The 57,671-nt window shown below is 34.6% G+C and carries 53 protein-coding genes, 2 tRNA genes, 1 other RNA gene and 8 pseudogenes (2 of these 64 running past the window's edge); 37 read left to right on the forward strand and 27 right to left on the reverse strand.

The genetic code is table 11. The features are described from left to right. From wTKK_RS04570 to wTKK_RS04585, 4 genes and pseudogenes are all read right to left on the reverse strand, one after another. Nucleotides 1–2 carry a 2-nt sliver of a WD_0736 family protein gene (locus wTKK_RS04570; RefSeq protein WP_407512397.1) on the reverse strand. 316 nt of this gene lie to the left of the window's left edge, so just 2 of its 318 coding nucleotides fall inside the window; its start codon straddles the left edge of the window (only 2 of its three bases are visible, at nucleotides 1–2); the stop codon falls past the left edge of the window. 103 nt (nucleotides 3–105) lie between these two features. Then, complete coding sequence (tgt, locus tag wTKK_RS04575) at nucleotides 106–1,317, reverse strand: tRNA guanosine(34) transglycosylase Tgt (RefSeq protein ID WP_407512399.1); 1,212 nt, start codon at nucleotides 1,315–1,317, stop codon at nucleotides 106–108. Beyond that, a complete protein-coding gene (nuoE, locus tag wTKK_RS04580; RefSeq protein WP_407512401.1) occupies nucleotides 1,318–1,818 on the reverse strand; it encodes an NADH-quinone oxidoreductase subunit NuoE in 501 nt (166 codons plus the stop codon). Between the two features lie 178 nt (nucleotides 1,819–1,996). Beyond that, nucleotides 1,997–2,770, reverse strand: a pseudogene (locus wTKK_RS04585) (helix-turn-helix domain-containing protein); the annotation flags it as partial. 88 nt (nucleotides 2,771–2,858) lie between these two features. Between wTKK_RS04585 and wTKK_RS04590 the strand changes: the two are divergent. The 10 genes and pseudogenes from wTKK_RS04590 to wTKK_RS04650 all read left to right on the forward strand — a co-directional run bounded on the left by wTKK_RS04590 (nucleotide 2,859) and on the right by wTKK_RS04650 (nucleotide 9,277). Then, complete coding sequence (locus wTKK_RS04590) at nucleotides 2,859–3,077, forward strand: magnesium chelatase subunit ChlI family protein (protein ID WP_407512403.1); 219 nt, start codon at nucleotides 2,859–2,861, stop codon at nucleotides 3,075–3,077. A 2-nt stretch (nucleotides 3,078–3,079) separates the two neighbouring features. Further along, on the forward strand, nucleotides 3,080–3,238 hold the full coding sequence (locus wTKK_RS04595) for a magnesium chelatase subunit ChlI family protein (RefSeq protein WP_407512404.1): 159 nt from the start codon (nucleotides 3,080–3,082) through the stop codon (nucleotides 3,236–3,238). 77 nt (nucleotides 3,239–3,315) lie between these two features. Beyond that, a complete protein-coding gene (locus tag wTKK_RS04600) occupies nucleotides 3,316–3,807 on the forward strand; it encodes a hypothetical protein (protein WP_407512406.1) in 492 nt (163 codons plus the stop codon). A gap of 155 nt (nucleotides 3,808–3,962) precedes the next feature. Next, nucleotides 3,963–4,193 (forward strand): annotated as a pseudogene (locus tag wTKK_RS04605) (cell division protein FtsZ); the annotation flags it as partial. A 106-nt stretch (nucleotides 4,194–4,299) separates the two neighbouring features. Next, nucleotides 4,300–5,329: pseudogene (locus wTKK_RS06285) on the forward strand (YifB family Mg chelatase-like AAA ATPase); the annotation flags it as partial. A gap of 77 nt (nucleotides 5,330–5,406) precedes the next feature. Then, nucleotides 5,407–5,898 (forward strand): hypothetical protein, encoded by a 492-nt coding sequence (locus wTKK_RS04625; protein WP_407512406.1) that lies wholly within the window; start codon nucleotides 5,407–5,409, stop codon nucleotides 5,896–5,898. A gap of 155 nt (nucleotides 5,899–6,053) precedes the next feature. Next, nucleotides 6,054–7,238 carry a cell division protein FtsZ gene (gene ftsZ / locus wTKK_RS04630; protein ID WP_407512407.1) on the forward strand — a complete coding sequence of 395 codons (1,185 nt, stop codon included), beginning with the start codon at nucleotides 6,054–6,056 and terminating at the stop codon, nucleotides 7,236–7,238. Next, complete coding sequence (locus wTKK_RS04635) at nucleotides 7,238–7,636, forward strand: EVE domain-containing protein (protein WP_407512408.1); 399 nt, start codon at nucleotides 7,238–7,240, stop codon at nucleotides 7,634–7,636. The genes ftsZ and wTKK_RS04635 overlap by 1 nt, the downstream gene beginning before the upstream one ends. Before the next feature lie 339 nt (nucleotides 7,637–7,975). Next, on the forward strand, nucleotides 7,976–8,434 hold the full coding sequence (gene ybeY, locus wTKK_RS04645; protein ID WP_407512410.1) for an rRNA maturation RNase YbeY: 459 nt from the start codon (nucleotides 7,976–7,978) through the stop codon (nucleotides 8,432–8,434). A 54-nt stretch (nucleotides 8,435–8,488) separates the two neighbouring features. After that, nucleotides 8,489–9,277: a succinate dehydrogenase iron-sulfur subunit gene (locus tag wTKK_RS04650; RefSeq protein ID WP_407512412.1), complete on the forward strand. Its 789-nt coding sequence runs from the start codon at nucleotides 8,489–8,491 to the stop codon at nucleotides 9,275–9,277. A gap of 3 nt (nucleotides 9,278–9,280) precedes the next feature. Here the strand turns inward: wTKK_RS04650 and wTKK_RS04655 are convergent, their stop codons facing one another. Genes wTKK_RS04655 through wTKK_RS04670 form a run of 4 tightly spaced genes read right to left on the reverse strand, consistent with a single transcriptional unit; the run spans nucleotide 9,281 to nucleotide 12,713 of the window. Further along, on the reverse strand, nucleotides 9,281–10,417 hold the full coding sequence (locus wTKK_RS04655) for a hypothetical protein (RefSeq protein ID WP_407512414.1): 1,137 nt from the start codon (nucleotides 10,415–10,417) through the stop codon (nucleotides 9,281–9,283). A gap of 47 nt (nucleotides 10,418–10,464) precedes the next feature. Further along, nucleotides 10,465–11,244, reverse strand: a complete 780-nt coding sequence (locus tag wTKK_RS04660; RefSeq protein ID WP_407512416.1) for a GNAT family N-acetyltransferase — start codon at nucleotides 11,242–11,244, stop codon at nucleotides 10,465–10,467. Next, the gene (locus tag wTKK_RS04665; protein WP_407512418.1) at nucleotides 11,234–11,716 is read right to left on the reverse strand and encodes a phosphatidylglycerophosphatase A family protein; all 483 of its coding nucleotides are present in this window, start codon (nucleotides 11,714–11,716) and stop codon (nucleotides 11,234–11,236) included. The genes wTKK_RS04660 and wTKK_RS04665 overlap by 11 nt, the downstream gene beginning before the upstream one ends. Nucleotides 11,717–11,735: 19 nt before the next feature. Continuing rightward, a complete protein-coding gene (locus wTKK_RS04670; protein WP_407512419.1) occupies nucleotides 11,736–12,713 on the reverse strand; it encodes an NAD(P)H-dependent glycerol-3-phosphate dehydrogenase in 978 nt (325 codons plus the stop codon). Between the two features lie 286 nt (nucleotides 12,714–12,999). Here wTKK_RS04670 and wTKK_RS04675 point away from each other — a divergent pair, with 286 nt between their 5' ends. Together wTKK_RS04675 and wTKK_RS04680 are read left to right on the forward strand one after the other, a co-directional pair. Further along, nucleotides 13,000–13,752 (forward strand): response regulator transcription factor, encoded by a 753-nt coding sequence (locus wTKK_RS04675; RefSeq protein WP_407512421.1) that lies wholly within the window; start codon nucleotides 13,000–13,002, stop codon nucleotides 13,750–13,752. Between the two features lie 241 nt (nucleotides 13,753–13,993). Continuing rightward, nucleotides 13,994–14,134: a hypothetical protein gene (locus tag wTKK_RS04680; protein WP_407512423.1), complete on the forward strand. Its 141-nt coding sequence runs from the start codon at nucleotides 13,994–13,996 to the stop codon at nucleotides 14,132–14,134. Here the strand turns inward: wTKK_RS04680 and rnpB are convergent. The 8 genes and pseudogenes from rnpB to wTKK_RS04720 form a co-directional block, all read right to left on the reverse strand. Further along, an RNA gene (gene rnpB / locus wTKK_RS04685) (RNase P RNA component class A) lies at nucleotides 14,123–14,471 on the reverse strand. The two genes, wTKK_RS04680 and rnpB, sit on opposite strands and share 12 nt — an antisense overlap. A gap of 157 nt (nucleotides 14,472–14,628) precedes the next feature. After that, nucleotides 14,629–14,934 (reverse strand): hypothetical protein, encoded by a 306-nt coding sequence (locus tag wTKK_RS04690; RefSeq protein WP_407512424.1) that lies wholly within the window; start codon nucleotides 14,932–14,934, stop codon nucleotides 14,629–14,631. Between the two features lie 87 nt (nucleotides 14,935–15,021). Continuing rightward, nucleotides 15,022–16,110: pseudogene (locus wTKK_RS04695) on the reverse strand (IS481 family transposase). A 396-nt stretch (nucleotides 16,111–16,506) separates the two neighbouring features. Beyond that, a complete protein-coding gene (locus wTKK_RS04700; RefSeq protein ID WP_407512791.1) occupies nucleotides 16,507–16,698 on the reverse strand; it encodes a hypothetical protein in 192 nt (63 codons plus the stop codon). 233 nt (nucleotides 16,699–16,931) lie between these two features. Continuing rightward, the gene (locus wTKK_RS04705; RefSeq protein WP_407512793.1) at nucleotides 16,932–17,120 is read right to left on the reverse strand and encodes a helix-turn-helix domain-containing protein; all 189 of its coding nucleotides are present in this window, start codon (nucleotides 17,118–17,120) and stop codon (nucleotides 16,932–16,934) included. A gap of 118 nt (nucleotides 17,121–17,238) precedes the next feature. Next, nucleotides 17,239–17,496: a JAB domain-containing protein gene (locus wTKK_RS04710; protein ID WP_407512795.1), complete on the reverse strand. Its 258-nt coding sequence runs from the start codon at nucleotides 17,494–17,496 to the stop codon at nucleotides 17,239–17,241. Further along, nucleotides 17,497–17,697 (reverse strand): Mov34/MPN/PAD-1 family protein, encoded by a 201-nt coding sequence (locus tag wTKK_RS04715; protein WP_407512425.1) that lies wholly within the window; start codon nucleotides 17,695–17,697, stop codon nucleotides 17,497–17,499. Nucleotides 17,698–17,751: 54 nt separating this feature from the next. Beyond that, nucleotides 17,752–17,901, reverse strand: a complete 150-nt coding sequence (locus tag wTKK_RS04720) for a hypothetical protein (protein ID WP_407512426.1) — start codon at nucleotides 17,899–17,901, stop codon at nucleotides 17,752–17,754. A 327-nt stretch (nucleotides 17,902–18,228) separates the two neighbouring features. Here wTKK_RS04720 and wTKK_RS04725 point away from each other — a divergent pair, with 327 nt between their 5' ends. Continuing rightward, nucleotides 18,229–19,065, forward strand: coding sequence for a polysaccharide deacetylase family protein (locus wTKK_RS04725; protein ID WP_407512797.1), 837 nt, complete (start codon nucleotides 18,229–18,231; stop codon nucleotides 19,063–19,065). After that, nucleotides 19,020–20,576, forward strand: coding sequence for a penicillin-binding transpeptidase domain-containing protein (locus tag wTKK_RS04730; RefSeq protein WP_407512428.1), 1,557 nt, complete (start codon nucleotides 19,020–19,022; stop codon nucleotides 20,574–20,576). Before wTKK_RS04725 ends, wTKK_RS04730 begins: the two co-directional genes overlap by 46 nt. A 99-nt stretch (nucleotides 20,577–20,675) precedes the next feature. On the opposite strand, the gene lon is transcribed toward wTKK_RS04730, so the two are convergent. From lon to wTKK_RS04755, 5 genes are all read right to left on the reverse strand, one after another. Then, a complete protein-coding gene (gene lon, locus wTKK_RS04735; RefSeq protein ID WP_407512429.1) occupies nucleotides 20,676–23,132 on the reverse strand; it encodes an endopeptidase La in 2,457 nt (818 codons plus the stop codon). A 15-nt stretch (nucleotides 23,133–23,147) separates the two neighbouring features. Continuing rightward, a complete protein-coding gene (gene clpX / locus wTKK_RS04740) occupies nucleotides 23,148–24,425 on the reverse strand; it encodes an ATP-dependent Clp protease ATP-binding subunit ClpX (RefSeq protein ID WP_407512430.1) in 1,278 nt (425 codons plus the stop codon). Next, nucleotides 24,425–25,051, reverse strand: coding sequence for an ATP-dependent Clp endopeptidase proteolytic subunit ClpP (gene clpP / locus wTKK_RS04745; protein WP_407512432.1), 627 nt, complete (start codon nucleotides 25,049–25,051; stop codon nucleotides 24,425–24,427). Before clpP ends, clpX begins: the two co-directional genes overlap by 1 nt. Before the next feature lie 11 nt (nucleotides 25,052–25,062). Further along, a complete protein-coding gene (gene tig, locus wTKK_RS04750) occupies nucleotides 25,063–26,406 on the reverse strand; it encodes a trigger factor (RefSeq protein ID WP_407512433.1) in 1,344 nt (447 codons plus the stop codon). A 155-nt stretch (nucleotides 26,407–26,561) separates the two neighbouring features. Next, nucleotides 26,562–26,643: transfer RNA gene (locus tag wTKK_RS04755), tRNA-Leu, on the reverse strand. Nucleotides 26,644–26,899: 256 nt separating this feature from the next. Between wTKK_RS04755 and wTKK_RS04760 the strand changes: the two genes are divergently transcribed. Then, nucleotides 26,900–27,499 (forward strand): BON domain-containing protein, encoded by a 600-nt coding sequence (locus wTKK_RS04760; protein WP_407512434.1) that lies wholly within the window; start codon nucleotides 26,900–26,902, stop codon nucleotides 27,497–27,499. Nucleotides 27,500–27,705: 206 nt separating this feature from the next. On the opposite strand, the pseudogene wTKK_RS04765 reads toward wTKK_RS04760, so the two are convergent. Further along, nucleotides 27,706–28,120: pseudogene (locus wTKK_RS04765) on the reverse strand (transposase); the annotation flags it as partial. Between the two features lie 102 nt (nucleotides 28,121–28,222). Here wTKK_RS04765 and wTKK_RS04770 point away from each other — a divergent pair. Then, nucleotides 28,223–29,551: pseudogene (locus tag wTKK_RS04770) on the forward strand (IS4 family transposase). A gap of 114 nt (nucleotides 29,552–29,665) precedes the next feature. Here the strand turns inward: wTKK_RS04770 and prmC are convergent. After that, entirely contained in the window at nucleotides 29,666–30,517 is an 852-nt protein-coding gene (prmC, locus tag wTKK_RS04775) for a peptide chain release factor N(5)-glutamine methyltransferase (protein ID WP_407512435.1), read from the reverse strand. Between the two features lie 80 nt (nucleotides 30,518–30,597). Further along, complete coding sequence (locus tag wTKK_RS04780) at nucleotides 30,598–30,720, reverse strand: hypothetical protein (protein ID WP_407512437.1); 123 nt, start codon at nucleotides 30,718–30,720, stop codon at nucleotides 30,598–30,600. Between the two features lie 239 nt (nucleotides 30,721–30,959). Between wTKK_RS04780 and rpsL the strand changes: the two genes are divergently transcribed. The 12 genes from rpsL (at nucleotide 30,960) to wTKK_RS04840 (ending at nucleotide 46,865) form a co-directional block, all read left to right on the forward strand. Next, on the forward strand, nucleotides 30,960–31,334 hold the full coding sequence (gene rpsL / locus wTKK_RS04785; protein WP_010406837.1) for a 30S ribosomal protein S12: 375 nt from the start codon (nucleotides 30,960–30,962) through the stop codon (nucleotides 31,332–31,334). Between the two features lie 5 nt (nucleotides 31,335–31,339). After that, nucleotides 31,340–31,816 (forward strand): 30S ribosomal protein S7, encoded by a 477-nt coding sequence (gene rpsG / locus wTKK_RS04790; protein ID WP_407512439.1) that lies wholly within the window; start codon nucleotides 31,340–31,342, stop codon nucleotides 31,814–31,816. Between the two features lie 21 nt (nucleotides 31,817–31,837). Further along, complete coding sequence (gene fusA, locus wTKK_RS04795; protein ID WP_407512440.1) at nucleotides 31,838–33,913, forward strand: elongation factor G; 2,076 nt, start codon at nucleotides 31,838–31,840, stop codon at nucleotides 33,911–33,913. A 12-nt stretch (nucleotides 33,914–33,925) separates the two neighbouring features. Beyond that, nucleotides 33,926–35,098: an elongation factor Tu gene (gene tuf / locus wTKK_RS04800; protein WP_407511535.1), complete on the forward strand. Its 1,173-nt coding sequence runs from the start codon at nucleotides 33,926–33,928 to the stop codon at nucleotides 35,096–35,098. A gap of 12 nt (nucleotides 35,099–35,110) precedes the next feature. After that, nucleotides 35,111–35,183, forward strand: a tRNA-Trp gene (locus tag wTKK_RS04805). A gap of 19 nt (nucleotides 35,184–35,202) precedes the next feature. Next, nucleotides 35,203–35,403: a preprotein translocase subunit SecE gene (gene secE, locus wTKK_RS04810; protein WP_407512442.1), complete on the forward strand. Its 201-nt coding sequence runs from the start codon at nucleotides 35,203–35,205 to the stop codon at nucleotides 35,401–35,403. Next, on the forward strand, nucleotides 35,393–36,229 hold the full coding sequence (nusG, locus tag wTKK_RS04815) for a transcription termination/antitermination protein NusG (protein ID WP_407512443.1): 837 nt from the start codon (nucleotides 35,393–35,395) through the stop codon (nucleotides 36,227–36,229). Before secE ends, nusG begins: the two co-directional genes overlap by 11 nt. A 2-nt stretch (nucleotides 36,230–36,231) precedes the next feature. Continuing rightward, nucleotides 36,232–36,672: a 50S ribosomal protein L11 gene (locus tag wTKK_RS04820; RefSeq protein WP_407512444.1), complete on the forward strand. Its 441-nt coding sequence runs from the start codon at nucleotides 36,232–36,234 to the stop codon at nucleotides 36,670–36,672. 4 nt (nucleotides 36,673–36,676) lie between these two features. Then, entirely contained in the window at nucleotides 36,677–37,330 is a 654-nt protein-coding gene (gene rplA / locus wTKK_RS04825) for a 50S ribosomal protein L1 (protein ID WP_407512446.1), read from the forward strand. A gap of 12 nt (nucleotides 37,331–37,342) precedes the next feature. Further along, the gene (rplJ, locus tag wTKK_RS04830) at nucleotides 37,343–37,861 is read left to right on the forward strand and encodes a 50S ribosomal protein L10 (protein WP_407512448.1); all 519 of its coding nucleotides are present in this window, start codon (nucleotides 37,343–37,345) and stop codon (nucleotides 37,859–37,861) included. A 24-nt stretch (nucleotides 37,862–37,885) separates the two neighbouring features. Further along, nucleotides 37,886–38,287, forward strand: a complete 402-nt coding sequence (gene rplL, locus wTKK_RS04835) for a 50S ribosomal protein L7/L12 (protein ID WP_407512449.1) — start codon at nucleotides 37,886–37,888, stop codon at nucleotides 38,285–38,287. A 58-nt stretch (nucleotides 38,288–38,345) separates the two neighbouring features. Continuing rightward, nucleotides 38,346–46,865: a DNA-directed RNA polymerase subunit beta/beta' gene (locus tag wTKK_RS04840; protein WP_407512451.1), complete on the forward strand. Its 8,520-nt coding sequence runs from the start codon at nucleotides 38,346–38,348 to the stop codon at nucleotides 46,863–46,865. A 34-nt stretch (nucleotides 46,866–46,899) separates the two neighbouring features. Here the strand turns inward: wTKK_RS04840 and dusB are convergent, their stop codons facing one another. Continuing rightward, nucleotides 46,900–47,877, reverse strand: coding sequence for a tRNA dihydrouridine synthase DusB (dusB, locus tag wTKK_RS04845; RefSeq protein ID WP_407512453.1), 978 nt, complete (start codon nucleotides 47,875–47,877; stop codon nucleotides 46,900–46,902). Beyond that, the gene (locus wTKK_RS04850; RefSeq protein WP_407512454.1) at nucleotides 47,858–49,366 is read right to left on the reverse strand and encodes a C48 family peptidase; all 1,509 of its coding nucleotides are present in this window, start codon (nucleotides 49,364–49,366) and stop codon (nucleotides 47,858–47,860) included. Before wTKK_RS04850 ends, dusB begins: the two co-directional genes overlap by 20 nt. Nucleotides 49,367–49,493: 127 nt before the next feature. Between wTKK_RS04850 and serS the strand changes: the two genes are divergently transcribed. The 3 genes and pseudogenes from serS to wTKK_RS06290 form a co-directional block, all read left to right on the forward strand. After that, nucleotides 49,494–50,774, forward strand: coding sequence for a serine--tRNA ligase (gene serS / locus wTKK_RS04855; protein WP_407512799.1), 1,281 nt, complete (start codon nucleotides 49,494–49,496; stop codon nucleotides 50,772–50,774). Nucleotides 50,775–50,806: 32 nt separating this feature from the next. Continuing rightward, nucleotides 50,807–52,078: a phosphoribosylamine--glycine ligase gene (gene purD / locus wTKK_RS04860; protein ID WP_407512801.1), complete on the forward strand. Its 1,272-nt coding sequence runs from the start codon at nucleotides 50,807–50,809 to the stop codon at nucleotides 52,076–52,078. 183 nt (nucleotides 52,079–52,261) lie between these two features. After that, a pseudogene (locus wTKK_RS06290) lies at nucleotides 52,262–52,327 on the forward strand (WPE palindromic element domain-containing protein); the annotation flags it as partial. Between the two features lie 74 nt (nucleotides 52,328–52,401). Here wTKK_RS06290 and wTKK_RS04865 read toward each other — a convergent pair. Then, nucleotides 52,402–52,896 (reverse strand): RDD family protein, encoded by a 495-nt coding sequence (locus tag wTKK_RS04865; protein ID WP_407512455.1) that lies wholly within the window; start codon nucleotides 52,894–52,896, stop codon nucleotides 52,402–52,404. 134 nt (nucleotides 52,897–53,030) lie between these two features. Here wTKK_RS04865 and icd point away from each other — a divergent pair, with 134 nt between their 5' ends. From icd to rho, 6 genes and pseudogenes are all read left to right on the forward strand, one after another. Then, nucleotides 53,031–54,458: an isocitrate dehydrogenase gene (gene icd / locus wTKK_RS04870; protein ID WP_407512456.1), complete on the forward strand. Its 1,428-nt coding sequence runs from the start codon at nucleotides 53,031–53,033 to the stop codon at nucleotides 54,456–54,458. Between the two features lie 51 nt (nucleotides 54,459–54,509). Then, entirely contained in the window at nucleotides 54,510–54,722 is a 213-nt protein-coding gene (locus wTKK_RS04875; RefSeq protein WP_407512457.1) for a hypothetical protein, read from the forward strand. Between the two features lie 22 nt (nucleotides 54,723–54,744). Further along, nucleotides 54,745–55,377, forward strand: coding sequence for a hypothetical protein (locus wTKK_RS04880; protein ID WP_407512458.1), 633 nt, complete (start codon nucleotides 54,745–54,747; stop codon nucleotides 55,375–55,377). Between the two features lie 143 nt (nucleotides 55,378–55,520). Further along, nucleotides 55,521–56,288 (forward strand): annotated as a pseudogene (locus tag wTKK_RS04885) (IS5 family transposase). A gap of 114 nt (nucleotides 56,289–56,402) precedes the next feature. Beyond that, nucleotides 56,403–57,008 (forward strand): cell cycle transcriptional regulator TrcR, encoded by a 606-nt coding sequence (locus wTKK_RS04890; RefSeq protein WP_407512459.1) that lies wholly within the window; start codon nucleotides 56,403–56,405, stop codon nucleotides 57,006–57,008. A 189-nt stretch (nucleotides 57,009–57,197) separates the two neighbouring features. Then, on the forward strand, nucleotides 57,198–57,671 hold the 5' end (the start) of the coding sequence (gene rho, locus wTKK_RS04895; protein WP_407512460.1) for a transcription termination factor Rho. The gene runs 933 nt beyond the window's last position; 474 of the gene's 1,407 nt are visible here — the first part of the coding sequence; it begins with the start codon at nucleotides 57,198–57,200; its stop codon lies beyond the right edge, outside the window.

Consider the following 57,671-nt stretch of genomic DNA (forward strand, 5'->3'; position numbering starts at 1 on the left):
ATAAATGCCCAACAAAATTATATCCCCAGTCTACCCTTATATATACGGTACTGTCAAGTTTTTAAAGAAGATTAAAAAATGCAACGCACATGCACACAATATGAACTAGGTATATAATTCACAATGCAGCGGTATTTCACTAATCCAATTGTTTTTTTCCTGATCTAGCCTATCATTCAATATTGCTTGTCTTATTGATTCCATCAACTTATTCATGAAGAAAACATTGTGAATGGTAACGAGTGTGTAAGCCAGCAATTCCTTCGCTTTTAGTAAATGGTGTATATAGGCTCTTGAATGTTTTCTGCAAGTAAAGCACAAACAGTCATTTTCAATTGGGTTATCATCTAGTTCGAATCGTTGATTTCGCAAATTAATATGCTCTTTACACTTTGAAGAAATAGAATCTCTGTTTTTTACTTTAACAAGTGCGCCACCATGTCTTGCGAGGCGAGTTGGATGCACACAATCAAATGTGTCAACACCAAGCTCTACTCCACGAAAAATGTCCATAATTCCACCAATACCAAGCAAATGAGTAGGCTTCTCTTTTTTTAAACGTTTCATAGTAAGGTAAACTACGTCATACATCTGCTCTTTACTCTGACCAAGCGATCCACCTATTGCTTGACCAAAAAATGGCAAATTGTTGATAAAGTCACAACTTTCCCCACGTAAATCTTGATACACTCCGCCTTGGCTAATTCCATACAGCGCCTGTTTGCCATCATTACTTTTTTCAAACTCATTTAAAGAACGTTCAGCCCATCTATGGCTCATGAGCATTGATTTTCTTGTGTATTCTTTACTGACATGGAATGGAGTACATTCATCTAAAACTAGGATTAAATCTGCACCTAATTTTTGTTGAATTTGTATAGACTTTTCAGGAGTTAGGCAATAAGTTTTACCATTTATGTAAGAACGAAAAATTGCCCCATCTTCGTTAATTTTGATCAGAGTTTTTTGCTTCTGTCTTATTCCCTTTATTTCTTCCGAAACTGACCCGTGTCCTAAACTAAATATCTGGTATCCACCAGAATCAGTGAGCATTGGTCCACTCCATCCCATCATCTTGTGCAAGCCACCAAGTTTTGCCACAGTATCCTCTCCAGGTTGAAGCATTAGGTGATAAGTGTTGGAAAGTATTATCTGAGTACCTACTTCTCTGATTCTTTCTATATCTGCAGCTTTAATGGCAGCTTTGGTTGCACAAAATATAAATGCTGGTGTTTCTATGTTTCCATTTGGAGTTTTAATTGTGCCAACTCTTGCAGAACCTGATTGCTTGGTTATCCTAAACAAAAACTTTTCCATCTATTTGCTTGAAAGCTCTGCTATGATATTTTCCACTTTTTCAGGAGTGAGGTTTTCATAAAAGTCATTATTGATCTGCACAACAGGGGCATTAACGCATGCACCAAGACATTCAACTTCCTTTAAAGTGAATAGATTATCTTTAGTAGTTTTACCGATATTGATTCCTAGTTTCTTTTTAAAGGTATTTAACACTTCTTCACTATTGCACAACCAGCAAGGAGTTGTTCTACAAATTTGTATGAGATATTTACCTACTGGTTTTAAATTGTACATGGTGTAAAAATTTGCCACTTCATATACACGAATATGTGGAATATGAAGCATGTTAGCAACGTAGCGCATGGCAGATTCAGGAACCCATCCGCATTGTTCTTGAACCAGGTATAGTAAAGGCATGACGGCACTACCTTCTCTACCTTTAGGATACATCTCTATAGACTTTTTCGCTTTTCTGAGGTTGTCTGATGTAAAACTAAACTGTTCTTCTTTCTCTTTCATCTAATAAGGTTCGTGTAAATCTCAACAAATTATACTTGAAGAGTCAACAATTGCAATTGTTGGTTTTTTTGAGCTCTACAATATTATATTTGTAGAGTGGGTGCATTCAATTTGTGAATTCTTTACTGCTACTCATTTTCCATATTTCGCTTTACAGATTATAAAGGTATTAATTTCTTATACCATTAGTTTGTGGAGAATAAGCTTTGGTTCTAGAATGATCAATATTTTCTACTCCCAAATATAACAGGTACGCATGACTACCTGGTTTACCACAATACTCTGTACCACGATCAGTTAAAATGCGTAGCAATGGAACTTTCTGTTCATCAAAAAATGGTATAACTCTATCATTGAGAAGATCTGCAGCTGTGATAGCAGTTTTCTCCGTATAAAGCTTAGCGAAGGCCACTCTAGAGTAGGTGTCAATAAAAGTTTGTTGATAAATTCTTCGAATACCTTTGATATTGCCTACATAATAGGTATCTTGACTACCTAAGTATCCAGGGTGTTGTGTCTCAATTTCGCCATTGGCTTCTTTTTGTTCCCTAGTTTTTTTCTAAAGCAGCAACTTGCTCCTCCGTTAAAATTATACCGTCTTGGACCACCTTTGCTTCCAGGGCTTTCAATCTCTTTTTAAAATTTTCGAGATCGTTTCTTTGCCATATTGACCTTATACCACTAGCAGATATTAGAATTCCTTTTTTCTTTAATTCATTAGCTGCTCTTTCTTGTCCATATGCTGGAAACTCTACTGCTATTTTAACTACTGCTTCTTTTGTATCCTTTGGTACTCTATTGGTAAGTAATGGTTTGCTTTTGTTTATCTCATATAATGCTTTTCCCCTCCTGTTTCATATAGCTCTTTGAAGCGGTAAAATGTATCCCTTGAATATCCCATTACTTTACATGCTTGGGATACATTTCCTAATTGCTTTGCAAGTTCTAGCAACGCAGGTGCGGTTACTTAGGTGATGCAAGTAGATCGTGCAACAAAGCTCCAAATGCGGCACAGATTATAGAAATAAAATATCAGGCCCTTGCTTGATAGAATAGACATATGCATTGAAATGCCAAACGTTAGCATACTTTCTCCTGAAATCCCTGTGGAGGGAGAAAGTACCGAGGTTATAAGAGGAAGGGTGATAGCAGCGAGAAAAATTCAAACTGAGCGTTATAGTAAATTTAATATTAGTTGCAATGCAGAAGTCAGTGGTAAAGCATTAAATAAATTCACTGAACCAGATCAGGAAGGGTAGAATTGCTAAAATACGCATTGAAAGAAAATTATATTTCTAATCTAGGCTACACACTCGTATTAAGAGTCGCAAGAACCATTGCAGATCTTGTAAAAAGTGAAGAGGTAAAGAAAGCACACATTGCAGAAGTGCTGAATTACAGAATAAGAATGTATAAATAAATTGATCTGCTTGACAGAAAACTTTTTTTTACCATATACTGCCATTAGTGAAGTTTTAATATTTTAGGAGTAGAATTATGCCGATAGTAGAAACAATCAAAGGTAAAGTTGGAGAAGTTTGTGATAAGGGTTATGGTTTTGTAGCAAAACATCCGTATAGGACGGCTGCTACTTTTGTAGCAATTGCGACAGTAGCTTCGCTTACGGCTGCTTATTTCTTAAGTCCAGCTTATGCAACTTTTGTTTGTACAGTTGGAACAAAAGCTGCAGCACTTGTTAGTCCTGCGATTACTGCAATGTCTGTATTTGCAGTTGCTCATCCACTCATTGCTAGTTTGGTAGTTCTTGCTGCAGCAGCAGCTTTAATAACTGCGCCTATGTATGTATATAAAAACAGTAATAAGGCAAGTCAAATTGATGCAGTAAAAGAAGTACTCAATAAGTGTGAAAAAGATGGTGATAAACTTGCAATGGAAGATGGCAATATTAAGTTAAAAGATAATGATGCATCAACGCTCTTGAATGAAGTTGCGGTAGTAGTGGGATTAGCTCAACAACCAGCGAAATAGGTGACTTCAACAAAGTAAAAGGGATAGATTTTTGTCCCTTTTCTACAATTTTTTTTTTGCATTCTAAGTAGTGCTGTTTGAAGGCCTGCGATTATTATACCTACTGATTAGTAATGTTAACAAAGTGAATTCACTAATATTTGAGTAAAGTTTAAATGTCAATTGACCTTAGTCTACCAGATCTACCTATATTACACCCAAGGATTACCGTTGTGGGAGTGGGTGGTGCTGGCGGAAATGCTGTGAACAACATGATTCAATCCAATTTACAAGGAGTAAATTTTATTGTAGCAAATACCGATGCTCAAGCGTTAGAGAAGTCATTATGTGATAAAAAAATTCAGCTTGGTATTAACTTAACTAAGGGCCTTGGCGCCGGCGCTTTGGTTCTAGTATTTTTTCTTGTGTTGTACTCATGTCTGACACTCCTTTAAAATTTATTTATACTTTTATCTTACTTTATTAATCTGTCAGATCAAATCTAAACTATTACATATTAAGGGTGAGCAGTTAATTCAGTCGGTAACTTTTAACTATAGCTCTGCACCCAAAGAAAAAAGATTCAGTTCCAGATATAAAGGATATTAAAGGTCAAATTGTTGCAAAAAGAGCAGCTGAAATTGCAGCAGCAGGTGGACACAATATGCTTCTTGTTGTACCTCCTGGTACTGGAAAGTCAATGCTTGCTAAGCGATTTATAGGGCTATTACCCGATTTGACTGAACAAGAGATGATTGATGTTAATATCATCTCTAGCATAACAAAAGCCGGTAACGAAACATTTAACGAAACATTTAAAGTAACTCGTCCCTTTCGTGAACCTCATCACTCATGCTCGATGTCAGCGATGATAGGAGGAGGAAAAAATGCAAAGCCTGGGGAAATCACCATGATTCACAATGGTGTGTTATTTCTTGATGAGCTACCTGAATTTCCAAGGCTTGTACTTGATTCTCTACGTCAACCACTTGAAGATAGAAAAGTTACTATTGCACGTGCAAATGCTCACATTACTTATCCAGCTAATTTTCAACTTATAGCTGCAATTAATCTCTGCAGGTGCGGTTACTTAGGTGATGCAAGTAGATCGTGCAACAAAGCTCCAAATGCGGCACAGATTATAGAAATAAAATATCAGGCCCTTGCTTGATAGAATAGACATATGCATTGAAATGCCAAACGTTAGCATACTTTCTCCTGAAATCCCTGTGGAGGGAGAAAGTACCGAGGTTATAAGAGGAAGGGTGATAGCAGCGAGAAAAATTCAAACTGAGCGTTATAGTAAATTTAATATTAGTTGCAATGCAGAAGTCAGTGGTAAAGCATTAAATAAATTCACTGAACCAGATCAGGAAGGGTAGAATTGCTAAAATACGCATTGAAAGAAAATTATATTTCTAATCTAGGCTACACACTCGTATTAAGAGTCGCAAGAACCATTGCAGATCTTGTAAAAAGTGAAGAGGTAAAGAAAGCACACATTGCAGAAGTGCTGAATTACAGAATAAGAATGTATAAATAAATTGATCTGCTTGACAGAAAACTTTTTTTTACCATATACTGCCATTAGTGAAGTTTTAATATTTTAGGAGTAGAATTATGCCGATAGTAGAAACAATCAAAGGTAAAGTTGGAGAAGTTTGTGATAAGGGTTATGGTTTTGTAGCAAAACATCCGTATAGGACGGCTGCTACTTTTGTAGCAATTGCGACAGTAGCTTCGCTTACGGCTGCTTATTTCTTAAGTCCAGCTTATGCAACTTTTGTTTGTACAGTTGGAACAAAAGCTGCAGCACTTGTTAGTCCTGCGATTACTGCAATGTCTGTATTTGCAGTTGCTCATCCACTCATTGCTAGTTTGGTAGTTCTTGCTGCAGCAGCAGCTTTAATAACTGCGCCTATGTATGTATATAAAAACAGTAATAAGGCAAGTCAAATTGATGCAGTAAAAGAAGTACTCAATAAGTGTGAAAAAGATGGTGATAAACTTGCAATGGAAGATGGCAATATTAAGTTAAAAGATAATGATGCATCAACGCTCTTGAATGAAGTTGCGGTAGTAGTGGGATTAGCTCAACAACCAGCGAAATAGGTGACTTCAACAAAGTAAAAGGGATAGATTTTTGTCCCTTTTCTACAATTTTTTTTTTGCATTCTAAGTAGTGCTGTTTGAAGGCCTGCGATTATTATACCTACTGATTAGTAATGTTAACAAAGTGAATTCACTAATATTTGAGTAAAGTTTAAATGTCAATTGACCTTAGTCTACCAGATCTACCTATATTACACCCAAGGATTACCGTTGTGGGAGTGGGTGGTGCTGGCGGAAATGCTGTGAACAACATGATTCAATCCAATTTACAAGGAGTAAATTTTATTGTAGCAAATACCGATGCTCAAGCGTTAGAGAAGTCATTATGTGATAAAAAAATTCAGCTTGGTATTAACTTAACTAAGGGCCTTGGCGCCGGCGCTTTGCCTGATATTGGTAAAGGTGCAGCAGAAGAATCAATTGATGAAATTATGGAGCATATAAGGGACAGCCATATGCTCTTTATCACAGCAGGGATGGGTGGTGGTACTGGAACAGGTGCTGCACCGGTAATTGCAAAAGCAGCCAGAGAAGCAAGAGCGGTGGTTAAAGATAAAGGAGCAAAAGAAAAAAAGATACTGACTGTTGGAGTTGTAACTAAGCCGTTCGGTTTTGAGGGTGTGCGACGTATGCGCACTGCAGAGCTTGGACTTGAAGAGTTGCAAAAATACGTAGATACACTTATTGTCATTCCCAATCAAAATTTATTTAGAATTGCTAACGAGAAAACTACATTTGCTGATGCATTTCAACTCGCCGATAATGTTCTGCATATTGGCATAAGAGGAGTAACTGATTTGATGATCATGCCAGGACTGATTAATCTTGATTTTGCTGATATAGAAACGGTAATGAGTGAGATGGGTAAAGCAATGATTGGTACTGGAGAGGCGGAAGGAGAAGATAGGGCAATTAGTGCTGCAGAGGCTGCGATATCTAATCCATTGCTTGATAATGTATCAATGAAAGGTGCGCAAGGAATATTGATTAATATTACTGGTGGTGGAGATATGACTCTATTTGAAGTTGATGCTGCAGCCAATAGAGTGCGTGAAGAAGTGGATGAAAATGCAAATATAATATTTGGTGCCACTTTTGATCAGGCGATGGAGGGAAGAGTTAGAGTTTCTGTTCTTGCAACTGGCATTGATAGCTGTAACGACAATGCATCTGTGAATAAAAACAAGATCCCAGCAGAGGAAAAAAATTTTAAATGGCCTTATAATCAAATTCCAACATTAGAAACAAAAGAGTATGCTTCAACTGAGCAAACAAACGAAAGAGTTAAGTGGGGTAGCAATGTTTATGATATACCAGCTTATTTAAGAAGAAAAAAATAATGCAATTTTGGCTATTCAAGTCAGAGCCAAGTGAATACTCGTGGCAAAAAATGGGGAAGGAGCAGGTGACGCAGTGGAGTGGTGTATGCAATTATCAAGCTCAAAATTACATGAGAGCTATGAAATTAGGTGATCTTGCGTTTTTTTATCATACAGGTAAAGAGAGAGTTATACTTGGAATAGTCGAAGTATTAAAGGAGTATTATCATTTTTATAATTCCAAATTTGGACTGGTGAATGTAAAACTTTTGAAACCTTTAAGTAACCAAGTGACGTTAAAAAGTATAAAACAAAACCCACTTTTGAAAAATATGGTTATATTAAAACAATCACGTTTATCAGTTTCTCCAGTTTTAGAGAATGAGTGGAATGAAATAATAAGGATGAGTGATGTGTAATACCTGTTGCCAAACAATATTACCTCAGCACACAACATACAGCTGTATGAGTGTTTGTTTCAAAGTAGCCGATTTTTCATCAAACACAAAGCAGTGCTTGACGCTGGAATCCAGCTGTAATGGAACCACGTTAAAAATGTTGTGTTTTAATATAGCTTTTATATTTACTCACCTAATGTCTAATCAGAATTCCTGGATCCCAGTGTCGGGGCACTGGGATGACGTACTTCTAGTGTACAATATTCGTATAGTTGTGTGTATGATACGATGGTCTATAATTCTTCTTTTTTGGGTTCCAATGTCAAGTGATGGGATAATATCCTTTCTGGTGCTTTATTCATGTTAGAAGTAAATATTCTTGATAAGAGGTGGCATAGTATTACGAAGGACCCACAGAGTTTTGTATTAAATATTATTAACGCTTCTCTAAAAGAATTGAAAATAGATCATTATAAACCTAATATATCAATAGCTCTCGCTGATGATAACTTGCTACATCAACTTAATCTCAAGTTTAGAGAAATAGATAAGCCAACTAATGTACTATCATTTCCATGCGAACAGTTATCTAGTGAATGTGATCTAGGAGACATAGCAATTGCAGTAGATACAATAGAAAGAGAGTCTCATGAGTACTGTATATCTATCATCACTCACACTGCACACATGTTAGTTCATGGATTGCTGCATTTACTTGGCTATGATCATCAAAAAGAAGATGAAGAAATTATAATGAAAAGTTTAGAGAGCAAGATTTTAGCTTTGCTTGAATTTGAAAAGGAAAAGTATGGTAGATAATACCAAAATATGTTATTTACAAAAAAGGGGTTTTAGCTGTAAAAGGTAAGCAATATGGTTCAGTTTTCTTTACCAAAAAATTCTAAAGTTAATAAAAAGGGCAAGGTTTATCCTACTCCTACTGGAGCAAAAAATATTAGAAGATTTCAAATTTATCGTTGGTCTGCTGATGATGATAAAAATCCAAGAATAGACACATTTTTTATCGATATGGATAATTGTGGCCCTATGGTACTTGATGTATTAATAAAAATAAAGGATGAAATAGATTCAACCTTAACTTTTAGACGCTCTTGCAGAGAAGGAATATGCGGATCTTGTGCAATGAATATTGATGGCACCAACACTCTTGCATGCACTAAATCTATACATGATATAAAAGGTGAAGTAAAAATATATCCACTACCTCATATGTATATAGTAAAGGATCTAGTTCCAGATCTAAGCCAATTTTATGAGCAATACAAATCGATTAAACCTTGGTTACAAACAGATAAATCTACCTTGCAAAATAAAGAATACTTTCAATCTCCTGAAGATAGGAAAAAATTGGATGGTCTGTCTGATTGTATACTATGTGCTTGCTGTTCGAATGGTTGCCCAAGCTATTGGTGGAATGGTGATAAATTTTTAGGGCCAGCGGTATTACTGCAAGCTTATAGATGGATTGCTGACAGTCGTGATAATAAGAAAGAAGAAAGACTTGCTTCTTTAAACGACCCATTTAAGTTGTATCGTTGTCATACAATAATGAATTGTACAAAAACCTGCCCGAAAGGTCTTAACCCAGCAAAAGCGATAGCGAAAGTAAAACAGCTTATGGTAGAGAGAGAAGTAATTTGAGTGTTATTTCTGGCACTCTTCGTAAGAAAATAGTAGACTCTCTGAAGCATAGGGTATTGTTAATACTCTAAACGTTCTTCCGTTCATGAAATGTATTGTTTCACCATATGATTCCAGTAATCTTTTAAACAACTCATGTCTCTGATTATTAATAGTTTGAAAATCCTTTTTTCCTAAAAGCTTTTTAGATTCAAATAGGTGAAGCATAATCTCGTGATAAGTTGGATAAGACTCCAAAAATTCTGGATCAAACTGAAAAGTTTTTATAAAAGCATTATTATAAAATTTTAGCTTTTGATTCTTACTATATATCGCTACAGCAATCGATATCTTCTCAAGCAAACTTTCTTGTGCAGCTAAACAATTGCTTAGCTCAGTATGTAATTTTTTTTCATCACTAATATCTTTTCCATACATTACTATGCTATTAGAATTTTGCATTGGAACTTCAACAAAATTAAAAACCTTAGGTTCATTCTTGTAAGTTATTACACACTCTCCTGGTTTTATGTTATAGGAGCCACTCGCAACGGTAAATTTTTTAGAGCTGCCTATATATTTATCATAAAATAAGTTATAAAACCTTACTTTTTTATTCTTATTGTGCTTCAGTATTGGAAATGGTAAAGAGTCAAAAATTTTTTTATAGTTCTCCAATTCTCGCATAAGCTTACTATTTTCTAACTCAAGTTCATTAGCTTTTATCTTATAATCGGAGATATTCCTTATCCATAACAACACACCAATCACATTATTAGAATAATCTATTATGCTTTTACCATAACATGTGCAATAAACCTCACTGTCTTTTGACTTTAAATCTAGAGTAAAAGATTTATTTATTTCCTTTGCCTCAGCAAAACTTTTAATCAAGCTTTCTGATTGCTCAAAAAAATTTACAAACTCATTAAATGAATAAAAAACAGTATTAAGCAAAATTAGTAAATTGGGAGAAAATTTTTCTATACGTTTTTTTGCGTCCCAAATATAAAATCCATCATTTACAGTATCTATTAAATTATTTATGATAACATTTTGATGTTGTAAGTCCTTAATTTTATTACTAATTTTTAATTTAGAATATGAGAAAAAGAAGAATACTAGAATTAGTAGTAAAACTATTTCATACAAAAAAAACATGGTATTCCAAAATAAACATAAAAATTTATAACCTCTCAGCAAAGAGATTATGCTGAAGAGGTATATAAGTGAAGATTGCCCAATACCCTAAAGCCTAATCTCTTATAAAGGTTTACAGAAGGTTTCATGCAATGTGCTACTATGTATTTGCATTCAAATTGCCTAGCTATCTTTATTCTTTCTAAAACCATTTGAGTTCCTATTCCACGACCCCTGTAAATTGGTAAAACTCCATCGCTATAAAAACCAGCTATGCTGTCTTGAATATAAAGACCGCATGTTCCAACAATTTCGTTATTTAGCATTACAAGAAAAAATCTTAACCTTGAGCTCTTATCATCATAATTCGATAATTGGCGAAAAAATGTGCTAACAATACTAATTCTGTGATAAAAAATTTTAGAAGTGTGTAAATCTAATTGCTCTAAGAGCTCATTACTATTTACAACATTGAACTTCAAATTTGGAACAGCATCATCAGGCAAAAAATAATCTTTTATATTGAGTAAAACTTTTTTTGGTGTGCTAACGTGTTTTATTTCGCATTTTTCTAAAATACCCCCTATTTTTATACGTGGACTTATTATCCATGTTGCTTCTATATTTCGTGCTTTGAGATAATCTAGAGTTCTGCATATGGAAAGCTCAGTACATTGATCTTCACAAAACACAAAATTAAATAACGATTCTCTGGTACCATTTACTGTAAATATAACATTATCAAATTCGTCATGTATTTCCCACTTGGACAAATTCGTTGCATAAAGTATATAATCCTTTAGGTTCTGAATAATTAAGCTTGAATAACAAATTTTTTTATTCTGCATAAATAAACAATAAACAATAAAAGGCTCCTATAAAAACAAAGGCGAAAATTGCAGCTACAACATCATCTAGCATAATACCTATAGGACCTTTTGTATTTTTATCAATCAAATTTATAGGCCACACTTTTATTGTATCAAAAAACCTAAAGGAGAAAAAGCACACCAACAATACAGAGCTATTCATTTCTTGTTCTAATAATATTGAAACTAGAAGTACTGTCAGCAATTGACCAACTACTTCATCAATTACTACCTCTTTTGGATCATGCGGAGCTTTGTAATGTTGTACATAATTGCCCGTAGACCATAATCCAACTAAGAATAAAAAAAAAATAATTGCTGTACCTAAAATTTTGTCATTGAGTAATACAGGAACAATTGGGTAAGCAGCCAAGCTGCCTATAGTACCTGGCATGTGTTTTACCGTCCCAGATAGCCACCATGTTGATATTAATTTATATAAAAATTTCATAATATACCGAAATATAAAACTAATTTACAAGAACAGAAATAGTATCCTCTATAGAAGTATTTTCATATAGCAATCTATAGATCGCTTCACATATGGGCATTTTTATCTTTAGCTTTTCTGCTAAATCAAATGCAGACTTAGCAGTGTTAAAACCTTCAATTACCGACTTACCTTCTGATAAAATCTGCTGAGCACTAGAACCATTACTATTAGCTACTTTAGATCCAAAAGACAGATTTCTTGAATTTAATGATGTGCATGTCACAACCAAATCGCCTAAGCATGCTGGTCCAAGTAGTGTATTTATATCTACATTGCCGTCACCAACTTTTGCTGAGTATAAAGCCTTAATTTCACTCATACTTTTCGTAATTAATGCTGCATGAGCATTAAACCCAAACCTACCTAGAACAACCCCACATGCTATAGCAAAAACATTCTTTAACGCTGCACAAACCTGTATTCCTATAACATCGCTACTAAGGTACAATTTTATATTTTCTTGCTGTAGCTCTGATACTAATTTTAAACCTAATACTTCATTTTGACATGCAAGAACCATCGAATATGGTAATTTTCTTGCAACTTCTATAGCAAAGCTAGGACCAGAAAAAACAGCAAGAGGATTATTAGGTAAAACTTCATTGACTACTTCACTAGGTAATTTTAATGTAGATTTTTCTATTCCCTTACAAGCCAAAATTATTGCTACATTTTTTTTTAGGTTACAATCATTCAATTGATGACATATCTCCCTTAGAGACTGAGTGGGAACAGCTAGAATTATTATTGAAGCATTCACTGCATCTTCAATAGCTAATCTTACTGATACATTATCAGAAATTGGACAATCAGGTAGCTTTTCACTTTCTCTTTTCTCTTTAATTGATTCAAACATGGCCTTATTGCGAGTCCACAAAATTACATTTTTCTTACTACTTAATGAAATCGCAATTGCTGTACCCCATGCGCCAGCACCTAAAACTGATATTACCACTCAATATTCCTGAAAGTATTACTTATAATTTAAAACTGTAGAATAAGTAAACTAAAAATGTAACATAAAGGTGTAAAATAGTTTAAATATCTATTAACCTAAGTATTCTTTTAATAAAAATATCTTCTATTCAATATTTACTAAAAATAGTATATCTACTGTATTTTAGATCTATTTGTATAATTTTGGAACGACACATTAACTATTCATTAATAAAAATTTGATTTGTTACTTTCCTTGGTTATATTTATTACTAAAATTATAAATTATTTATGGGGTGTAAAATATGCGTATATTATTAATTGAAGATGATCAAGTAAGTGCAAGGACTGTAGTTAATGCCTTAACTTCTGATGGACATTTTTGCGACGTTGTTACTTCTGCAGAAGATTATAGCAATAATATGGTTTCCTCGGGTGGAGACTATTACGATCTAGTTATTCTAGATATACACCTGCCTGGTGATATTGATGGATATGATATACTGTTAAGATTAAGAAGTGCAAAAATCAAAGTTCCTGTTTTAATACTTTCGTGTATCTCCGCTGCCAACCATAAAGCTAAAGGACTTGGGTATGGTGCCGACGATTACTTAACCAAGCCATTTCACAAGAGCGAATTATTAGCTAGAATTAAGGCCATAGTCCGACGTACTAAAGGTCATCCCGAATCAGTGATAAAAATTGGTAATATGAATATCAATTTTGATCACAGGATTGTTGAGGTAAAAGGCAAAACAGTTCACCTTACTAACAAAGAGTATTCCATGATAGAATTGCTGGCATTGCGTAAAGGAGCAGTGTTGACAAAAGAAATGTTTTTAAACCATCTTTACAATGGCTTGGACGAACCTTCAGACAACAAAATAGTTGATGTTTTTATGTGTAAATTACGTAAAAAACTTGAAAGTGCAAATGATGGAATAAGCCACATAGAAACCGTTTGGGGTAGAGGATATGTTCTAAAAGAGTATGTTGACGATGAAGAATACTCTAGTGCTAATATAAGCGAAAGCAGTAGTGACTATCAAGCAGAATAAGTGAAGGACAGCGCATGAAATGCTTTATTTACTTGTTGATTGAAGAAGCGAAAGGTAGATTTAGTAAGATAAAAACTAATCCTAAAGGTGAGGTAACGTGGTCAGTCTTTTAGAACTTCACAAAGATTTGCAACAAAAGATAGAAAGGTTGGAAGCGGAGCTAAAAAGTTATAGGTAAGAAAGTAAGGCTTTAGAGATAGAGAATGACGAGTTAAAGGAAAAGCTCGGTTAAATTCAAGCTTTGTTAAGTTCAAAAGGAAATAAAAAAAGAGATAAGCCAAGAAGTAAAAGGAATATAGGTGGTCAAATTGAGCGTACAGGGTATGTGAAATATTTGATACATTTACATAGCATTGCTGGCATTCATGCATTGCCTAGGTGAAATATAAGCCGAGTTCTGTTTATGTAGCTATTTATCTGGAGTAAATGTTACCATTTACTTCATGCGATTTACCCGAGTAGATATGAGAAAAACATAAAATCTACTTCTATTTAATCTTGCTCCTAGTGTTGGTTACTTGACTACCAATGTTGCCATTGTTATGGTGTGCTCTTACCACACCTTTTCACCCTTACCTAATAATATTTAGGCGGTAATTTTCTGTAGCCCTATAACTGGAGTTACCTCCGGCGGGCGTTACCCGTCACTACCTTTTCTTGGAGCTCGGACTTTCCTCTGCTGCGTTTATCACACAACAGCAGCTACTTATTTCACCTAGAAATTATACTTTAACATTAAAATCACAAAAGCAAAAGAAAATTTCCTAACAGTCTACATACTAAAAATATTCAGACAAATAGCTAAAGGTGATATTCCGGTATATCATCGCTATCCCAAGATAAGCTTTTTTCACTTTTATACTCTAGCTCAGTCAGTCAAGATCCCGGTCCACCGCTTGAAGACGATGAGCTACTTCTTGACCGACTACTACTCTCCACCGATATACTGTTTAGCACTGTTTCAGATTGATCCATAGTTCGCATAGATATATGTCTCATTCTGTTATTAGCGATAAAAATTTCTTCATCGCTATTGCCACTTGAAGATGATCGCCTTCTATCATTGAAATTAGTTAGTTCTAAAACAGGGGAAGAATTACGACCCTTAACATATTTGTATGCTATGAATCCTATAATTCCAGCAATACTTATTATCGCTCCAACCAAAGATCCACCTATCATTCCTGCCCTATTAGACTCTATAGCAAGCTGAGTGGGCTGTGGTGAAGGAGTAGTTTAGGAAGTAAAGTTGTAGTGAACTCTAATAATTTAGACTTGATCTGACAGAAGAATTGACGAGTTCAAAACTGATATCAGAATCTGTTTTAATGTTATCAATATTTTTTTTTGGTAAGCAATACTCATACTATCAAAAAAGGTCTGCATAGGCATAGCAATACTTACTGGAATGAGTTCTATCTCTGTTATAAGAATGCAACCAATGACGACATCTAACTGAAGCTCCTCCAAAGTACTATAAATCTTTTTCCTAAAGATAATATTGTAACATTCATCTTGCATAGTTCTATGAAACCTTTGACATATACCATTAGTTTGTGGAGAATAAGCTTTGGTTCTAGAATGATCAATATTTTCTACTCCCAAATATAACAGGTACGCATGACTACCTGGTTTACCACAATACTCTGTACCACGATCAGTTAAAATGCGTAGCAATGGAACTTTCTGTTCATCAAAAAATGGTATAACTCTATCATTGAGAAGATCTGCAGCTGTGATAGCAGTTTTCTCCGTATAAAGCTTAGCGAAGGCCACTCTAGAGTAGGTGTCAATAAAAGTTTGTTGATAAATTCTTCGAATACCTTTGATATTGCCTACATAATAGGTATCTTGACTACCTAAGTATCCAGGGTGTTGTGTCTCAATTTCGCCATTGGCTTCTTTTTGTTCCCTAGTTTTTTTCTAAAGCAGCAACTTGCTCCTCCGTTAAAATTATACCGTCTTGGACCACCTTTGCTTCCAGGGCTTTCAATCTCTTTTTAAAATTTTCGAGATCGTTTCTTTGCCATATTGACCTTATACCACTAGCAGATATTAGAATTCCTTTTTTCTTTAATTCATTAGCTGCTCTTTCTTGTCCATATGCTGGAAACTCTACTGCTATTTTAACTACTGCTTCTTTTGTATCCTTTGGTACTCTATTGGTAAGTAATGGTTTGCTTTTGTTTATCTCATATAATGCTTTTCCCCTCCTGTTTCATATAGCTCTTTGAAGCGGTAAAATGTATCCCTTGAATATCCCATTACTTTACACGCTTGGGATACATTTCCTAATTGCTTTGCAAGTTCTAGCAACCCCAACTTTGGTTCTAGTATTTTTTCTTGTGTTGTACTCATGTCTGACACTCCTTTAAAATTTATTTATATTTTTATCTTACTTTATTAATCTGTCAGATCAAATCTAAACTATTCTACCAAAATTCTAAAAGTAGTGAGACCTTTTCTTGGGTGAATAAATTAAAAGACAACAAAACGACATCCGTAGGACGTTCTTGATTGGAGACAAGTGGCTATGTTTCACATAGCTACTTGTATATCAGAAATAAATTGCTTATGGTTAACTATTACAAAGTAAAGTGGTTTTTACCATAAATAATTTACTTGAATTAGTATTGCTTGTAGAAGTGTTTTATATTATAAAAAATACCTGAACTTTAAAATTTGTACTATTTGTTAGCAAGAGCCTTTATCACTGAATGCACAGTATCACGCAATGTTTCATCTTTAATTTTTCTATATTCTCTTGCTAATTTGATATTTCTTCGCTGCCCACATCGCTATGGAAGGCCTTATCATGCAAGTCTTCAGAGCCTTTGGTAAAAAATATGACATATCAACAGACAAAGCTTCTGCCAAATTATACAATCTATCAACTACAAGCCTTACCTCTCCAGTTTCATATCCCTGTATATGCTGAAATGAAATTCCAAGCTTTTTTTCCTAAGTCCCTTTGGCTAAAACCACATATTAGCCTTCTTTTCCTTATCCTTTCACCTATTTGCTTATCGATAGGATGTTGTAGGGTCATTTTACGTATCGGATAGTATACTTTGAGAAAAAGATTTTACCAATATATAAACTATACTACTTAACTTTTTGCTCTTAATTTTGTTCTATCCTTTGACTAGTTTTAGTATTTCTTCATCATAAGCTTCATGTTAGTCAGTATGCATACCAGTAAAGAAATCAGCAACATCAATTGATAGGGCTTTTGCTAAGTCATATAGCCTACTGGCTAAAATGCAATTTGAACCATTTTCGTACCTTTGTATCTGTCTATATGAAACACCTATTCTTTTTCCTAATTCAGTCTGCGCCAAACCAGAGTATAACCTAAGTTCCTTTATTTTTACCTAATTCCACCTTTTACTACTAATTATAGCTGTTCAAGCTTATATTGAATTTTTTAATTTGTGAAGTGAAAAAAAGAAGGAAAGCTAGAGAACTTTCCTTACGGTCTACAGATTACAATAAACCACTGTCATAAAAACTAAAGTGGCTTTTCTGTGTTACGATTATATGATCTATCAATTTCATTCCTACATTTTCACAAGTTGCAGCTAATGTAAGTGTGTTATCCTCATCCTCCTTTGACGGTTCTATATCTCCACTTGGGTGACTGTGTGAAGTTGCAACAGATGCTGCGTCAATCAGTAACCCCTGCTTTATTATTTCCCTCACATATAATAGAGGTACTCTGTCTATAGTTCCACAATCTTGAATCTACTCATATATTAAATGACCACTTCGATCTAAGTATACCACTCGTAAGCTTTCCTTTCGTGACTGCCCTATTGCTGCCTTAAAGTATTTTAGTAGCTCTTCTCTATTATCAAGAATCGACAGCTTTTTTAACTTACCTTTCAGTATCCTATCAAAAATCTCTTTCAGACAAAAGATACTTGCTATTGCTCCATCGTTCATTCCTGTAACATTTTTAGCTCATGAAAATCAGCATTAATTACCCTTCCTAAACTACTAAAAAGCTCCATTAGCCTTTTTGGCGACTTTTCTTCCTTCTGTACAAGCAGATAGATTACGTTCCAATAGCTCATGGTCAAGTAAAGATCTTCCTCTACTTGATAGAATACGAGTTTCCAATTTTTCTTTTCTCTCACTATTATTCATAAAAACCTCCAAGATCAAAATTATATACAAATTCAGCGCCAGCTTTCTGACTCAGTAGTTCTCGAGGAATAACCCTTTTGAACTCTAAATTTGCAATGTTGTCCTTGTTGCTTTAAAAGCTGGAATACCATTTGCCATGTGAATTTTTGCATTAACATTTACTGTGCTGGTTCCCTGAAGTGCAACGGTATTTATATTTGCAATCATACTATATTATATAAAGTTATTAATATAATATATTGATAAAGTAACGAAATAAACAGTAGCTGTTAAAAGTGGTTTAATTTAGCAAAAAAGTGTAGTACTCTATCACTTTGTTGGTTATATATTTTTATAAGAACAATCGCTTTTCTTTTGCTATATTCAAGCGCAGTTTTCTGTAGTGATTGTAACTTTAACTTACCGTATCGTGGGCTCATTTGTGATTTGGATCTATCATATAGAAATTTAAGTAATATAAAGAAATTATTGAATAACAAAGATAAGTTCGTTGCACTTACGTTTGATGATGGACCGTCTTATAATAGAGCAGGAGATATTATTAATATTCTGGAGAGCAATAAAGCAAAAGCGACATTTTTTGTGCTTGGTGAGCGTATAAATAAAAAAATATCTAAAATAGTAAACAAAATCCATAAAGCAGGTCATGAATTAGGTAATCATTCTTGGTCGCATAGGAAGTTGACATCACTTTCAAGTGAGGAGCAATTGCAAGAACTGGAAAAGACAAATGTGGCAATTAAAAATGCAACAGAACAGAATGTAAAATGGTTTCGTCCACCATATGGATGTTACAATGATAATTTGATCGAAAATACTAATCGATTAAATATGTGTTCCATACTCTGGACAGTTGATTCTCTGGACTGGCAAGGCGATAAATCAGAGATTCTGGTTGAAAGAGTTTTAAGCAATGTACATAATGGAGCGATTATATTGTTCCATGATCACGATAACAAATCAAATACAGTGGAAGCTTTACCTCAGATTATTAAAATACTAAAAAAATGGGGTTATGAGCTTGTTACCTTAAGTGATTGGGAAAAGAGGATTTGTGATGTGGTGAAAGCTAGAAATATGCCAATAAAAGGAGAAGAAGTGCATTCTAAAGGAATTCTATGTGGACAAAAAACAAGGTCTTCAACCGCAGGGCATTCATATTAGGTGGTATTCAGCTTACTATTTCTGCTATTTTTAGTTATAGGTTGTATACTTTACAAGTACGAGATAGACAAAAATATGAAGTGCTATCCGATAATAATAGGATAAAAGTTGTTACTATTGTGCCTAAACGAGGCAGGATTTTGGATAGGAATAGTGTTGAACTCGCAGTAAACAAAATTTCGTATATTGTTTTATTTGATGGGCAGAAAAACTTTACTAGGGAAGTTGATTTGCAGATGTTATCAGAAATTAAACCTGATTCAACAAAATCATCAGATACAAAAATAACTGCTCTTTATAAACGTTATTACCCGTTTGGTTCGATATGTTCTCATATAATCGGATATACAAAAAGACAGCAAGACATAAATGAAGCAGGGGTTAGTGGAATTGAATATACATATGATCATGTATTAAAAGGCAAGAACGGAAAATCTGAGCAGGAAATAAATTCTAAGAAGCGTATCATGAGAGAGTTATCTAGCATACCGCAGCAGGACGGACAAGATATACAGCTGACAATTGATGTTGATTTACAGAAGAAAATTGCAGAGATATTTAAAGAACACCAAGGTTCCACAGTGGTAATTGATGTAAATAACGGAGAAATTTTAGCATTATATAATTCACCTTCTTACGATAATAATCTTTTCACTAGCAGGTTATCAAATGAAACTTGGAAAAATTTAAACAATCCTTCATTACCGCTTGTAAACCGTGCATTATCATATCAAATTCCACCTGGTTCAATATTTAAAATAATAGATGCGCTTTCGGGTTTAAAAGATGGAATAATAACACCAGAAGAAAAGTTCTCGTGTAGGGGATATATGAAAATAGGTGAACGAAAATTTCGTTGCCTAAAAAGCAAAGTCCATGGATATGTATCTTTAAACGAGGCAATGGTCTTCTCATGCAACACTTACTTTTATAATATAGGAAAAAAAATAAATGTAGATTCTCTACTAGAAATGGCTAGCAAATTTGGTATAGGAAGTGGACCATTAATTGGAATGTTTAAGGAAGAAGCTCCGGGATTGTTGCCTGATGTGGATTGGCGTGCACGCAAGCTATATTCAGAGTGGTATTTAGGTGATACCATTAACTTAGTTATAGGACAAGGGTATTTACTTACAACACCACTACAGCTTGCGGTTCTTGCAGCGAGGGTTGCAACAGGAAAGGAGGTAATTCCCCACATTGAGATGAGTAAACCAGGGCAAGACTTTCTTGATATTGATGTGAATCATGAGCATCTTAGTGTGGTTCGAAAAGCTATGTTTGACGTGGTGAATGCTAACTATAGAAAAGGACTAGGCAGTATACAAATTGCTGGCAAAACCGGTACACCAGAGATAAACTCTAAAGGTGAAAGTCATAAATTGTTTATCGCTTATGGCCCCTACCATGATCCGCGCTATGCAGTCTCAGTGTTTATAGAACATGGCAAAACCCCACGCCAAGATGTTGCAATTGCTCGTGAGATATTGCAATATATGCTTGAAAAATGAACTTATGAAATTGCCGTATATGTTACTTGTAATTTATGTATTCAAATCAGAGCTTTGAGGTTAAAAAAAAGAAACGAAAATTGCATAAACCTTTTCAATTTAGTGCTTTAATGTTTCTAACTCAGAGAAGGTACTATCTTTATTTTCTATGGAGGAAGGTAGACTATTTTGACTATCACCATCAATTGAAGTAATAGGGCGAGTTAAAGCAATTTTTATAACTTCATCAATATTCTTAACAAAAATTACGTTGATCCCTTCTTTAATATTTGCGGGAATCTCCTGCATATCTTTCTCATTTTCACTTGGTATAATCACAGTTTTGATTGATCCTCTTAGCGCAGCAAGCAATTTTTCTCTCAAGCCCCCGATAGCCAAAACTCTACCGCGCAATGTTACTTCGCCTGTCATAGCAACACTTTTGTTAACTGGTATATTTGTCATGAGAGAAACAATAGACGTACATACTGCACTGCCAGCAGAGGGACCATCTTTTGGCACAGCACCTTCAGGTACATGCAAATGTATATCATTATTTTGGAATTTTTTGGGCTTTATACCGAAAAATAAACAATTTGATCGCACATAACTATACGCAGCTTTTATAGACTCTTGCATAACTTCTCCAAGCTTTCCTGTATATTTTATCTCCCCCTTACCAGGAATTAGGACTGACTCTATCATCAAAATATCACCACCTGTTTCAGTATAGGCAAGACCAGTTACTATCCCTACCAAACTCTCATCTTCTGCAATGCCAAAGGTATACTTACGTACCCCTAGATAATCTTGTAAATTACTAATCTCTACGGATATTTTCTTATTTTTATCAGTTAATATTGCTTTAACTGCTTTTCTCATGAGTTTTTCAAGTTCCCTTTCCATGCTTCGCACGCCGCTTTCACGTGTATATAAACGTATCAACTCGTATAATGCTTCATTGGTTATTTCCCACTCCTTCTGATGCAAACCATGCTCTTTTTTTAATTTTGGAATAAGGTGATGTGTAGCAATACTGATCTTCTCGTCTTCGGTATACCCAGATAATTGTATAATTTCCATCCTATCACGCAAAGGATGCGGTAAATTTAAGCTATTTGCTGTTGCTACAAACATTACACTTGAAAGATCAAACTCAACTTCCAAGTAATGATCTGTAAAATGTTTATTGTGCTCAGTATCCAAAACCTCAAGTAATGCAGATGCAGGATCACCACGAGAATCAGAACCCATCTTATCTATTTCATCAAGAAGGAAAAGCGGGTTGCATGAATTAGCTTTTTTCATGTGCTGAATGATTTTACCAGGCATTGAGCCAATATAAGTTTTCCTGTGTCCTCGTATTTCAGACTCATCACGTATACCACCAAGAGATATGCGAACAAAATCTCTTCCTACTGCTTTTGCCATAGACTTAGCTAAAGAAGTTTTACCAACACCAGGTGGTCCAACTAAGCAAAGTATAGGACCCCTTATCTCTTTTACTCTCTTTAATACTGCTAAAAATTCTATTATTCTATCTTTTACTTTCTCTATGCCATAATGATTTTCATCTAAGATTTTTTTAGCCGCATTTAAGTTAATTTTTGCATCTTTGTACTTTCTCCATGGTAAATCAAGCAACCAATGCAAGTAACTAGATATAACTGTTGCCTCAGGAGAAATGGGATTCATTTTCTTATATCTCTTTAAGTCAGTTATGGCTTTCTCTTTTGCTTCCTCAGAAAGCTTTGTTTCATTTATCTTTTTTTCAAATTCATTGAGTATATTCCCTTCATCTCCATTTTCAAACTCACCTAATTCTTTCTGTATAGCTTTTAATTGCTCATTAAGGTAGTAAACTCTTTGAGTACTTTCAATCTGTGATTTAATTGTCTTATACAAGCGGTTTTGTGCACTCAAAATACTTATTTCTCTCTCAATAAGAGCAAAAACTTTTTTTAAACGCTCTTTTGGGTTATAAACTTCGAGTATGTTTTGCTTATCTGATACCTTTATATTTAAGTTCGAAGCTATCATATCTACAATTTGATTAACCTCTTTCACTTGATCAATGGGGTCAATAATAATCTCGGGCTGACTTTTCTTGCTTAGTTTACACCAATTGTCGAATGCATCTATAACAGAACGCCTTAAAGCTTCTAAATCAATATTATCTTCATTTTCTCCATACTCATAATTACTATCCAACGCTACTCTGGCCTCTAACAAAGTGTGAGAGCTAATATATTCTATAACTCTTCCCCTTCTTACCCCGTGAATCATGACTTTTACTGCATTGTCAGGCAGTTTTATTAATGGTTGTATAATATTTGCTAACACGCCTACTTCATAAAGATTCTCTGGCTCTGGATTATCAATAGAACCATCTTTTTGTGCTATGAGAAAAATCTCGTTTTGGTGACTACTGCTACTTATTGCATACTCTAATGCATGAACGGATTTTTCTCTACCTACGAATAAAGGCAACATTATATTTGGAAAAATTACTACGTCTCTTAGAGGTAATACTGGTAATACAGCAGAATTAAAGTTTACAGCACGTCCAATACTCATAATATATGCCTCAAATTAATCATTAACCGTTATAACACTACCCTTACTATTATGATTAATCGTCGCTTTGCCTAATTCTACCATTTTCTTAGTAACCGTTATAGTGCTACCTTCAAAACCTCCGTTGCCGGATATATACATAACATCAAGCAAAAGTGACTCTAAGATAGCACGTAACATCCTTGCACCTGTTTTATAGCTTATAGCTTTTTTAGCAATAGCTGATATTGCTTCATCTGAAAACTCAAGGTTTACTTTACTAAATGCAAGCAATGCTTTATATTGTTTTACTAGGGCATTTCTTGGCTCTGTCAACACATGTATTAAATCCTCGTGATCCAGCTCATCTAGAACAGCAGTTATTGGAACCCGTCCTACAAATTCTGGTATCAAACCGAATTTGATTAAGTCCTCAGGTTGAGCATCGCGTAAAGCATTTTTTTTCTTTTGTGCTTTAGACTGACTTATATCCGCGCCAAAGCCAACTGATGTGCCCTTTTTTCTTGCCTCAATAATTTTATTTAGGCCTTCAAAAGCTCCTCCACAAATAAATAGTATGTTACTAGTGTCTACTTGTATAAACTCTTGTTGCGGGTGTTTTCGCCCTCCTTGTGGAGGAACATAAGCAACCGTACCTTCCATGATTTTTAGTAGAGCTTGTTGGACCCCTTCGCCTGAAACATCACGGGTTATTGAAGAGCTTTCAGACTTTCTTGTGATCTTGTCTATTTCATCGATAAACACTATACCATGCTGTGCCTTTGCAACATCATAATTTGCAGCTTGTAATAGACGTGACAACACGCTTTCTACATCATCACCCACATAACCTGCCTCAGTCAAAGTTGTCGCATCGGCCATAGCAAATGGCACATCTGAAACTTTAGCAAGTGTTTTTGCTAGCAAAGTCTTACCAGAACCAGTAGGGCCAATAAGCATTATATTTGACTTCTCAATTTCAATATCACTTATAGAATGAAGTTGCACCATGGATTGACAATGGTTATACATAGCCACAGATAAAACGTGTTGCGCATGTTCCTGACCTACAACATGCTTACTAAGAAAATTTTTTATATCTTCAGGTTTCCTTAGTAATAGCTTCATATCAGATATGTGATCTGAATTAAAAGCTCTCTCTTTCTTTTGACTTATTGCTTTATGGGATAACTCTATGCATTCATTACAAATGAACACCTTTAAACCATCTGAGGAGTTAGTAATCAATTTATCTACTTCGTTTTGTGCCTTGTTACAAAAAGAACAGTAGTGTAAATCATTATTGTTATCCATTAAACTACCTTTTGTTTAACTTTAATATTTTCAATCTTAATATCTTTACGCTCAGCTATTACTCTGTCAATTAAGCCAGTTTTCATTGCTTCTTCAGGATCCATGAATTTATCTCTTTCCATCATTTCTTCAATTTTCTTTAGTGAATTTCCAGTATGTTTTTCATAAATTTGATTTAATTTTTTCTTAACTCGCAAAATTTCATTAGCATGTATTTCTATATCAGTTGCTTGCCCATGATAACCACCAGATGGCTGATGTATCATAATTCTTGAATGAGATAGCGAGTAACGTTTACCCTCTGCACCAGCTGCAAGCAACAAAGAACCCATAGATGCAGCTTGACCTATACACAAAGTTGAAACGTCTGGATTTATATACTGCATTGTATCGTAGATCGACAAACCAGCAGTTACAACACCACCTGGTGAGTTAATATACATACAAATATCTTTATCGGGATTTTCCGATTCTAAAAATAAAAGCTGTGCTACTATTACGCTGGCCATGTTGTCTTCAATAGGGCCAGTTACGAAAATTATTCTTTCTTTTACTAGCCTTGAATATATGTCATAAGACCGCTCACCGCGACTAGTTTGTTCAACCACAATTGGTATAAGAGTCATACCTTTTCCTATCAAATATTATCAAATAATTCCTTTAATTCTTTCACAGAAACAATCTGTTCCTCTTTACTAGCTTTTTCTATCATATAATCTGTCACTTTATACTCAAGCGCTTGCCCTCTAACTAATTCCTGAAATTGTCTATCTGATTTAAAATGTTTGAATACTCTGTCAAATGATACATCTTTACTGACATATTGATTTACAATAACATTCATGATATCACTTTGAGTTAGTGATATTTCATGTTCTTTACTGAACTCCATAAATAGCATTGCAAGCTTTACGCGTCTTTCAGCTTTTTTACAAGAATCATCTTTAGCATTCAACTCTCTTTCCACTCTCTGCTGTTCCTGTTCTACTACTTCTATAGGCAAATCAAAACTATAACTAGCATCCAAACAATCAAATAGCTCCTTCTTGATTAAGAGATCTCCCATTTCTTTACACTGATTATCAATTACTTCTTTTACATGATTTATTAGCGAAGAATGATCTTCAAAACCAATTCTCCTAGCTATTTCATTATCACTTTGCAAATCTTTTGCAATCTGAATATCATTCACTCGAACGGAAAAAGCAGCCTCCTGCCCCGCAAGGGAAATTACCTGATAATCTTCAGGAAATCTCAACTTAAAGCTCTTTGTTTCCCCTTTTTTCATGCCAATTAATTGATCTTCAAAACCATTTATAAATGTTCGAGAACCTAAATTAACAGTAAAATTTTTGCCACTTCCACCTTGAAAGAGCTTATTTCTAATTCGCCCTTCAAAGTCAATTATCAGTTTATCCTCGTTTTTTGCTTGATAAGAAGCATCATTAACAGAGACAAAGTTAGGAAATTTTGTTTTTATAGAATCAATAAATTCTTTTACGTCTCCTTCTTCGATTTTTGCCCTAACTTTCTTCAAATTTATTTTATCAAGATCTATTATTGGCACTTTTGGCATCGATTCAAAAGATAATTTGTACAGAAAGTCGCCTTTTTCATCCTTTTTATCCAGGCTTGGTAATGACATAACATCAACCTTAGGATGGATGTGAGACTTAACTTCGATTTTTTTCATTAAATCACTTGAGCAATAGTCAATCGTATCTTTTATCACATATTCCAAAGCTTCGTTTTTATAATTTGTAACAACAAGATCGTAAGGCATCTTTCCGGATCTAAATCCAGGAAGTTTTGCATCCTTCGCTATTTCTTGTAATCTAGAGTTTATCTTTTGTTCTATATAATCACTACTAACCGTGATTTCATACTCGTACTTCAGTTTATCTACACTAAGTTCCCTATAGGTATATATATTACTTAATGTATCTGCTTCGACTGTATTTTGAGTTATATTACTAGACATTACAACCTGTTATCAATATTTTATTTATGTTTTAATAAAGCTATTTTACCAGAATTTAAGTTAAATACAATCCTTAAGAACAGGTTCTTATACAAACAAAAGTGCACCTAGTAATTATAAATTTTCTCCTAAAACCTGAGTTACATGACTTTAAGTGCGGATAGAGGGACTTGAACCCCCACGAGCAAGCTCACCAGGACCTAAACCTGGCGCGTCTACCAATTTCGCCATATCCGCAAGAACCCTTCATTAACTTATAGATAACCACTTCTGTCATCTTATGCAATTTAAAGATTAGATTTTAATACTATAGACTGAACTTATAATACTGGTTAACTCCACTATGGGTCTAAGCCTGAATTACTTTAACTAGTATTATTAGGATAGGTACTGTCTTAGAAATATTCAAGGCTTATTCAATTTATAGTATTTACACAATCAAAAAAGCTTATTAACATTTTTTAATTAAAGCTCTAAACTCTGGAGATTAATAATGAGATTAATAGCAAGCTTCTTACTCGCAATTTTTCTGATTACACAGAGTGGCTGTACGACTCTTGTGAGTGGTATAGTGGTAACAGCAACTGCAGCGGCTACAGCAATAACAATGCAAGATAAATCCTTGGGAAACATTATTGATGATACAACTATAGTAATAAGAATCAATAAGGGTCTCTTAAAACACGGACTATTCTCATCTATAAAGGTTAAAGTGAGTGAAGGAAGAGTATTACTCATTGGAAATGTTGATAGTCATGAAAAGCAACTCACGGCAGAGAAAATAGCTTGGCAGCAGAAGGAGATTAAAGAAGTGATAAATGAAATAAAAGTCACACCAATTAAAATGTCTTCTATGCTAGATGTTACTGTGGATGGTATGATAACAGCAGAGATAAGCACGAGGCTTCTGGGAAAAAGAAATATTAAATCAATTAATTATAGCGTTAATACAGTTGATAGAGTCGTTTATTTGATGGGTATAGCTCAAAATAAGGCGGAATTAAGAGCTGTAATAGCAATTGCAAGAAAAGTAAAAGGAGTAAAGCAAGTTGTAAGCTATGTGAGATATAGGCATAGCAAATTGCGTCATTGATGAAAATTTACTTGAGTGTCAGTATCATCTAGGTAAGTCATAAAACTCCTTTACAAATTTCGTCAGTTCACTCTTGTGGTATGTATAACAATGTTACAAAAAATAATATCATAGAATTCAATAGAATAATTCCTAGAAAATCTCTACATACTAAAAAAAGTAAAATGCTATTTAAATAAGCTTAAGAATAAATAGCAAACATCTATATCTTGTGCAATATGGCGTTTTATTCCTGAGATTTTTACCAGAGTCGTAGCCTTTTTCTTCATCAGTGTCTGCGTTCTTTACACTCTGAGCGTCAATTATGCAAAAGCTGGTTTTTTCTTTCCAAACATTGTTTTGTCGGACTACACTAACTATTTTTCAACATGCACTCCAAAATAATTTTTTTTTTATTTCCTTTTACTTTTTCACTCCATTTTTAAAATAATCATAACAATTGCGCCGTCTTGGAAACTCTTTTGTTAGCATCCTCCACTGATAACCACTTTTTAGGGCGTACAACACTCCGCAAAATATATCATACAAATCAAGTTTTCTTGGTTTTGTTTTTTTACAAGACTCCAGATCTGGTGAAATAATCTCAAACTTCTCTCGACTTATGTCACTTGGGTATACCATACGTGTCAAGTTAAGAAGAAGTGAGGTAAAGTTGGTGTAAAGAAAAGAAAAAGAAGATATAAGTTCTCTTAAATTTAACAAACAAAATGGAGAACTTATACAATAAAAAGAATAGTTTGCATCTCAAAAAAGCTCAAAGAATTTTTTAATGAAAAAGCAGATAAAATCTCAACTACAACAGGATTCATAAAAAGTAAAGAGGAAGCTAAAAGGCTCATCGTTTGTAAAAGCCATAGTCTTGGGTAATATAGGGATTGATAATTGTAGTATAGATACAATTTGTCAATTATTGAATGGAGACTCGATAAATATAACAAAACAAGGTCTGGACTTTAGATTTACCAAGGAAGCAGTGGAATTTATGAAAAGAATGTATAATGAGTCTTTAGTTTTATTTAAAAATATCTTAAAGGTTGATTGCAGAATTTTGAAGCACTTTAGAAGTGTTAAGCTATTGGATAGTAGCTATATCAGCCATACCTAATGGTATGGAAAATATATATAAAGGTTATGGTACTAGCTACAGTGTTTATGAAAGTAATACTAAGTATAGAATAAAGTTACAATTAGTTTTTGACTACCTAACCCAGACATTAGAGCAGCTTAATATAACTGAGGGAATAAGGTCAGATCAGGGGTATAGAAGACATTTAAGCAATATATCGAGCAATGATTGACTAATATCTGATTTGGGTTATTTTGTGCCAAGTTCCTTTAAACAAATCAATGGAGCCGGAGCTTATTTTATAAGTCGTTATAAATCTGGTACCAACATATATGGTACAGAAACAAATCAAAAAATAGAGTTATTAGAATGTTTAGAGGATAAATTGTTTCTAGAAAATGAGGTGCTATTAGGAAAAGAAACAAAAATTAAAGTGAGAATTATATGTCACAAATTAACTGAAGAACAGTCTATAATTAGAAGAAGGGCTAATAGGTTAGCAAAATCACATGGATATACATCTTCTCAAAAGAATCAAAAATTGCTGGATTGGTCGATATTCATAACTAACGTTCCAGAAAATAAAATTAGTGCTGATCAGGTATTAATAATTTACCGAGTAAGATGGCAGATTGAATTATTATTTAGATTGTATAAGAGTCACATCAGGCTTGACGAACTTACAGGAAAACCATACAGAGTATGGTGTAAACTATACGCTAAATTGTGCGCAATTCTTATATTTCATGGAATAGTTGGTTGTACAGAACTAAAAAAGAGTACAGAACTTAGTCTAATAAAGGAATTTATTGAGCTTAAAAGGCGAGTTAGACAGCTATTCTTAACATTAAATTGTGTAGTCAGTAAGGTACAAATTTTCCTCAAAAAAACTCGTCTTAACCTGATCAAAATTCTCCTTAAAAGACAAATATAGAAAAACAAGAATATCAACTTTGAGTGCACTAAATTTCCTCATTTTCCCTTAACTTGACGCGTATGGTTGGGTATACACTCCTCATATATCCTAATTTATACACTCTATTTCTTACTTTATTCCTTTCTTGAGATTATGAACAGGTTCTTAGAAAGCTAGCGTTCTACTAGTCATGTTCTTTATCTTGCTTTACAACAATGCATCTTTTTATTCCAGCCAAGTCGTATACGTATTCCTGAAAAGCCAGTCCATGTAAGGGTATTATTTCGTCAATATTGCTTTGATCTTCGCCTATTTCCAGTATCGCAAACCCATCTTTTTTAAGGCACTTTTTCAATATTGGAAAAATACTCAGGTAACAGCTCAATCCATCGATACCACCATCAAGAGCAATTCTTGGCTCTTTTTGTACTTCAGCTTGCAGATCTTTTAACTTACTTCTTTTGATATATGGAGGATTGCTTATTATGAGATCAAATAAATCTCTACATTCTGTCCACGAATTTGGAAATATTTTAGCTCTGTTGAGAAGATTATGTTTCTTTGTATTCTGGTAGGTAATTTTATATGCCTCCAGGCTTTTTTCAAAACCAACTCCAATAGCATATTCATACTCACTAAGTATGGAGATCAACAAACAGCCTGTGCCTGTGCCAAAATCTGCAATTTTTATTTTTTGCTTCTTATTTTGGTAATATTTTAACGCTGTTGAAATTACTGTCTCACTATCTGGTCTTGGATCTAGAACATGTTGGTTAACTATAAAATTTTTACTCCAGAATTCACGATTACCTATTATTTGCGATATTGGATATCTTTCTGCTCTTTTTTTTGTTAATTTCCAGAATAGAAGTTCTTTGTTTCTTGGTACATGATTGGTGTGATTCATGATTGTGAATGATCTTTCTACTCCAAGTACGTACTGCATGATGATTTCACAGTCCAAATGTGGAGATTCAATTCCATGTAATGATAGTAGCTTTGACCCTTCTTTTATTAAAGCGCCGATTGTTTTCATTATTCTAAAAACGTATTCTTTGTATACAAGAACAGCAAAATTGAGTATAGAATTTTGAACCTAGGGTAGCTGCAATAAATCTAAGTGTCAAGAGTAGGACTGTAAAAATCATCTGGCTTTACTGGTAATTCGGTTAGTTCGGTTGGTATTTTTGCATTAATGTTAGAAGCTCTTGGCTCTATTATAAGGATTATTTTCTGCATATTCTTTGATAGCTATCACAGTATATTACTTGTTCCATATCTATATTAATTCGACCACAGCAAGTGATAATTTCTTAATATTAAAACCAATATGCGCTTTAGCCGATAATTATCGGTAGCCTTCAAAGCAATTAGGCTGGGATTATTAGAGTAGTAATGTTTATTTTTATATTGACTATTGAGGTTTATTATTTTATAAATAGGAGTTGGTTATTTTCAGAGTTTTAAATTTACAGTATATGCCTACAATAAATCAATTAATATGTAAGGGTAGATCAGGGTTAACTCGCAAGAAGAAGGTGCCGGCTTTGGGAAAATGCAATCCTCAAAGAAGGGGTGTTTGCACTAAGGTATATACTACAACTCCTAGAAAGCCTAATTCAGCACTACGCAAGGTAGCTAGAGTGAAGATTAGTGGATACGGTGAAGTAACGGCTTATATACCTGGCGAAGGTCATAATTTACAGGAGCATTCCGTTGTTTTAATACGTGGTGGGCGAGTTAAGGATTTGCCGGGTGTGCGTTATCACATAATAAGAGGTGCTCTTGATCTGCGTGGTGTGCAAAATCGAAAGAAAGCTCGTTCAAAATATGGTGTAAAGAAATCTGGTTAAAATTTATGGCACGTCGTAATAAAGCAAAAAAAAGAACAGGACCTGACTCTCGTTATGGTAGTGTCTTGCTTATGCGTTTTATTAATATAATTATGAAATGTGGTAAAAAGTCTGTTGCAGAAAAGATTGCTTATAGTGCTTTGTCCTTAGCTGAAAAGAAAATAGGCAAGGATGCCTTATCAATTTTTGAGACAGCAGTGGAAAATGTTACCCCTTCTATAGAAGTACGCTCTCGGCGTATTGGTGGTGCAACTTATCAGGTCCCGGTTGAAATTCGTCAAGACAGAGCAATTTCTTTGGCATTAAGGTGGATTGCTAGAGCAACTTCTGCTGCTCGAAAAAAGAGCGGTAGAACTACTATTTATTGTTTGCAGTCTGAAATATTAGATGCTTATAATAAATGTGGTGGTGCATTTAAGATGTGTGAAGAAAAGTATAGAATGGCTGAAGCTAATAAGGCATTTTCTCATCTTCGTTTTTAATATTAGCTGATTGACTGTGGTATGGAAGTTTTAATATCTAGGTATAGAAATATAGGAATAATGGCTCATATAGATGCTGGCAAGACCACCACAACAGAGCGTATTTTATTTTATACTGGTAAACAAAATAGGATTGGTGAAGTGCACGATGGTGCAGCTTCTATGGATTGGATGGAGCAAGAGAAGGAGCGTGGCATTACAATTACCTCTGCTGCAACAACATGTTTTTGGAATGATCATAGGATTAATATAATAGATACTCCTGGTCATGTTGATTTCACTATTGAGGTTGAGAGATCTTTGAGGGTTTTGGATGGTGCAGTTGCTGTATTTGATGGAGTTGCTGGAGTTGAGCCTCAGTCTGAGACGGTTTGGCGTCAAGCTGATAAATATACCGTTCCTCGTATCTGCTTTGTTAATAAAATGGATAGAATCGGGGCAAATTTTTATCGATGTGTCGATATGATAAAAACAAAGCTTGGCGCATCACCTTTAGTTATTCAGTTGCCAATAGGAAGTGAGAAGGATTTTAAAGGAATAATCGATCTTATTTCTATGAAAGCTATTATATGGCAAGAAGAAACATTAGGCGCTAAATTTTCTTATGAAGATATTCCTTCTGATTTGCTTGATAAGGCTCAAGAGTATCGAAATCTTTTATTAGATGCTGCAGCTGAAATGGATGATGAGGCGATAAATACTTACTTTGAATCTAACGATCTGCCGATTGATTTATTGAAAAAGTGTGTGAGAAATGGGACCATTAAAGGAAGGTTTGTTCCTGTATTATGTGGGTCAGCTTTTAAAAACAAAGGCGTGCAATCACTTTTAGATGGTGTGGTTGATTTTTTACCCTCTCCTATTGATGTTGATGTAATTATTGGAACTGATCCTAAAGATTCAGAAAAGAAGATTGAGATCAAGCCTTCAGAAAAAGAGAAATTCGTTGCTCTTGCGTTTAAAGTGATGACGGATAAATTTGTGGGTAGCTTGACGTTTATTCGTATTTATTCTGGTAAGTTAAAATCTAAATCTGCTGTGTTAAATGCTGGAAAGAATGAGACTGAAGGAATTGGTAGAATGTTGCTCATGCATGCAAATAACAGAGAGGATATAAACGAAGCTAAAGTTGGCGATATAGTTGCCTTGGTTGGATTAAAGAAAACAATTACTGGTGATACTTTATGTTCATCTGATTTTCCTATACTATTAGAGCGTATGGAATTTCCTGATCCTGTTATTGAAACTGCTATAGAACCGAAAACTACCTCAGATCAGGAAAAATTAGGTGTTGCTTTGAATAGATTGGTTGCAGAAGATCCTTCTTTAAGGATGTCAGTAAATGCGGAGAGTGGGCAGACTATATTGAAAGGTATGGGTGAGCTGCATCTTGAGATTATTATTGATAGAATGAAGCGCGAGTTCAATGTTGAAGCTAACGTTGGTGCGCCTCAAGTTGCATATCGTGAAACTATCACTAAATCTGTTGAAATTGATTACACTCATAAAAAACAATCAGGTGGTGCTGGTCAGTTTGCTAAAGTTAAAATAAAATTCGAACCTCTTGAGCCTGGTCTTGGCTTTCAGTTTGAAAGTAAAATTGTAGGTGGTGCTATTCCAAAAGAGTATATACCTGGAGTGCAAAATGGCTTAGAGTTGATAAAGGAAGGTGGTATAATTTCTGGCTTTCCATTGATTGATTTTAAGGCTACTCTTCTTGATGGTGCTTTTCATGATGTTGATTCTAGTCCTTTGGCTTTTGAACTTGCTGCTAAAGGTGCTTTTAAGGAAATGGCAAATAAAGCTGGTCCAAAAATGCTAGAACCTATAATGAAAGTAGAAATCATTACCCCTGAAGAATATATGGGTGATGTTATGGGTGATATAAATAGTAGAAGAGGCAGTGTTGTTGATATGCTGGATTTAGGTAATAATAGTAAAATAGTTACTGCCTCGGTTCCTCTTGCAAATATGTTTGGTTATATAAATGTTTTGCGTTCTATATCTCAGGGAAGAGCTCAGTATAGTATGCATTTTTCTTGTTATGAACAGGTACCACAATATGTGGTTGATGAGTTAAAGTTAAAGTATAATTAAAGGTTAGTAATTATGACAGCGATAGTAGAAGCATTTGGAAAGCCGCATGTAAACGTGGGAACGATAGGGCATGTCGATCATGGGAAGACAACGTTAACGGCGGCGATAACAAAGCATTATGGTAATTTTGTAGCATATGATCAAATAGATAAAGCGCCAGAAGAAAGAAAGAGAGGGATAACAATAGCAACAGCGCATGTTGAATATCAAACAGAAAAGAGACACTATGCACACGTTGATTGCCCTGGACATGCTGATTATGTAAAGAATATGATAGTAGGTGCAGCACAGATGGATGCAGCGATATTGGTAGTGTCGGGGGTTGATGGGCCGATGCCACAAACGAGAGAGCATATATTGCTGGCAAAACAGGTGGGTGTTGGGTATATCGTGGTATATATAAATAAAGCTGATGTTGCTGATGCTGATATGATAGGTTTGGTAGAAATGGAAGTGAGAGAGTTGCTAAGTAAGTATGGATTTCCAGGTGATGAAGTGCCTATGATAGTTGGGTCTGCGTTAAAAGCACTAGAGGATGATAGCAGTGAGTATGGAAAGAAATCAATAGATAAATTGATGGAGAAGTTAGATGAGTATGTGGCAGTACCTCCAAGGCCTATAGATTTGCCGTTTTTATTGCCAATAGAAGATGTATTTTCAATATCGGGCCGAGGGACGGTAGTAACAGGAAGAATAGAGAAGGGGGAGATAAAGACGGGGGATGAGATAGAGATAATAGGTCTGAGGGGGACACAAAAGACGATATGTACTGGTGTTGAGATGTTTAAGAAGTTGCTAGATAAGGGCAGTGCAGGGCTCAATGTGGGAATACTACTAAGAGGAACAAAGAGAGAAGAAGTGGAGAGAGGGCAAGTACTGGCGAAACCAGGGACAATAACCCCGCATAAGAGATTTAATGCGGAGGTGTATATATTGAAGAAAGAAGAAGGAGGAAGACATACACCATTTTTTGGAAATTATCAGCCACAGTTTTACTTGAGGACAACGGATGTAACTGGGAGCATAAAATTGCTAGAAGGAAAGGAGATGGTAATGCCAGGGGACAATGTAAGTATAGAAGTGGAGTTGCAAGTACCGATAGCAATGGATAAAGGATTGCGTTTTGCGATAAGAGAAGGTGGTAGAACTGTTGGTTCTGGAGTTGTTTCGGAAATTTTAGAGTAAACTTTGAATTATAGGAGTGTAGCTCAATTGGTAGAGCGCTGGTCTCCAAAACCAGAGGTTGTAGGTTCGATTCCTATCGCTCCTGCATTAATATTATGGTAGAAATGTTAAAAAACCTTTATGTTTTTTTTTGTGATATAAAGCAAGAAATAAGGAGAATTGCTTGGATAAAAAAACAGCAAGTATTGTCATCTCTGTTTATCGTAACAATTGTTATATTATGCTTTTCGATTTTCTTTTCCTTCGTAGATTTTATGTCTCTTTGCATAATTAAGACTTTATTTGGAATTATTTATGGAATATAGGTATAAATGGTATATCATTAAAGTCGATTACGGGTATGAGAAGGATATATGCGAGTTGGCAATCAATACTGTTTACTTTAGGGAGGTGTTCATTCCTTATCAGACAGTATGTGATGTAGAATCTGATATAAAGGGGTTGCGTGAAGTATATATATGTATGCATCTATGTGATGAAAGCAAAAATATTTTGAATCAAACGACTGGGTTTTGTGGTGATGAGTCTGGTCATTTTGAGATGATTTCAGATGATGAAGTAATTTTAAAACGCAAGGAATTTAATAGGTATAAGTGGTACATTTTAAGAGTTGCCTCTAATTATGAGGAGAAAGTGCGCCAATATATATTAGAAAATTCTATGAGGTTAAATATTAATAATTATTTTAATAGGGTTTTTATTCCTTGTGAAGAATTAAGTAAGATAGATTTAAAATCTAAAAAAAATGCTAAACGAAGGAAGTCCTTTCCTGGTTATATCTTTTTATACATGGATTTATGCGATGAGGTATTAAATTTTATTAATAATATACCAAAATCTCTTAAGGTTTATGGATTTTTGAAAAATGGTAATGTTCCAAAGGTGATTGAGGATAATGAGATTCGCTCGATGTGTAGTGCGCTTTATAATGCTCAAGAAACGAAAAAGTTGAGTTATGGTTATGAGAAAGGTGAAAAAGTAAAAATTAATGATGGTCTTTTTCAAAATTTTACTGGTAAGGTAGATATGGTAAATGACGAGAAAAAAATTATTAATGTTGAAGTATCAATCTTAGGTAAGCCGACAATAATAGAGCTTGATTTGGCTCAAGTAGAGAAAATAGAGGATTAATTATGAGTAATATAGTTGCTAAGATTAACTTGCTTATGGAAGCTGGGAAAGCGGTTCCAGGACCGAAAATTGCTTCAGTACTTGGCCCGCGTGGTATACCTGTTCCTAAATTTTGTGAAGCTTTTAATAAAGCTACTAGCGCTGCTAACGCTAGTCATAGAGTAGGTGATTTAGTAACAGTGAGAATTTCCATAAAGGATGATCGCTCTCATGATTTTACTGTCAGCGGTCCGCCTGTGGCTTATTTGCTTAAGCAGGAAGCTAAATTAAGTAAAGGTTCTGGTAATTCTGGTAAAGAATTAGTAGCTAAATTGTCTATGTCTGCTATCATTAAAGTGGCAAAGTGTAAGATGGTTGATATGAAAGTGGATAATGAAGATTCAGCAGTGAAGATGGTTATAGGCACTGCAAAATCTATGGGTATAGAAGTTGTGGAAGGTTAGGTAAATGAGTACATATAGTGATAATCCTAAGCAGTGTTTGGAGAAGATTGTTGAGTCTGCTTCAGCAAAATTTAATGAATCAGTTGATATCGCAGTCAATTTAGGTGTGGATTCACGTAAATCTGAAGAGCAGGTGCGTGGTACAGTAGTTTTGCCTAAAGGTATCGGGAAGAATATTAAAGTAGCTGTTTTTGCTCAAGATAAACATTTATTAGAAGCTGAAAAAGCTGGCGCTGACATTACAGGAGGAGAAGATTTAGTTGAAGAGATAAAAAAAGGTAGAAAGTTGAATGTTGATTGGTGCATCACTACTCCTGATTTCATGGCGAAAATCACTCCTATCGCAAAAGTATTGGGTGCTAAAGGGCTGATGCCCAACCCTAAATTTGGCACTGTGACTTCTAACATTGCGGAAGCTACTAAAACCATTAAGTCTGGTCAAATAAAATTCAGGACGGATAAAAATGGGGTTATTCATGGTAAGTTAGGAAGTATTAAATTTGATATTGATGATTTGCTGGAAAATTTAAAAGCCTTTCTCAAAGTAATTAGAGACAATAAACCTGCTTCTGTGAAAGGAGTTTACTTTAAAAGCGTTTTTTTAAATTCAACTATGGGTAAAGCTCATAAAATAAACAAAGTGGAAGATATAATTTAAGGGAGCGGGATTGTGAATCGTAAAGATAAGGATGAATTTATACAAAACATAATGAATGTGTTTGTAAATAATGATTTCTTAATATTGGTAAATTTCAAGTCTATGAATGTTAGCGATTCATTGATTCTTAGGAGTAGTCTAAAATCTGTAATGGGTGGGATGTTAGTAGTTAAAAATACTCTAGCTTGCTTGGCTTTGGAAAGGACTGGTAAGTTTTCTTATTTATCAGGTAAATTTTCTGGTTCTGTTGCTATTATATATTCTAGTGCTATAGTGGAAGCTGCAAAGTTAATAGTTGATTTTATTAATGCTAACAAAGAAAAAATGTCTGTGATTTGTGCGGCTCATATAAATGAATTATTAACAGTGGAAGATGTTAACAAATTGGCTAAGCTTCCTTCTCTGGATGAATTGCGTGTTAAAATTATGCGTTTAATATCTTATGATATTCCTGCTCGGTTAGCATTGTCTATTAATTCATCTTCTATGAGGCTTATGAGAGTTTTGGATTACTATAGTTCTAAAAAATAAATTTGTTGTTAAATGGTGGTAAGTATGAATAATGTAACAAGTGATTTGGTTGATAAAATATTATCTTTAAATCTATTAGAAGCTTCTGAACTTGTAAAAGTGCTAGAAGAGAAAATAGGGTTGCCTAGTGGTTCTTTTCTTGGTGGGGCTGTTAGTGCTGGGGTGTCTGTTAGTGATAATGCTAATACTCCTGTTGCTCAAGAAAAAGCTGAATATAAAGTTGTAATCAAGGAGATTGATGCAAGCAAAAAAATAGGAGTGATTAAAGCTATTAGAGAAGTTAATTCTACGTTGAATTTAAAAGAAGCGAAAGAATTGGTTGAGTCTTTACCCAAAGATTTGACTGCTAATGTTTCTAAAGACGAAGCAGAAAAGATAAAGCAAAAACTTATTGAAGCAGGAGCGACTAAAGTTGAGCTTGAATAAAATGTTAGTATATTAATTTTATGTTGATATAGCTCTTTTAATTAGTGAAGGTATTTTAATGGTTGATTCTTCTCATATGTGTGCTTCTGGTGCTTTTGTTCCTAGGGTTTCTTATTCCAGGTCAATTGATTTAAAAGATTCTTTGTTGGACTTGGTCAAAGTCCAAAAGGGGTCGTATGATTCCTTTACTCCTAATAATGAAAGTAATGAAAGACTTGAAGCTATCTTTCATACAATTTTTCCAATATCTGATCCTTTGCATAGGGCTACTATCGAATTTTTGAATTGTAGGGTAGATGATCTTAAGTATAGTGAATCTGAATGTATAAAACGTGGTATAACTTTTTCTGCTCAGGTTATTGCTTCTATACGTCTTGTTATTATGCAGGATGGTGTTTCTCTTGAAAAATATCAAGAGATTAAAGAAGATGATGATCATTCTAAGCTTGCAACTGTTATAAAATCTGCTGAAGAGCAGGAGGTTCGCTTTTGTGAACTGCCTATGATGACTGATAAAGGTACTTTCATCATCAATGGCGTAGAGAAAGTTATCGTTTCACAAATGCATAGATCTCCTGGAGTGTTTTTTGATAGTGATAAGGGAAAAACTTACAATTCTGGCAAACTGATCTATTCTGCTAGAGTTATTCCTTATAGAGGTTCTTGGCTTGATATTGAGTTTGATGTGAAAGATCATTTATATTTTCGTATTGATAGAAAGAGAAAGTTGCCAATATCAGTTTTATTAAAGGCTTTGGGCTTATCAAACAATGACATACTTAATAAATTTTATGAAAAAATAGAGTATATAAAACATAAAAGTGGCTGGAGAGTGCCTTTTTCCCCTGATAAATTCAAGGGAGTGAGGCTTCCTTTTGATTTAAAGAATGTTGAAGGCAATGTGTTGCTTAAAGCGAATGTTCGTATTACTTCAAAATTAGCTAAAAATCTATATGATAACGGATTGAAAGAGTATCTAATTCCTTATGATTCTATATGTGGTTTATTTCTTGCAGAAGATTTAATAGATAGTACTAGTTCTACAAAAGTCTTATCTGCTGGTGAATCTATAAAATTAGAGGATATAAAAAAGCTTGAATTATTATCTATAGATAAAATATCAGTGCTGAACATAGATAATGTTTCTGTTGGACCTTACATATTAAACACACTTTTCTTAGATGAAAACATGTCTTATGAGAACGCTCTATATGAAATATATAAGGTTTTGCGTCCTGGTGAAGTTCCTGTTTTAAAGATAGTAGAGGAGTTTTTTCGTAATCTTTTCTTTAGTACGGAATATTATGATTTGTCTAACATTGGTAGATTAAAACTTAATTCTTGCCTTGGGTTAAATTGTGAGGAAGATTTAACTACTTTAACAAATGAAGACATTATTGAAATTATAAGAAAAATAGTATTGTTACGTGATGGTCAAGGATCTGTAGATGATATTGATCATTTAGCAAATAGAAGAGTCCGTTCAGTTGGGGAGTTTATAGAAAATCAATTTAGAACTGGGTTGTTAAAACTGGGACGGGCAGTAGTTGATTCTATGTCTACTTCTAGTTTGGATAAAGTCTCTCCATCTGATTTTATAAATCCAAAAGTGTTAACCAATGTCTTAAGAGATTTTTTCAACTCTTCCCAATTGTCTCAATTTATGGATCAGACTAATCCATTATCTGAAATAACACATAAAAGAAGGTTGTCAGCGTTAGGTCCTGGTGGTTTAACAAGAGAGAGGGCGGGATTTGAAGTACGTGATGTTCATCCAACTCATTATGGAAGAATTTGCCCTATTGAAACTCCTGAGGGCCAGAATATAGGCTTAATTAACAGCTTAGCTATATACGCTCGTATCAATAAATATGGGTTCATTGAAAGTCCTTATAGGAAAGTAGTTAATAAGGTTGTTACTGATCAAATTGAGTATCTGTCTGCTATGGATGAAGGTTTGTATTATATAGCCGATACCAGCGCAAAGCTTGATGAGGACAACTGCTTTGTTGATGATATGTTATACTGTAGGTATGCTGGTACCTTTGTAATGGTAAATAGTAATCAGGTAAGTTACATTGATTTATCTCCTAAGCAGGTAATATCGGTTGCTGCTTCTTTAATTCCATTTTTAGAAAATGATGATGCTAATAGAGCGTTAATGGGTTCAAATATGCAGCGTCAAGCTGTACCTTTATTGAAGCCTACTGCTCCTTTGGTTGCTACTGGCATGGAGTCTTTCGTAGCTTCTGGATCTGGTGCTGTAGTTTTAGCAAAACGTGGTGGCATAGTTGACAGCTCAGATAGCAACTCTATAGTTATACGTGCTTTTGACAAAGGAGGAATTAACTACTTGGATGTAGATATTTATCATCTAAGGAAATTTCAGCGTTCTAACCATAATACTTGTATTAACCAGAAACCACTGGTGCATGTAGGTGATTGTGTTAAGGAAGGTGATGTGATAGCTGATGGTCCTGCTATTAATAACGGTGAATTGGCGCTTGGTCAAAACTTGCTAGTCGCTTTTATGTCTTGGCAAGGTTATAATTTTGAAGACTCAATCATTATTTCTAGTGAAGTTGTTAAAAAAGATCTATTTACTTCTATTCATATAGAAGAATTTGAGTGTGTTGTACATGACACTCCTTTAGGGTCAGAAAAAATAACTCGTGCCATACCCGGTGTTAGTGAAGAAAATCTTTATCACTTGGATGATAGTGGTATAGTAAAGGTTGGTACAAGAGTTGGTCCAGGTTGTATTTTGGTGGGGAAAGTTACACCTAAGCATTCTCTTTCATTACCTCCTGAGACAAAATTGTTAATGACAATTTTTGGTGAAAAGTCATTTGATTGTGTGGATTCCTCTTTATGTACATCTCCAGATGTTGAAGGGATAGTGATTGATGTGCAGGTCTTTACACGCAGAGGGGAAGAAGAAAACGAAAGGGCATTTCTTATTAAACAAAAAGAGGTAAACGACTTTGAGAAAGAACGAGACCATATAATCAATGTTATTAATCAATATTTCTATGATGAATTAAGAAAAATTCTTATTAGTTCTGGCTCTCAAGATCGAGAAAGTATTAATTTTATTGAACGTGAGGGATGGTGGGATATAGGATTGAAAAACCAATCTATTTCTAAGCAAGTTGAGAGCTTAAAAAAAGATTTTGATGAAAAAGTATCACGTGCAATGGCAAACTTTAAGCAAAAAATAGAAAAATTGCATGAAGGTTATGATCTGCCTCAAGGTGTGTCGATGTCAGTAAAAGTTTTTATTGCTGTAAAACATAGTTTGCAGCCAGGGGATAAAATGGCTGGTAGACATGGAAATAAAGGTGTGATTTCTCGAGTTGTTCCAGTAGAAGATATGCCTTATTTAGAAGATGGTACCCCTATTGATATTATTCTTAACCCTCTCGGCGTTCCTTCGCGAATGAATGTAGGGCAAATATTGGAAACGCATGTAGGTTGGGCTTGTAAAAAATTAGGAGAAAGAGTAGGTAATATTCTTGATGAGATCAATAAAATCAAACGTGCTTTTTGTGAGGAAATTAGATCTCTCAATGATGATGATTTTGTAAAATTTGCGGCAGTATACCTTGGTAATAAAAAATTTGAGGATATTAATGATGATGAAATAACGGCTTCTATTTTAGATACGCCTAATAAGGGTAAATTAAATAATGAATTGACTACATTAGTAGAGAATTATTTTAACTCTTGTAAAGATGTACACAGTAGTTTACGTCACTTCCTGATTGAGGTTTATAGTTGTGGCAGTAATTTATCTATTTGTAATAGTATTCGTGATATTAATGATAATCACCTTATTGAATTTGCGCACAAGTTGCGTGATGGCATTCCTGTTACTGCACCTGTATTTGAAGGTCCAAAAGATGAACAAATAGTAAAGCTATTTGAACTTGCTGGATTGGATAGCTCTGGGCAAGTTGTATTATATGATGGTTGCTCGGGTGAGAAGTTTGATCGCAAAGTTACAGTTGGTTACATGTACATGCTTAAGTTGCATCACTTGGTAGATGGTAAAATTCATGCACGTTCAGTAGGTCCTTATAGTTTGGTTACTCAACAGCCTCTTGGAGGAAAGTCTCATTTCGGTGGTCAGCGTTTTGGTGAAATGGAATGTTGGGCATTGCAAGCCTACGGTGCTGCTTACACTTTGCAGGAAATGTTAACTGTCAAGTCTGATGACATTAATGGCAGGGTTAAGATTTATGAATCGGTAATAAAAGGTGACAGTAACTTTGAATGTGGAATTCCTGAATCCTTTAATGTCATGATAAAAGAGTTGCGTTCCTTGTGTTTTAATGTGGATTTGAAGCAAAATGACATAGTAATTGAAGATATATCTCACACTAATATTGCACAATCTTTTAATGAGGTTAGCATTTCCATTGCTAGCCCTGAAAGTATTAAACGTATGTCTTATGGAGAGATAACAGATGTTTCAACTGCAAACTACCGTACATTCAAAGTTGAGAAAGGTGGATTATTTTGTCCTAAAATTTTTGGTCCTGTCAATGATGATGAATGTTTATGTGGAAAGTACAAAAAAAGAAGACATAGGGGCCGTATATGCGAAAAATGTGGAGTAGAAGTTACATCTTCTAAAGTAAGAAGAGAAAGAATGGGTCATATAGAGCTTGCGTCTCCTGTTGCTCATATATGGTTTTTGAAGTCACTTCCTTCAAGAATTGGAGCACTATTAGATATGTCTCTTAGAGATATCGAAAGTATTTTATATAGCGATAATTATGTTGTAATAGATCCCCTTGTTTCCTCTTTTGAAAAAGGTGAAATTATTAGTGAGAAAGCTTATAATGAAGCTAAAGATAGCTATGGGGTCGATAGCTTTATAGCTATGCAAGGTGTTGAAGCTGTAAGAGAATTGCTAACGCGCCTTGATTTACATGAAATTAGGAAGAATTTAAGACAGGAGTTAGAGTCCGTTGCTTCTGAAGTGAGAAGAAAGAAAATTATAAAGAGATTACGTATTGTTGAAAATTTTATCAAGTCTGGAAACAGACCTGAGTGGATGGTGCTTACGGCTGTACCTATTTTACCACCTGACTTGCGTCCCTTGGTATCCCTTGAAAGTGGTCGACCTGCAGTTTCTGATTTAAATCATCATTATAGAACTATTATTAATAGAAATAATAGATTGAGAAAATTGTTGAGTTTAAATCCTCCTGAGATTATGATTCGTAATGAGAAAAGAATGTTACAAGAGGCAGTTGATTCTCTTTTTGATAATAGTCGTCGTAATGCTCTGGTAAATAAAGCTGGCGCTACTGGATATAAAAAGTCTATTAGCGATATGCTGAGAGGAAAGCAAGGTCGTTTCCGTCAGAATCTTTTAGGAAAAAGGGTAGATTACTCTGGACGTTCTGTAATAGTTGTTGGTCCAACTTTGAAACTAAATCAGTGTGGATTACCGAAAAGAATGGCTCTTGAGTTATTCAAACCTTTTGTTTACTCAAGGCTTAAAATATATGGAATGGCTCCAACTATTAAATTTGCTAGTAGGTTAATAAGAGCAGAAAAGCCAGAAGTTTGGGACATGCTTGAAGAAGTAATAAAAGAGCATCCTGTTTTGCTAAATAGAGCGCCTACGCTACATAGGCTTGGTATTCAGGCTTTTGAGCCAGTCCTTATTGAAGGTAAAGCAATACAGCTTCATCCACTTGTTTGTACAGCATTTAACGCTGACTTTGATGGTGATCAAATGGCGGTACATGTGCCAATTTCATTGGAAGCTCAACTTGAAGCTAGAGTGTTGATGATGTCAATTAATAACGTTTTAAGTCCTTCTAATGGAAGACCGATTATAGTTCCTAGTAAAGATATAGTGCTCGGTATATACTACCTAACTTTACAGCAACTTAAGGAGGATGATTTACCACTTTTCTGCGCTTTTTGTGAAGTTGAGCATTCCTTAAACAACGGTGCTCTACATATTCATTCTCGTATAAAGTACAAAATGGAGTACATCAATAGCGATGGAAACACTCAGTATAAAACTATTTTTACAACTCCTGGACGTTTAATATTATGGCAGATTTTTCCTAAACATGAGAATCTAAGCTTCGATTTAATAAATCAGGTATTAACAGTTAAGGAAATAACTAGCATTGTTGATTTAGTATATCGTAGCTGCGGTCAAAGTGCTACAGTGGTGTTTTCTGATAAATTGATGACACTTGGCTTTGAGTATGCTACATTTTCCGGTACTTCTTTTAGTCGTTGCGATATGGTCATACCTGAAACTAAAGCCACACACGTTGACTATACAAGGGGTGAAATTAAGAAATTTTCTGCACAGTATCAAGACGGACTAATCACTAAAAGTGAGAGGTATAATAAAGTTATAGATGAGTGGTCTAAGTGCACAGATATAATAGCGAATGATATGTTAAAAGCGATATCTCTGTATGATGAAAATAGTAAATACAATTCAATATATATGATGGTTAGCTCCGGTGCAAGAGGTTCTACTTCCCAGATGAAGCAGTTAGCAGGAATGCGAGGGTTAATGACCAAACCTTCTGGTGAAATTATAGAAACACCTATAATTTCTAATTTTCGCGAAGGATTAAATGTATTTGAATACTTTAATTCTACTCACGGTGCGCGTAAAGGTTTAGCTGATACTGCACTTAAAACTGCAAACTCTGGATACTTAACTCGTCGCTTAGTTGATGTATCTCAAAATTGCATAGTTACAAAACGTGACTGTAAAACGAAAAATGGCCTTATTGTAAGAGCTATAGTTGAAGGTAGTACTATAGTTGCATCTCTAGAGAGTGTTGTGCTGGGTAGAACAGCTGCAAATGATATATATAACCCAGTAACCAAAGAGTTATTATTAAAAGCAGGGGAACTAATTGATGAAGATAAAGTAAAGCAAATCAACATTGCAGGTCTTGATGCTATAAAAATTAGATCGCCTTTAACTTGTGAAACAAGTCCTGGTGTGTGTTCTTTGTGTTATGGAAGAGACCTTGCAACTGGTAAAATTGTTTCAATAGGTGAAGCAGTTGGTATTATCGCTGCTCAATCTGTCGGAGAGCCAGGTACTCAGTTAACGATGCGTACTTTCCATATAGGTGGGGTAATGACTAGAGGTGTTGAATCCTCAAATATTATAGCTTCTATTAATGCTAGAATAAAACTAAACAATAGTAATATAATTGTAGATAAAAACGGAAATAAAATTGTGATAAGCCGTTCCTGTGAAGTCGTTTTAATTGATAGCCTTGGTAGTGAAAAATTGAAGCACAGTGTGCCTTACGGTGCTAAACTTTATGTAAACGAGGGTGAGTTAGTAAAAATTGGTGATAAAGTTGCGGAATGGGATCCGTATACACTACCTATTATTACGGAAAAGAGTGGTACAATATCTTACCAGGATTTAAAAGATGGAATTTCAATCACTGAAGTGATGGATGAATCTACAGGAATATCAAATAGAATAGTAAAAGATTGGAAATTGCACTCTGGTGTAGCTAATTTACGTCCTCGTATTGCACTGCTTGATGATAATGAAAAAGTAATAACACTTTCAAGTGGTGTGGAAGCATGTTACTTTATACCAGTTGGTGCAGTGCTTAATGTACAGGATGGCCAAAAGGTTCATGCAGGTGATGTTATCACAAGAACGCCGAGAGAGTCGGTTAGAACTCGTGATATTACTGGTGGCTTGCCTAGGGTTATAGAATTATTTGAAGCACGTCGTCCCAAAGAGCATGCTATCGTTAGTGAAATAGATGGCTATGTAACGTTCTCTGAAAAAGACCGTAGAGGAAAACGCAGTATAGTAATTAAACCTATGGGTGAGCAAGCTTCTCCAGTTGAGTATTTAGTATCAAGGAGTAAGCATGTAATAGTCAATGAAGGTGATTTTGTGCGTAAAGGTGATTTATTGATGGATGGGGATCCTGATCTTCATGATATTCTACGTGTGCTTGGGTTAGAAGCGTTAGCACACTATATGATTTCTGAAATACAGCAAGTTTATAGATTGCAAGGTGTGCGCATAGATAACAAGCATTTAGAAGTGATCTTAAAGCAAATGCTACAAAAAGTAGAAATTACCGATCCTGGTGATACTATGTACTTAATTGGGGAAAATATCGACAGGCTGGAAATTGATAGAGAAAATGATGCTATGAATAACTCTGGAAAACGACCTGCTCATTATCTTCCTATTCTGCAGGGAATTACTAGAGCAAGCCTTGAAACCAATTCCTTTATTTCTGCTGCCTCTTTTCAAGAAACAACAAAAGTACTTACGGAAGCAGCGTTTTGTGGAAAGAGTGATCCTTTGAGTGGGTTAAAAGAAAATGTTATAGTAGGAAGATTAATTCCTGCTGGTACGGGTTTGGTTATGAACAAGGTGAAAGCACTTTCGCTTTGTGAAAATATAGATAAATATGAAAAATATTTTGATATTGAGAATTATGACGAAAAATTGCTGAGTGATAATAGTTATCGATTACATTCTGATGAAGAAGAGAGTGTGGTGGTATCGCACTGTGATCAGTCAAGTTGAATATAGCTGATGAGGTAGTATGTTTAATCTGTTTTTAACTAAAAAAATCAATTATATTTTCTTTCACCTCTGTGCTGTCTATTATGTTATTTACTCTTACACGAAATTCAGATGAGTTTTGAAGCCCGCTACTGTACCATCCTATATGTTTGCGGGCCATCTTTATTCCTGTATCGCTTCCATAGTACTCAAGAATACTGTCATAATGCTTGAGTATTATGCTTAATCTCTCTGAGGATGTTGGCTCAGAAACTTTATTTCCACTCAAAAAGTTTATTGCTTGATTAATCAGCCAAGGTTTGCCGTAAGCACCACGACCTATCATTACTCCATCTGCTCCAGATTCTTTAAGTGCATTTTGAACATCATTCAAACTCTTAATATCTCCATTTACTATAACTGGAATTTTTACCTGCTCTTTAACATTTCTAACGAATTTCCAATCTGCTTGACCATTATAAAGCTGTGCCCTTGTCCTTCCATGTACAGTAATCATCTTTGCTCCCAAATCTTCTGCAATTTTTGCCAAGCGCGGAGCATTACGATTTTCGTCATTCCATCCAGTACGCATTTTTACTGTAACTGGCACACTCACTGCCTTGACTACAGCTTCTATTATCTCAGCAGCCTTTTTTTCATCACGCATAAGTGCTGACCCTGCGTAACCGTTTACAACTTTTTTAACTGGACAACCAAAATTTATATCTATGATTTTTGCACCCATGCCCTCATTTAACTTTGCAGCTTCCGCCATAACATCAGGCTCACAACCAGCAAGTTGTACAGCGGTTAGTTCATCGACTTTTGCTTTTTGCATGCTCTGGCGAGTTTGCATGATCATAGCTCTGCTTGCAATCATTTCTGAGACTAGCAAACTTGCACCAAGTTTCTTTACAATACTCCTAAATGGATAGTCAGTCACTCCAGACATTGGCGCTAAAATAACTGGAGAATCAATAGTTAGATTTCCTACTTGGAGAGACACAGGATTTCTAGTTGCTAAAAAATGCATTTTTGACACTGTTATAAGCTGTTATTATAACATTTTGCACAAATGAACTTGTGGCAGGTTGTGTTTCCTCTTTCTTACTATCTTCAAGATCAAGCTGCTGTAGAGCATCATGTAAAATTCCACCTTCAGCAATAGCTTCTTTCCACTCTTCGTCCTCCATAAGTGCTTTTGTAAACTCTCTTCTTTTCTCTTGCAATTGTTCTGGACTAGGTTTGTATTTTGATAACTCTCTGTCAATTTCATCAAATGATTTATCCTCATTGAACATTTGCGTAATCCTATGAGCATTTTCTAAAGCAAACACTCCACAATTACAACCATCTTTTTGCTGCTTAGTTGGTGAGCTTCTTATGTTGTCATCATTTCCTATCTCCAACGTTTCCTGCAATATACTCACTATATAATTGACATCAATTTGCTTACTAATTAATTTGTTTTTGTGTTTTCTTGCGCAACTTAATGTTTCTTGAACATCATCTTTTTTTTTCTTAAGGATGACATTGTCTGGATTATTTTCTTTTTCCCTTATCAAATCTCTGATTTCATTGTCTAAAGGCTCCAAACATTCCGCAGTAATCTCATTAGCAAGACTTACATTATCTTTTATTGTTCCATCAATCTTATTTGGTAATTGAGTGCCAAATGAGTCACAGTAGTAAGCTCTAAATTGTTTATTTGTTGATTCGTATGTACCGACTAATGTTACCCAATGATCATTCCCTATATTAACAACTGCAGTAAATGTTTTTTTTGAGTTTTCCCGCTTTACTTCATTTTTGTACTCTTTTAACCTTTCATTTAATGAGTTTACATCTCCAGGAATAGAGAAAAATACATTATTCGTGGAGGATTCTGAATATCCATATTTCACTCTTGCAATATGTGCAATATCATGCTGCTGCAACAAGTAATCATATTTTTTGAGATTTGTCTGATGCATAAGAGTTTGTAAATCTCCATGAAACTCTTTGCCACCCAAACCACTATCTCCTGAAGCATTAGAATTTCTACGACCATTGTTACTTGAGGAAGGTTCACTTTCTGGTGCAATACCACTATCTGTAGATGGATAATAGGAATTTCTACTTACCATCTTATCCGAATCATTTGTTTGTCTTGATATAGCATCTAGTCGACTATCCAGTGATTTACTTCCTGTGAATTTTTGCTCTTTTGGACTCTTTTCTTCCTTTACAGTTCCTTTTTCATGAACATAACCTTTTACCAAGTAAAATAAAGGTTCAATAACCATCTTGTATGTCGCTGCAAGCACTATTCCCATTAAGATCCAAGCTATAGGCTTGGAGATGAGCATAGCAAGTGGTAAGGTCAAGAGGAAAGATTCCATTATCAATCCCAAACAGCCAATGGTAAATGTAGTCGCCAAATATATACAAAAAGCGTAGACAGCAAATCTTCCACCAGCCTTAAGTTTAGTGAAGTGAGTACTCTCTTTAGATTTATTGTATCTTTCTATGATGGCTAACATATTATATCCCAAGTCTATCAATTCTAGCAAATTATGAAGGTAAAATCAATACTAGCATTTATATGTAAAAATATTGAGCATTCAAAGCTTTTGAAGTAGACTGATGATGTTAGTAATAGCACAACATATGCATGATATAGAACATATACGCAAAAACCCTAAAGGATTTGAAAAAGCAATAAAAAGCAGAGGGGTGAAAGAATTTACTACAGAAGAAATATTAGAGATAGACCATAAAAAAAGATTACTGACTACTAAATTGCAAGCTTTAAATAAGCAACGAAACGAGGTCACGGAAGAAATAAAGAGGCTTAAAATGAACAAAAGCCCATGTGAAGAACAAGTAAAGTTATCAAAAAGCATCACAAGTGAGATAGAGACAATCAGCCTCAAGGAGCAAACAGAAAAAAATAAGTTAGTGGATATTTTATCTAACTTACCAAATATTTCTGCACAAAATGTACCAATAGGTGAAGATGAGAGCTACAACGTAGAAATCAGAAAATATGGAGAAAAAAGGCAATTTAGTTTTATGCCAAAATTTCATTATGAACTCGGAGAAAGGTTAGGCTTGATGTATTTTGAGCAAGCAGCAAAAATTTCTGGATCAAGGTTTACAATATTAAAAGGACAGTTAGCTAAGCTTGGACGAGCATTAATAAATTTTATGCTGGAAACACATGTTAATGAATTTGCCTATACTGAGGTTTATCACCCAGCCTTGGTGAAAAACGAGGCGATGTATAACGTTGGTCAGCTACCAAAATTTTCTGATGACTCATATTTAACTACCGATAAATTAAGATTAATTCCCACAAGTGAAGTAGTTTTGACAAATTTAGTTGCTGACAAAATAATAGAAGAAAAAGAACTACCTATTCGTTTTACTTCATATTCAGAATGTTTTCGTAAAGAAGCTGGCAGTGCAGGACGAGATACAAGAGGTATGATAAGGCAACACCAATTTGGTAAAGTGGAATTAGTAAGCATCACAACTGAAGACCAGTCAAATGATGAGCTTGAACGCATGACAAATGCTGCTGAGGAAATATTAAAAAAATTAGAACTACCGTATAGAATAATGCTGCTTTGTAGTGGTGATATGGGATTTGCTGCACAAAAGACTTATGATATAGAGGTATGGTTACCTGAGCAAAATAACTACAGAGAAATATCAAGCTGCTCAAATTGCGGTACGTTCCAGGCAAGAAGAATGAACACTAAATACTTCTTAGAAACTGATAGAAAAACAAAAAAATACGTTCACACTTTAAATGGCTCAGCTTTGGCCATAGGAAGAACAATTGTTGCCATAATGGAGAACTATCAAAATTCCGATGGGTCAGTTACAATACCAAACGTGTTGCAAAGATACATGAGTAATGATACTGTTATAAGCAAACAATAATTTTGACATATAGTAAAGGCGAGGAAACAAAGATGAAGGTTTTGGTTATAGGTTCTGGTGGGCGTGAGCATGCTTTACTTTGGTCTTTAAAGAAGTCTCCTACCTTGACTAAGTTATATGTTACTCCTGGTCGCCCGGCCATGGAGAATTTTGGAGTTCTTGTGGATATAAATATTCAAGATTCAGTGGATGTTACACAATTTTGCAAGAAAGAAAATATAGAGCTAGTGATTATTGGTCCAGAGCAGCCGATAATTAATGGGCTTGCTGATGATTTAACTGCGGAGGGGATAAACGTTTTTGCTCCAAGTCAAGCAGCTGCAAAACTTGAGGCATCAAAGTCTTTTACGAAGGAACTATGTAAACAATACGGTATACCGACCGCCAAGTATGAACGTTTTATTGATGAAAGGTTAGCTAAAAATTTTGTCCGTAGTAATAAAATAAAATTTCCGCTTGTAATTAAAGCAAATGGAATTGCAGCAGGGAAAGGCGTCATAATATGCCACACAGAAAATGAAGCTTTTTCAGCAATAGATTCAATGCTAGTGGAGAAAAATCTTGGTGATTCAGGTGAAGAAATAATCATAGAAGAGTTTTTAATTGGAGAGGAAGTAAGTTTTTTTGCTCTTATTGATGGGTTGAAGGTAGTACCCCTTGGGTGTGCAAAAGATTACAAGAGAGTTGGTGAAAATCACGAGGGACAAAATACTGGAGGCATGGGTTCATACTCATCACCTTCGATTATAAGTAAGGAGATGGAGCAAAAAATTATCCAAAAAATAATATATCCTACAATTCAAGCACTGACTAACATGGGAACATCCTATAAGGGCGTACTCTTTGCTGGTTTAATGATTTGCCAAGATAGTCCAAAGCTTCTTGAGTATAATGTTAGGTTTGGGGATCCGGAAATACAATCTATTTTACCTAGACTTGATCCAAATTGTGATTTGTTAAAGTTGATGTTGTCAGTTGCAGAAGGCAAGTTAAATACAAAAATGGTGGAGTTTAATCACAAAACTACAGTTTGTGTAGTTGTTGCAAGTAAAGGCTATCCTGGTGATTATCAAAAAGGAGAGGTAATTAAAGGATTGGATAAAATTGAAAACATTCCTGGTGTGCTAGTTTTTCATGCTGGTACTAAGTTGGATGAAAGTGGTGATTGGATTTCCGATGGCGGAAGAGTGCTAAATATAGTAGGAGAAGGAAACACTGTGGAAGAAGCTAAAAGTCAAGTGTACTCAGCGTTAAATTTTCTAGAATGGTCAGGTGGGTTCTTCAGGTATGATATTGGTAGTTAATTTAGCTCATGCAGAAACAAAAAAAGTCACTTTGTAAGCAGTAAACTAAAGAAAAACATGATATCTGTTCAGATTCATGTGAAACCAGTGCCTCTTTTCTTGTCATGAAAGCAGCTGACACCGGGATCCAGTTTGATGAAAGCACACTAGCATAGAAAGTGGTTACAACGCTTTTGATGAGATTATATGGAAAACTGGATTACAGTGTCAAGCACTGGAATGACACCCTCTATTATGCAAGTTATCTGCTAATTGCAATATTCGTACAGATGTGGTTCACGCGCTGGAACAACACCCTTGGTGGTAACAGCTAAAGAAAAATATCAACTAGGTTTATAGTCTATTACTACTGTTTTTGCAATTTTGTCGTGAAGAAATTGTTTACGCTGGTCAAGGGTTGCAAATAATATGATTAAGATTGATACAATTATGAATAGACTAGAAATATTGAATAGTGTGTAGCAGATTATAAAATATAATACTCCAGAAACTGCTGTTCTGCTTATTGCTTGTATTAGAGTGATTTTTTCAAGTGTATTTTCGTCTTTTGCACGCATGCGAAGTAACAATTGTCCTGGAGTATCACCAAATTCTATTATCGTAAATACATAAAATATTAGTTCCAATATCAACCCTATTACTTGTATAGCTACTCCCTTATCTAAAATCATTTCAGTTACATTGAGTGATAGAGAATATGCCAAAGTAAATCCAATGATAAATCCGATAATAAACCCCATTACCTGTACTAAAATATAATTGATTGCAAATGCAAAAATACGTCTTGTGATCCCTGCATAACTTATTTTAGTATCCATACACTTTCCATATTTTGCAATGCTATAACAAGTATAAAAGTTCATTATTAAATAACCGTAAATATGCTATTTTAGCAACATTGACCCACTTTATTATTTGAATTAACATTAAATCATTTACAGTTAAGGAAGTTATGTCAACATCAGTCACAGTTGCGTATGGTGATGGTATCGGACCGGAAATTATGGAAGCGGTGCTGTCGATATTGCGTGAAGCGAAAGCAAAGATCTCAATAGATATTATTGAAATAGGGGAGCGTGTTTATAGTAAGGAATGGTCTCATGGAATTTCTCCTAGTGGTTGGGAATCTATCGAAAGGACAAAGATATTACTCAAATCTCCAACAACAACCCCTCAAGGTAAAGGGCACAAAAGCTTAAATGTTGCACTCAGAAAGAACTTAGGGCTGTATGCAAATATTAGACCATGCATTTCGTATCACCCTGTTATAGAAAATAAATTCGATAAATTTGATGTTGTTGTAATACGTGAAAATGAAGAGGACGTTTACACTGGAATAGAGCATAGGCTCACTGGTGACTCGTACCAATGTACTAAAATTATTACTAGATCTGGCTCAGAAAAAATATGCAGGTACGCTTTTGAATATGCGAAAAAACATAACAGAAAGAAAGTAACTTGCCTGACTAAAGACAACATAATGAAAATGACTGACGGCGCTTTTCATACAGCGTTTGATCGTATTGCAAAAGAATATCCGGATATAAAGGCGGAACATTATATAGTTGATATTGGAATGGCATGTGTTGCCACAGAACCCGAGAATTTCGATGTTATAGTAACTGAAAATCTATATGGCGACATATTATCAGATATAGTGGCACAAACCTCAGGTTCTATAGGGCTTGCAGGAAGTAGCAATATAGGTAATGAATATGCAATGTTTGAAGCGGTTCACGGTTCTGCTCCTGATATTGCAGGAAAAAACATGGCTAATCCTTCAGGGCTTTTAAATGCTGCAGTGTATATGCTAATTTACATGGGTCAAGTAGATACTGCAAAACTAATTTACGATGCGTGGCTGAAGACTTTAGAGGATGGAATACACACTGCCGATTTATATAAGAAGAAAAGGAGTAAGCAGAAAGTTGGTACCAAAGAATTTGCAAAAGCTGTTATAAATAATCTAGGGAAAAAACCCACAACGTTATCTGAGCTTATAATTAGCAGTGATTCGGATAGTAAAATAAATAAAGTACGAGACAATTACGAACAAGATTACAAAGTTAAAAAGCTAGTGGGTAGTGATATAACGCTTGCCTGGGATAAATGCAACAATTTTGATCAAATAGTAGGATTATTAGAATCGAGTAATCTGCGGATGATAGCAATATACTCAAAGGGTCTTGCAGTTTGGCCAGGAAGTTCAAAATCTTTAAGTGACCAAATAACTTGTAGGTTTATTGCGAATAGTGAAAAGAAAACTATTACAAATAGTGACGTGAATAATTTACTAATCAAACTCGAAGAAAATAACTTTAATGTAGTGAGAATGGATAAGTTGTATTTATATGATGAAAAAGAAGGTTTTTTCTCTTAATGATTTCTTAAAATATACTAAGGATATAGCTTGTTTATTTGAGATATAGTCATGGGTCAACATTTTAAGTTAACTAGTCGGGAGTTTGATAATAACGCTGACTTGTTTAAAGTATTAGAAATAAAGGCTAAGCAAGTTATAGACAAGAATTATGAAGAGCTTAGTGTAATTTTGAAGCAACAGAATAAGAAGTTGATTTTTGTAAATCATCCTGACAAGGGTGGAGATAAAAATAGATTTGATCAAATTTATAAAGCCTATTAAGAGCTAAAAATATATTGAACCTTTGGAATTAGGAAATCCTTGTATTAAAGTTAGTGTTGGTGCTGAAAGTGATGGTAGTTTAACAGCGCGTGGATTTTATTATAGGAAGAAATTATTTGAAAAGTTAAATATCACTGAAGAGGAAGTGATAGGAAAGAATTTTGTTGAGCTTACTTCCATATTGAAAAAGAAAAATAGCTCACTAGAAGACTTGGAACGCAAAGATAAATTAATTTATAATATAAATTATTGCGCAATATATGGCTCACTTTTCGATTATGAAGTCAAAAAGCTAAGAAATGAGCTTGATAAGCACTTATTGAAGCTTAACATGCAACTGTTTAGTTATATTTCTCCTTTAAAAAAGTGTAGGAATCTAATAAGGGAAGACAAACAAGCACTAATGCAAAAGTTTATAAAGCTTAGAGACGATTTGCTATCTAGTATTTTTAAGGCTAAAGTATATACCTTACTTCCTTTAGCTCTTGCTGAAGCAAGTTATTGTTATTATTTCTTGCCTATTTGGTTAATTGCCAGTAGTACCTTGATGTGTTTATGCTTGCCACTAGTAGCATTAAATTCTATTATGATGCAGTTTTTGGCTTTGTTAACAGAACATTACGAAAAAATACAAAAACTATGGGATTTCTACTGACAAGTATGTAAGTAGAATGAATTGTATTTACTTATGCTATAGTCTTTGTGTTTTTTACCCTTTGCCTATCTTTTTTACTTCTAAGAGCCTGTAAGTGATCTCTGAATATGGTAAGATGAGTTATAGTTTATATGAGGTAAAGTATGAGGGATACATATCCAAGTGACATAAGTTGTGAAAAATTTGAAAAGATTAGACTAATTTTAGAAAGCGTGCGAAAGAAAATAAAGCCAAGAAGATTAGGTTTATACGAGTTATTTTGTGGTGTGCTTTACGTACTAAAAAGTAGCTGTCAATGGCAAATGCTTCCAAAAGAGTTTCCAAGATGGCGAAATTGTTACGATTACTTCAAGAAATGGAGTAAAAAAACGAATGAAGATGGAGAAAGTGTTCTAGAAATTGTCTTAAAAATTGATTGGAGAGAACAGTGGTCGGAATACCAAAACAAGCTTCTGCATTATTGGTGCCCAAAGTGTAAAAATACCGGTAATGCTGAAGAAAAAAGTTATGATGCTGGCAAAAAAAATTTCAGTAATAAAGCTTCATATCGCAGTTGATACACAAGGTTTGACACACGTAATTCATATAACAACGTCAGAAATAACTGATCGTAGCAGTGCTTTGACAATGGTTAAAAATGCTAAAGAAAGTCTCTCTGAAGTTAAAAACATACTGGTTGATGCATGCTACACTGGAGAAAATTTTGCAACACAGATGAAAGTAACTATTGGTGCAACTGTCGAGGTGAAGCGAATTACACACCTTTGCCATATTGCCAAAAAGATGGGTTGTTGAGAGATCTTCTTTTGCCTGGTTGGAAAAATGTAGGCGACTTTGGAAAAATTGCGAGCGTAAACTTAATACTAGCCTACAAATTTGCTTTTATTTCTTTCCTCCTCAAAAGATTATGAACAGGTTCTAAGAGATAAGAAATATAAACCAAAAAGCCATTGGATGACAAAGTTAATGCTTTTTTAGTTTTAATGGTTTATACTCTATCTCTATAATAGTAAAGGAATATTAAAATGGGAGGTGTTTTTTCGATGTCGATGGAATCTTCTAAAGACAATAAAGATAGAAATGAACAATTTCTCATGCAAGTAGCTGCTTGGTTGGTTGATAACACTAGCTTAACTTTTGATCAAATAGCACAATGTTGCAAGTTATCCCTTGAAAAAGTGCAAGACATAGCTGATGAGGAAATAGAAGTTGAAAAGTATGACCCTATTATTTCTGAAATAATTACTGAAAAAGAAATCGATAATTGCGAAAAAAATCCAAATCTTGTACCAAATTTGATTATAAAAAATATAAAAAAAAGGGCAAAGCCGACTGGCTTTCTTGCCTTTGCTTCTACAGCAAGGCGTAGAGATAAACCTAATGCGATTTATTATTTGGTAAAAAATTTTCCTATCCTGAACAATAATGTGATAGCTAAGCTAGTTGGTACAACAAATTACACAGTTGAGCAGGTAAGAGATAGGTCTCATCATAACATACTCAATATCAAACCTCAAGATCCTGTACTACTTGGTTTATGTAGCCAGGAAAATTTAGAAGCGGAAGTAGAAAAAGCGAAAGTAGAAGAGGAGAAGAAACAAAGATTAAAAAATATAAATAACAGCTATTGATGATTCTCAAATTCTTGTGCTTTGTTAATATTAAATTGACTTGTTAGTTTTTATCAGTATGATGCAGGTAAAGTATCTAGTTTAATAATAATTAATTCTAAATACGCATTAAAAACTAGCTCAGCCTAATTTATTGTTTTATATTCACGTTTTAGGTTAGTAAGCATCAATTAAAATTTTTGGAGGATTATGACAACAATCAATGAAGATGTCTTAGCAAAAGGAGAGGTTGTAGGTCAACCTGAAAAGAGCGAACAAATTCATAATGCTGACGCAGTAAGACAAATGACCAGTGAAGCTGCTGAAAAGAACAAGAAAACGTTGGACCTGAGCGAATTGAAGGAGAAAACAGCAGAAGAATTGTTAGAGCTAGCTGAAGAAAGAAAAATTTCAACTAGTGGTAAAGGCAATGGCAGGATGCTAAAACAGGAAATGATATTCAGTTTAATGAAGAAAATGAGTGAAGAAGGAGGCATAACCACAGGAAGTGGAGTAGTGGAAATACTACCTGATGGTTTTGGTTTCTTACGTTCATCAAGTGCAAATTATGCTCCAAGTACCGATGATGTTTATATTTCCAATGGCCAAATAAAGAAGTTTAATTTACGTACAGGAGATATGGCATGTGGAGAAATAAGGCCACCTGGTGACAAGGAAAGATAT

The organism is Wolbachia endosymbiont of Trichogramma kaykai, from assembly GCF_045765165.1.
Classification (GTDB): Bacteria; Pseudomonadota; Alphaproteobacteria; order Rickettsiales; family Anaplasmataceae; genus Wolbachia.

Coding starts and splice junctions, on each gene's coding strand:
- tgt (WP_407512399.1), bottom strand. CDS start 1,317: ATGGAAAAGTTTTTGTTTAGGATAACCAAGCAATCAGGTTCTGCAAGA.
- nuoE (WP_407512401.1), bottom strand. CDS start 1,818: ATGAAAGAGAAAGAAGAACAGTTTAGTTTTACATCAGACAACCTCAGA.
- wTKK_RS04600 (WP_407512406.1), top strand. CDS start 3,316: ATGCCGATAGTAGAAACAATCAAAGGTAAAGTTGGAGAAGTTTGTGAT.
- wTKK_RS04625 (WP_407512406.1), top strand. CDS start 5,407: ATGCCGATAGTAGAAACAATCAAAGGTAAAGTTGGAGAAGTTTGTGAT.
- ftsZ (WP_407512407.1), top strand. CDS start 6,054: ATGTCAATTGACCTTAGTCTACCAGATCTACCTATATTACACCCAAGG.
- wTKK_RS04635 (WP_407512408.1), top strand. CDS start 7,238: ATGCAATTTTGGCTATTCAAGTCAGAGCCAAGTGAATACTCGTGGCAA.
- ybeY (WP_407512410.1), top strand. CDS start 7,976: ATGTTAGAAGTAAATATTCTTGATAAGAGGTGGCATAGTATTACGAAG.
- wTKK_RS04650 (WP_407512412.1), top strand. CDS start 8,489: ATGGTTCAGTTTTCTTTACCAAAAAATTCTAAAGTTAATAAAAAGGGC.
- wTKK_RS04655 (WP_407512414.1), bottom strand. CDS start 10,417: ATGTTTTTTTTGTATGAAATAGTTTTACTACTAATTCTAGTATTCTTC.
- wTKK_RS04660 (WP_407512416.1), bottom strand. CDS start 11,244: ATGCAGAATAAAAAAATTTGTTATTCAAGCTTAATTATTCAGAACCTA.
- wTKK_RS04665 (WP_407512418.1), bottom strand. CDS start 11,716: ATGAAATTTTTATATAAATTAATATCAACATGGTGGCTATCTGGGACG.
- wTKK_RS04675 (WP_407512421.1), top strand. CDS start 13,000: ATGCGTATATTATTAATTGAAGATGATCAAGTAAGTGCAAGGACTGTA.
- wTKK_RS04690 (WP_407512424.1), bottom strand. CDS start 14,934: ATGATAGGTGGATCTTTGGTTGGAGCGATAATAAGTATTGCTGGAATT.
- wTKK_RS04715 (WP_407512425.1), bottom strand. CDS start 17,697: ATGAACGATGGAGCAATAGCAAGTATCTTTTGTCTGAAAGAGATTTTT.
- wTKK_RS04720 (WP_407512426.1), bottom strand. CDS start 17,901: ATGAATAATAGTGAGAGAAAAGAAAAATTGGAAACTCGTATTCTATCA.
- wTKK_RS04730 (WP_407512428.1), top strand. CDS start 19,020: ATGTGGACAAAAAACAAGGTCTTCAACCGCAGGGCATTCATATTAGGT.
- lon (WP_407512429.1), bottom strand. CDS start 23,132: ATGAGTATTGGACGTGCTGTAAACTTTAATTCTGCTGTATTACCAGTA.
- clpX (WP_407512430.1), bottom strand. CDS start 24,425: ATGGATAACAATAATGATTTACACTACTGTTCTTTTTGTAACAAGGCA.
- clpP (WP_407512432.1), bottom strand. CDS start 25,051: ATGACTCTTATACCAATTGTGGTTGAACAAACTAGTCGCGGTGAGCGG.
- tig (WP_407512433.1), bottom strand. CDS start 26,406: ATGTCTAGTAATATAACTCAAAATACAGTCGAAGCAGATACATTAAGT.
- wTKK_RS04760 (WP_407512434.1), top strand. CDS start 26,900: ATGAGATTAATAGCAAGCTTCTTACTCGCAATTTTTCTGATTACACAG.
- prmC (WP_407512435.1), bottom strand. CDS start 30,517: ATGAAAACAATCGGCGCTTTAATAAAAGAAGGGTCAAAGCTACTATCA.
- wTKK_RS04780 (WP_407512437.1), bottom strand. CDS start 30,720: ATGCAGAAAATAATCCTTATAATAGAGCCAAGAGCTTCTAACATTAAT.
- rpsL (WP_010406837.1), top strand. CDS start 30,960: ATGCCTACAATAAATCAATTAATATGTAAGGGTAGATCAGGGTTAACT.
- rpsG (WP_407512439.1), top strand. CDS start 31,340: ATGGCACGTCGTAATAAAGCAAAAAAAAGAACAGGACCTGACTCTCGT.
- fusA (WP_407512440.1), top strand. CDS start 31,838: ATGGAAGTTTTAATATCTAGGTATAGAAATATAGGAATAATGGCTCAT.
- tuf (WP_407511535.1), top strand. CDS start 33,926: ATGACAGCGATAGTAGAAGCATTTGGAAAGCCGCATGTAAACGTGGGA.
- secE (WP_407512442.1), top strand. CDS start 35,203: ATGTTAAAAAACCTTTATGTTTTTTTTTGTGATATAAAGCAAGAAATA.
- nusG (WP_407512443.1), top strand. CDS start 35,393: ATGGAATATAGGTATAAATGGTATATCATTAAAGTCGATTACGGGTAT.
- wTKK_RS04820 (WP_407512444.1), top strand. CDS start 36,232: ATGAGTAATATAGTTGCTAAGATTAACTTGCTTATGGAAGCTGGGAAA.
- rplA (WP_407512446.1), top strand. CDS start 36,677: ATGAGTACATATAGTGATAATCCTAAGCAGTGTTTGGAGAAGATTGTT.
- rplL (WP_407512449.1), top strand. CDS start 37,886: ATGAATAATGTAACAAGTGATTTGGTTGATAAAATATTATCTTTAAAT.
- wTKK_RS04840 (WP_407512451.1), top strand. CDS start 38,346: ATGGTTGATTCTTCTCATATGTGTGCTTCTGGTGCTTTTGTTCCTAGG.
- dusB (WP_407512453.1), bottom strand. CDS start 47,877: ATGCATTTTTTAGCAACTAGAAATCCTGTGTCTCTCCAAGTAGGAAAT.
- wTKK_RS04850 (WP_407512454.1), bottom strand. CDS start 49,366: ATGTTAGCCATCATAGAAAGATACAATAAATCTAAAGAGAGTACTCAC.
- serS (WP_407512799.1), top strand. CDS start 49,494: ATGCATGATATAGAACATATACGCAAAAACCCTAAAGGATTTGAAAAA.
- purD (WP_407512801.1), top strand. CDS start 50,807: ATGAAGGTTTTGGTTATAGGTTCTGGTGGGCGTGAGCATGCTTTACTT.
- wTKK_RS04865 (WP_407512455.1), bottom strand. CDS start 52,896: ATGGATACTAAAATAAGTTATGCAGGGATCACAAGACGTATTTTTGCA.
- icd (WP_407512456.1), top strand. CDS start 53,031: ATGTCAACATCAGTCACAGTTGCGTATGGTGATGGTATCGGACCGGAA.
- wTKK_RS04875 (WP_407512457.1), top strand. CDS start 54,510: ATGGGTCAACATTTTAAGTTAACTAGTCGGGAGTTTGATAATAACGCT.
- wTKK_RS04890 (WP_407512459.1), top strand. CDS start 56,403: ATGGGAGGTGTTTTTTCGATGTCGATGGAATCTTCTAAAGACAATAAA.